The sequence below is a fragment of the Streptomyces daliensis genome (genome assembly GCF_054782395.1).
Map to the genome: position 1 here is coordinate 1 of NZ_BAAGSO010000008.1, position 57,671 is coordinate 57,671.

Annotated in this window: 46 protein-coding genes, 1 tRNA gene and 1 pseudogene (1 of these 48 running past the window's edge); 32 read left to right on the forward strand and 16 right to left on the reverse strand. The window is 71.7% G+C overall.

What is annotated here, in order from left to right; genetic code table 11:
- The first annotated feature begins 420 nt into the window (after nt 1–420).
- Entirely contained in the window at nt 421–1,464 is a 1,044-nt protein-coding gene (locus tag ACYVOO_RS02110; RefSeq protein WP_461013989.1) for a phosphotransferase, read from the forward strand.
- Nucleotides 1,465–1,532: 68 nt separating this feature from the next.
- On the opposite strand, the gene ACYVOO_RS02115 is transcribed toward ACYVOO_RS02110, so the two are convergent.
- Nucleotides 1,533–2,213 carry a response regulator gene (locus ACYVOO_RS02115; protein WP_461013939.1) on the reverse strand — a complete coding sequence of 227 codons (681 nt, stop codon included), beginning with the start codon at nt 2,211–2,213 and terminating at the stop codon, nt 1,533–1,535.
- Nucleotides 2,214–2,586: 373 nt separating this feature from the next.
- Here ACYVOO_RS02115 and pdhA point away from each other — a divergent pair, with 373 nt between their 5' ends.
- From pdhA to ACYVOO_RS02140, 5 genes are all read left to right on the forward strand, one after another.
- The gene (pdhA, locus tag ACYVOO_RS02120) at nt 2,587–3,921 is read left to right on the forward strand and encodes a pyruvate dehydrogenase (acetyl-transferring) E1 component subunit alpha (RefSeq protein ID WP_461013940.1); all 1,335 of its coding nucleotides are present in this window, start codon (nt 2,587–2,589) and stop codon (nt 3,919–3,921) included.
- A gap of 76 nt (nt 3,922–3,997) precedes the next feature.
- Entirely contained in the window at nt 3,998–4,963 is a 966-nt protein-coding gene (locus ACYVOO_RS02125) for an alpha-ketoacid dehydrogenase subunit beta (protein WP_461013990.1), read from the forward strand.
- 14 nt (nt 4,964–4,977) lie between these two features.
- Entirely contained in the window at nt 4,978–6,525 is a 1,548-nt protein-coding gene (locus ACYVOO_RS02130) for a dihydrolipoamide acetyltransferase family protein (RefSeq protein WP_461013941.1), read from the forward strand.
- Nucleotides 6,526–6,701: 176 nt separating this feature from the next.
- Entirely contained in the window at nt 6,702–7,379 is a 678-nt protein-coding gene (locus ACYVOO_RS02135; RefSeq protein WP_453349234.1) for a GntR family transcriptional regulator, read from the forward strand.
- Entirely contained in the window at nt 7,376–8,695 is a 1,320-nt protein-coding gene (locus ACYVOO_RS02140; RefSeq protein ID WP_461013942.1) for an MFS transporter, read from the forward strand. Before ACYVOO_RS02135 ends, ACYVOO_RS02140 begins: the two co-directional genes overlap by 4 nt.
- A gap of 214 nt (nt 8,696–8,909) precedes the next feature.
- On the opposite strand, the gene ACYVOO_RS02145 is transcribed toward ACYVOO_RS02140, so the two are convergent.
- Entirely contained in the window at nt 8,910–9,740 is an 831-nt protein-coding gene (locus ACYVOO_RS02145; protein WP_461013943.1) for a maleylpyruvate isomerase family mycothiol-dependent enzyme, read from the reverse strand.
- 343 nt (nt 9,741–10,083) lie between these two features.
- On the opposite strand from ACYVOO_RS02145, the gene ACYVOO_RS02150 reads away from it, so the two are divergent.
- Nucleotides 10,084–12,000, forward strand: coding sequence for an NHL domain-containing thioredoxin family protein (locus ACYVOO_RS02150; RefSeq protein ID WP_461013944.1), 1,917 nt, complete (start codon nt 10,084–10,086; stop codon nt 11,998–12,000).
- 212 nt (nt 12,001–12,212) lie between these two features.
- Here ACYVOO_RS02150 and ACYVOO_RS02155 read toward each other — a convergent pair whose 3' ends face one another.
- Both ACYVOO_RS02155 and ACYVOO_RS02160 read right to left on the reverse strand, forming a co-directional pair.
- Nucleotides 12,213–12,440, reverse strand: coding sequence for a hypothetical protein (locus ACYVOO_RS02155; protein WP_453349230.1), 228 nt, complete (start codon nt 12,438–12,440; stop codon nt 12,213–12,215).
- Nucleotides 12,441–12,600: 160 nt separating this feature from the next.
- Complete coding sequence (locus ACYVOO_RS02160) at nt 12,601–13,245, reverse strand: ArsR/SmtB family transcription factor (protein WP_461013945.1); 645 nt, start codon at nt 13,243–13,245, stop codon at nt 12,601–12,603.
- Between the two features lie 149 nt (nt 13,246–13,394).
- On the opposite strand from ACYVOO_RS02160, the gene ACYVOO_RS02165 reads away from it, so the two are divergent.
- Entirely contained in the window at nt 13,395–14,135 is a 741-nt protein-coding gene (locus ACYVOO_RS02165) for a hypothetical protein (RefSeq protein WP_461013946.1), read from the forward strand.
- A 32-nt stretch (nt 14,136–14,167) separates the two neighbouring features.
- Here ACYVOO_RS02165 and ACYVOO_RS02170 read toward each other — a convergent pair whose 3' ends face one another.
- Entirely contained in the window at nt 14,168–15,490 is a 1,323-nt protein-coding gene (locus ACYVOO_RS02170; protein ID WP_461013947.1) for a M18 family aminopeptidase, read from the reverse strand.
- Nucleotides 15,491–15,590: 100 nt separating this feature from the next.
- Nucleotides 15,591–17,417: an acyl-CoA dehydrogenase gene (locus ACYVOO_RS02175; RefSeq protein WP_461013948.1), complete on the reverse strand. Its 1,827-nt coding sequence runs from the start codon at nt 17,415–17,417 to the stop codon at nt 15,591–15,593.
- Nucleotides 17,418–17,532: 115 nt separating this feature from the next.
- Between ACYVOO_RS02175 and ACYVOO_RS02180 the strand changes: the two genes are divergently transcribed.
- The gene (locus tag ACYVOO_RS02180) at nt 17,533–18,039 is read left to right on the forward strand and encodes an SseB family protein (protein WP_453349225.1); all 507 of its coding nucleotides are present in this window, start codon (nt 17,533–17,535) and stop codon (nt 18,037–18,039) included.
- Nucleotides 18,040–18,187: 148 nt separating this feature from the next.
- On the forward strand, nt 18,188–19,147 hold the full coding sequence (locus ACYVOO_RS02185; RefSeq protein WP_453349224.1) for a pirin family protein: 960 nt from the start codon (nt 18,188–18,190) through the stop codon (nt 19,145–19,147).
- A 75-nt stretch (nt 19,148–19,222) separates the two neighbouring features.
- Here the strand turns inward: ACYVOO_RS02185 and ACYVOO_RS02190 are convergent, their stop codons facing one another.
- Nucleotides 19,223–21,505 carry an ATP-binding SpoIIE family protein phosphatase gene (locus ACYVOO_RS02190; protein ID WP_461013949.1) on the reverse strand — a complete coding sequence of 761 codons (2,283 nt, stop codon included), beginning with the start codon at nt 21,503–21,505 and terminating at the stop codon, nt 19,223–19,225.
- Between the two features lie 108 nt (nt 21,506–21,613).
- On the opposite strand from ACYVOO_RS02190, the gene aspS reads away from it, so the two are divergent.
- The 4 genes from aspS to ACYVOO_RS02210 all read left to right on the forward strand — a co-directional run bounded on the left by aspS (nt 21,614) and on the right by ACYVOO_RS02210 (nt 28,677).
- Nucleotides 21,614–23,377 (forward strand): aspartate--tRNA ligase, encoded by a 1,764-nt coding sequence (gene aspS, locus ACYVOO_RS02195; protein ID WP_461013991.1) that lies wholly within the window; start codon nt 21,614–21,616, stop codon nt 23,375–23,377.
- Between the two features lie 242 nt (nt 23,378–23,619).
- A complete protein-coding gene (locus ACYVOO_RS02200) occupies nt 23,620–25,719 on the forward strand; it encodes a PhoX family protein (protein WP_461013950.1) in 2,100 nt (699 codons plus the stop codon).
- A gap of 192 nt (nt 25,720–25,911) precedes the next feature.
- A complete protein-coding gene (locus tag ACYVOO_RS02205; protein WP_461013951.1) occupies nt 25,912–27,405 on the forward strand; it encodes an NAD(P)/FAD-dependent oxidoreductase in 1,494 nt (497 codons plus the stop codon).
- Nucleotides 27,406–27,495: 90 nt separating this feature from the next.
- Nucleotides 27,496–28,677 (forward strand): FUSC family protein, encoded by a 1,182-nt coding sequence (locus ACYVOO_RS02210; RefSeq protein ID WP_461013952.1) that lies wholly within the window; start codon nt 27,496–27,498, stop codon nt 28,675–28,677.
- 45 nt (nt 28,678–28,722) lie between these two features.
- Here ACYVOO_RS02210 and ACYVOO_RS02215 read toward each other — a convergent pair whose 3' ends face one another.
- Entirely contained in the window at nt 28,723–30,348 is a 1,626-nt protein-coding gene (locus ACYVOO_RS02215) for an AbgT family transporter (protein WP_461013953.1), read from the reverse strand.
- Entirely contained in the window at nt 30,345–31,661 is a 1,317-nt protein-coding gene (locus tag ACYVOO_RS02220; RefSeq protein ID WP_461013954.1) for a metal-dependent hydrolase family protein, read from the reverse strand. The genes ACYVOO_RS02215 and ACYVOO_RS02220 overlap by 4 nt, the downstream gene beginning before the upstream one ends.
- 92 nt (nt 31,662–31,753) lie before the next feature.
- Between ACYVOO_RS02220 and ACYVOO_RS02225 the strand changes: the two genes are divergently transcribed.
- The 5 genes from ACYVOO_RS02225 to ACYVOO_RS02245 all read left to right on the forward strand — a co-directional run bounded on the left by ACYVOO_RS02225 (nt 31,754) and on the right by ACYVOO_RS02245 (nt 37,228).
- Nucleotides 31,754–32,848, forward strand: coding sequence for an Lrp/AsnC family transcriptional regulator (locus ACYVOO_RS02225; protein ID WP_461013955.1), 1,095 nt, complete (start codon nt 31,754–31,756; stop codon nt 32,846–32,848).
- A 176-nt stretch (nt 32,849–33,024) separates the two neighbouring features.
- Entirely contained in the window at nt 33,025–33,672 is a 648-nt protein-coding gene (locus ACYVOO_RS02230; protein WP_461013956.1) for a DUF6344 domain-containing protein, read from the forward strand.
- A 222-nt stretch (nt 33,673–33,894) separates the two neighbouring features.
- Nucleotides 33,895–34,785 carry an alpha/beta fold hydrolase gene (locus ACYVOO_RS02235; RefSeq protein ID WP_461013992.1) on the forward strand — a complete coding sequence of 297 codons (891 nt, stop codon included), beginning with the start codon at nt 33,895–33,897 and terminating at the stop codon, nt 34,783–34,785.
- 240 nt (nt 34,786–35,025) lie between these two features.
- A complete protein-coding gene (locus ACYVOO_RS02240; protein ID WP_461013957.1) occupies nt 35,026–36,189 on the forward strand; it encodes a hypothetical protein in 1,164 nt (387 codons plus the stop codon).
- A 157-nt stretch (nt 36,190–36,346) separates the two neighbouring features.
- Entirely contained in the window at nt 36,347–37,228 is an 882-nt protein-coding gene (locus tag ACYVOO_RS02245) for a DUF5707 domain-containing protein (protein WP_461013958.1), read from the forward strand.
- 80 nt (nt 37,229–37,308) lie between these two features.
- On the opposite strand, the gene ACYVOO_RS02250 is transcribed toward ACYVOO_RS02245, so the two are convergent.
- Nucleotides 37,309–38,091 (reverse strand): DUF2637 domain-containing protein, encoded by a 783-nt coding sequence (locus ACYVOO_RS02250; protein ID WP_461013959.1) that lies wholly within the window; start codon nt 38,089–38,091, stop codon nt 37,309–37,311.
- A gap of 789 nt (nt 38,092–38,880) precedes the next feature.
- Between ACYVOO_RS02250 and ACYVOO_RS02255 the strand changes: the two genes are divergently transcribed.
- Together ACYVOO_RS02255 and ACYVOO_RS02260 are read left to right on the forward strand one after the other, a co-directional pair.
- Nucleotides 38,881–39,492 carry an RNA polymerase sigma factor gene (locus tag ACYVOO_RS02255; protein ID WP_461013993.1) on the forward strand — a complete coding sequence of 204 codons (612 nt, stop codon included), beginning with the start codon at nt 38,881–38,883 and terminating at the stop codon, nt 39,490–39,492.
- Nucleotides 39,489–40,565 (forward strand): CU044_5270 family protein, encoded by a 1,077-nt coding sequence (locus ACYVOO_RS02260; RefSeq protein ID WP_461013960.1) that lies wholly within the window; start codon nt 39,489–39,491, stop codon nt 40,563–40,565. The genes ACYVOO_RS02255 and ACYVOO_RS02260 overlap by 4 nt, the downstream gene beginning before the upstream one ends.
- A gap of 105 nt (nt 40,566–40,670) precedes the next feature.
- Here the strand turns inward: ACYVOO_RS02260 and ACYVOO_RS02265 are convergent, their stop codons facing one another.
- Entirely contained in the window at nt 40,671–41,276 is a 606-nt protein-coding gene (locus tag ACYVOO_RS02265) for an RNA polymerase sigma factor (RefSeq protein WP_461013994.1), read from the reverse strand.
- A 77-nt stretch (nt 41,277–41,353) separates the two neighbouring features.
- Between ACYVOO_RS02265 and ACYVOO_RS02270 the strand changes: the two genes are divergently transcribed.
- Both ACYVOO_RS02270 and ACYVOO_RS02275 read left to right on the forward strand, forming a co-directional pair.
- Nucleotides 41,354–43,234, forward strand: coding sequence for a serine/threonine-protein kinase (locus ACYVOO_RS02270; protein ID WP_461013961.1), 1,881 nt, complete (start codon nt 41,354–41,356; stop codon nt 43,232–43,234).
- Between the two features lie 149 nt (nt 43,235–43,383).
- Nucleotides 43,384–44,214, forward strand: coding sequence for a DUF4232 domain-containing protein (locus tag ACYVOO_RS02275; RefSeq protein WP_461013962.1), 831 nt, complete (start codon nt 43,384–43,386; stop codon nt 44,212–44,214).
- Between the two features lie 58 nt (nt 44,215–44,272).
- On the opposite strand, the gene ACYVOO_RS02280 is transcribed toward ACYVOO_RS02275, so the two are convergent.
- The gene (locus ACYVOO_RS02280) at nt 44,273–44,881 is read right to left on the reverse strand and encodes a helix-turn-helix domain-containing protein (protein WP_461013963.1); all 609 of its coding nucleotides are present in this window, start codon (nt 44,879–44,881) and stop codon (nt 44,273–44,275) included.
- A 74-nt stretch (nt 44,882–44,955) separates the two neighbouring features.
- Here ACYVOO_RS02280 and ACYVOO_RS02285 point away from each other — a divergent pair, with 74 nt between their 5' ends.
- From ACYVOO_RS02285 to ACYVOO_RS02305, 5 genes are all read left to right on the forward strand, one after another.
- Complete coding sequence (locus tag ACYVOO_RS02285) at nt 44,956–45,900, forward strand: alpha/beta hydrolase (RefSeq protein ID WP_461013964.1); 945 nt, start codon at nt 44,956–44,958, stop codon at nt 45,898–45,900.
- A 157-nt stretch (nt 45,901–46,057) separates the two neighbouring features.
- Entirely contained in the window at nt 46,058–46,957 is a 900-nt protein-coding gene (locus tag ACYVOO_RS02290; protein WP_461013965.1) for a lysostaphin resistance A-like protein, read from the forward strand.
- A gap of 137 nt (nt 46,958–47,094) precedes the next feature.
- Nucleotides 47,095–47,631: a hypothetical protein gene (locus ACYVOO_RS02295; protein WP_461013966.1), complete on the forward strand. Its 537-nt coding sequence runs from the start codon at nt 47,095–47,097 to the stop codon at nt 47,629–47,631.
- Nucleotides 47,632–47,723: 92 nt separating this feature from the next.
- Nucleotides 47,724–48,725: a GNAT family N-acetyltransferase gene (locus ACYVOO_RS02300; protein WP_461013967.1), complete on the forward strand. Its 1,002-nt coding sequence runs from the start codon at nt 47,724–47,726 to the stop codon at nt 48,723–48,725.
- Nucleotides 48,726–48,903: 178 nt separating this feature from the next.
- Nucleotides 48,904–49,716 carry a cutinase family protein gene (locus tag ACYVOO_RS02305; protein WP_461013968.1) on the forward strand — a complete coding sequence of 271 codons (813 nt, stop codon included), beginning with the start codon at nt 48,904–48,906 and terminating at the stop codon, nt 49,714–49,716.
- 117 nt (nt 49,717–49,833) lie between these two features.
- Here ACYVOO_RS02305 and ACYVOO_RS02310 read toward each other — a convergent pair whose 3' ends face one another.
- The 3 genes and pseudogenes from ACYVOO_RS02310 to ACYVOO_RS02320 all read right to left on the reverse strand — a co-directional run bounded on the left by ACYVOO_RS02310 (nt 49,834) and on the right by ACYVOO_RS02320 (nt 53,304).
- Nucleotides 49,834–51,873: a tetratricopeptide repeat protein gene (locus ACYVOO_RS02310; RefSeq protein ID WP_461013995.1), complete on the reverse strand. Its 2,040-nt coding sequence runs from the start codon at nt 51,871–51,873 to the stop codon at nt 49,834–49,836.
- 360 nt (nt 51,874–52,233) lie between these two features.
- Nucleotides 52,234–53,013: pseudogene (locus ACYVOO_RS02315) on the reverse strand (AfsR/SARP family transcriptional regulator); the annotation flags it as partial.
- 220 nt (nt 53,014–53,233) lie between these two features.
- A tRNA-Gly gene (locus tag ACYVOO_RS02320) sits at nt 53,234–53,304 on the reverse strand.
- Between the two features lie 222 nt (nt 53,305–53,526).
- Between ACYVOO_RS02320 and ACYVOO_RS02325 the strand changes: the two genes are divergently transcribed.
- The 4 genes from ACYVOO_RS02325 (at nt 53,527) to ACYVOO_RS02340 (ending at nt 56,758) form a co-directional block, all read left to right on the forward strand.
- Nucleotides 53,527–53,691: a hypothetical protein gene (locus ACYVOO_RS02325; protein ID WP_453348324.1), complete on the forward strand. Its 165-nt coding sequence runs from the start codon at nt 53,527–53,529 to the stop codon at nt 53,689–53,691.
- 186 nt (nt 53,692–53,877) lie between these two features.
- Nucleotides 53,878–54,453 carry a dCTP deaminase gene (gene dcd / locus ACYVOO_RS02330; protein WP_453348325.1) on the forward strand — a complete coding sequence of 192 codons (576 nt, stop codon included), beginning with the start codon at nt 53,878–53,880 and terminating at the stop codon, nt 54,451–54,453.
- A 46-nt stretch (nt 54,454–54,499) separates the two neighbouring features.
- Complete coding sequence (locus ACYVOO_RS02335) at nt 54,500–54,997, forward strand: phosphoribosyltransferase (RefSeq protein ID WP_453348326.1); 498 nt, start codon at nt 54,500–54,502, stop codon at nt 54,995–54,997.
- A gap of 240 nt (nt 54,998–55,237) precedes the next feature.
- On the forward strand, nt 55,238–56,758 hold the full coding sequence (locus tag ACYVOO_RS02340; RefSeq protein WP_461013996.1) for a ricin-type beta-trefoil lectin domain protein: 1,521 nt from the start codon (nt 55,238–55,240) through the stop codon (nt 56,756–56,758).
- Between the two features lie 137 nt (nt 56,759–56,895).
- Here ACYVOO_RS02340 and ACYVOO_RS02345 read toward each other — a convergent pair whose 3' ends face one another.
- Nucleotides 56,896–57,671, reverse strand: the final stretch of a protein-coding gene (locus ACYVOO_RS02345) for an IS1182 family transposase (protein ID WP_461013969.1). The gene runs 832 nt beyond the window's last position; the window shows 776 of its 1,608 coding nt (coding positions 833–1,608); its start codon lies off the right edge, out of view; its stop codon occupies nt 56,896–56,898.

The window sequence follows — 57,671 nt, forward strand, 5'->3', positions numbered from 1 at the left end:
CCAGCCCGATGAACCGCCGGATGCGTGACCCGCATGTCCGGTGGTGTGGGAGGAGGGCCGGGCGACCCGGCCCTCCTACCCGTTTCCCGGCCTGGCTCCGGGGCCGGGTTCGGGCCCGGAACCAGGCCCCGGAGCGGAGCGCGTGATTCCGGCCCGCTGGCCTGCTCCGGGGCGTGCCACCGGGTGACCGGGCCGTGCTGCCCGTAGACCGGAGGTGGTCGAGCGTGATCATGGGCGACCGTTCGCGGGACGGTCCGCGGGCCCCGGATTACGGGCCTGATCACCCGGACCGCTCCCCTCCCTTTCCGCCTCGTACGTCACTAAGGGTCGCCTAAGATGCGGCGCGTGCAGCACCAGACCGTGCAGTTCCCGCAGCCCGCGCGGCAGCAGCGCCGCCCGCCCACGCCCTCCCACCCCGACCTGTGCGCGCGTACCCTCCGCGTCCTGCTGCGGCGCTACGGCGCGGGGGAGCCCCTCTCCTGTGTGCCCCTCTCCCAGGGACTGCTCAACCACGGGTACCGGCTCGCGACCACCCGGGGCCGCTTCTTCCTCAAGCACCATCTCGACGGCGACCCCGAGGCCATCGGCCGCCAGCACCGCGCCACGGCGCTGCTCGGTGCGCTCGGCATCCCCGTCGTGCCGCCGGTGTCCGACGTGGAGGGGCGCACCGTCGCGGTCGTCGGCGACCGCTGCTACGCGCTGCACCCCTGGATCGAGGGCCGCCACCGGCACGGCAGCGAGCTGACCACGGCGCAGTCCCGCCGCCTCGGCGCCCTGCTGGGGCAGGTGCACACCCGGCTCGCGCAGGTCATACCGGCCGCCGCCGCGCCCGCGCACCCCAGCGCCGACCCCTCGGACACGCACGCCCTCATCGGCGAACTCCTCGTCCGGATCAGGGCACGGAAGGCGCCCGACAGCTTCGACGCGCTCGCCGAGTACCGCCTCCTGGAGCGCCGTGCGCTGCTGCACGACGTCGCGGGGCAGCGTCCGCCCGAGGGCGCCGAGCCGGTCGCGGGCTGGGTGCACGGCGACTTCCACCCCCTCAACCTCCTCTACCGTCACACCGACCCCGACAGCCCCGGCAGTCCCGGCGACCCTGACGACTCGGGCGGCCCCGGTGAGCCGCTCGCGATCGTCGACTGGGACCGGCTGGGGGTGCAGCCGCGCGCCGAGGAGGCGGTACGGGCCGCGGCGATCTTCTTCGTGCGGCCCGACGGCACCCTCGACCTGCCCCGCGTACGGGCCTACGCGCGCGCGTACCGCCACGCGGCCCACGCCTCCCCCGACGAGCTGAGCGCGGCGGTGCACCGCGTGTGGTGGGAGCGGCTCAACGACTTCTGGATGCTGTGCTGGCGCTACGAGCTGAGCGACGGCCGCGCCGATCCGCAGTTCCCCGCCGCGGCGTCGCTTGTGGTGTGGTGGACGCGCGAGTACGCGGCGGTGCGCGGCGCGTTCTGCGACTGACCGGGCACCGGGCGACGGGCGCGGGGCGCGGGGCGCTGGGCGCGGGGGCACCCGGCGCGGGGCGACGGTTAGGCGCCCCCGTCACCCCGCGCCGCCCGGCCCGCCTGCATACGGGCCACGTACGCGGCGGCCTGCGAGCGGCGCTCCATGCCGAGCTTGGCGAGCAGCCCTGAGACATAGTTCTTGATCGTCTTCTCGGCGAGGTGGAGGCGCTCGCCGATGGCGCGGTTGGTCAGGCCCTCGCCGATCAGATCGAGGATCCTGCGCTCCTGGCCGGTCAGCGACGCGAGCCTGCCGTCCTCCTCGGACCTGCCGCCGTCGCGCAGCCGCTCCAGCACCCGCTGCGTGGCGACGGGGTCCAGCAGCGACTTGCCCGCCGCGACGTCCCGTACGGCCCCCAGCAGCTCCTGGCCGCGGATCGCCTTCAGCACATAGCCCGAGGCCCCGGCCATGATCGCGTCGAAGAGTGCCTCGTCGTCCGAGAACGAGGTGAGCATCAGGCATCTGACGTGCTCGTCCCGCGAGCGGATCTCGCGGCAGACCTCGACGCCGCTGCCGTCGGGGAGGCGTACGTCGAGGACGGCGACGTCGGGACGGGTGGCGGGGATGCGGACGAGCGCGTCGGCCGCCGTGCCAGCCTCGCCGACGACCTCGACGTCGGATTCCACCGAAAGCATCTCGTGTACCCCCCGACGGACCACCTCATGGTCATCGACGAGGAATACGGTGATTTTTCGGTCTTCGCGCACGGCCTCAGTCTCACATACTGGTCCCCGCGCCGCTCTTCCCGCGCTTGTGGCCTCCGGGATACCGTGCGGGTGTCCGCGGGGTCCGCGAGGCCGTGACCAGTGACGTCCCTGATATCCCGACGATGTTTGGATTTCCGAGTTCTTAGTTGGATATCCGAACAAAGTTGCAGGTCAGGGCGGCTTCGTGCGTGTATGGAGGTCTGGGCATGGCTTCAGCGGGCCGTCGACCGGGACAGTAGTCACCGCTCGGCTTCCGTCCGCGCCGCACCCACCCCGTGCGCCGTACGGGAACGGGCGAGCCTCCCCCCGCCTCCCAGGCGGGGGATCCCCAGGCCACCGGCGACCCCGGGGGCCGGACAGAAGAGGAGCACACGTGACCGTGGAGAGCACTGCCGCGCGCGGCACAACGCGCAGCAGCGGCACCGGAGGCAAGCGCGCCACGAAGCAGACGGCCGCCGCCAAGAAGACGGCGACGGCGACGGCGAAGACGGCGGCGAAGAAGCCCTCGGCGGCGAAGAGCCCCGCGAAGGCCCCCGCGAAGAAGAAGACGGCCGCCGCCGCCCGTAAGACCGCTCCCGCCACCGCCCCTGCCCCCGCCGTCGACGGTGCCGGTTCCGGTTCCGCCGCCGGGCAGACCGAACTGATCCAGCTCCTGACCCCCGAGGGCGACCGCGTCGAGCACCCCGACTACGCGTTCGACCCGACCCCCGAAGAGCTGCGCGGCCTCTACCGCGACATGGCGCTGACCCGGCGCTTCGACGCCGAGGCCACCTCGCTCCAGCGGCAGGGCGAGCTGGGCCTGTGGGCGTCGCTGCTCGGCCAGGAGGCCGCGCAGATCGGCTCGGGGCGCGCGCTGCGCGACGACGACTACGTCTTCCCCACCTACCGCGAGCACGGCGTCGCCTGGTGCCGCGGGGTGGACCCCACGAACCTCCTCGGCATGTTCCGCGGCGTGAACCACGGCGGCTGGGACCCCAACGACAACAACTTCCACCTGTACACGATCGTGATCGGCTCGCAGGTGCTGCACGCCACCGGCTACGCGATGGGCGTGGCCAAGGACGGCGCCGACTCCGCCGTCATCGCCTACTTCGGCGACGGCGCCTCCAGCCAGGGCGACGTCGCGGAGGCGTTCACCTTCGCCGCCGTCTACAACGCGCCGGTCATCTTCTTCTGCCAGAACAACCAGTGGGCGATCTCCGAGCCCACCGAGCGCCAGTCGCGGGTGCCGATCTACCAGCGAGCGCAGGGCTTCGGCTTCCCCGGCGTCCGCGTCGACGGCAACGATGTGCTCGCCTGCCTCGCCGTGACCCGGGCCGCCGTCGAGCGCGCCCGCGCGGGGCAGGGCCCGATGCTGGTCGAGGCGTTCACGTACCGCATGGGCGCCCACACCACCTCGGACGACCCCTCCCGCTACCGCCGCGACGAGGAGCGCGTGGAGTGGGAGGCCAAGGACCCGATCCAGCGGCTGCGGCTCCACCTGGAGAAGACCGGTCTCGCCGACGCGGACTTCTTCGCCGCGCTGGACGAGGAGAGCGAGGCGATGGGCAAGCACGTACGCGAGTCCATCCGCACCATGAAGGCCCCGGACTCCATGGCCATCTTTGAGAACGTCTACGCGGACGGGCACGCGCTGGTGGACGAGGAGCGCGCCCAGTACGCGGAGTACGCCGCGTCCTTCGCCGACACCGCCGAGGAGGGCCGCTGACATGGCCACCGACACTTCCGTCTCCTCTCCCGCCGTCTCCTCCGCCACTGCCGCCACCCCTGGCAGCGTGCGGAAGATGCCCCTCTCGAAGGCGCTGAACGAGTCCCTGCGCAAGGCCATGGAGAACGACTCCAAGGTCCTGATCATGGGCGAGGACGTCGGCAAGCTCGGCGGCGTCTTCCGCATCACCGACGGGCTCCAGAAGGACTTCGGCGAGGACCGGGTCATCGACACCCCGCTCGCCGAGTCCGGCATCGTCGGCACCGCCATCGGGCTGGCCCTGCGCGGGTACCGGCCCGTCGTGGAGATCCAGTTCGACGGCTTCGTCTTCCCCGCGTACGACCAGATCGTCACGCAGCTCGCGAAGATGCACGCCCGCGCGCTGGGCACCATCAAGCTGCCGATCGTCATCCGCATCCCCTACGCGGGCGGCATCGGCGCCGTCGAGCACCACAGCGAGTCCCCCGAGGCGCTGTTCGCGCACGTCGCGGGGCTCAAGTGCGTCTCCCCCTCGAACGCCTCCGACGCCTACTGGATGATGCAGCAGGCCATCGAGAGCGACGACCCCGTCATCTTCTTCGAGCCCAAGCGGCGCTACTGGGACAAGGGCGAGGTCGACACCTCGGCCATCCCCGGGCCGCTGCACGCGGCGCGCGTCGCCCGTACGGGCAGCGATCTCACCCTCGCGGCCTACGGGCCCATGGTGAAGGTGGCCCTGGAGGCAGCCGCCGCTGCCGAGGAGGAGGGCAACTCGCTGGAGGTCGTCGATCTGCGCTCCATGTCGCCGATCGACTTCGACACGATCCAGCGTTCGGTCGAGAAGACCGGCAGGCTGGTGGTGGTGCACGAGGCACCGGTCTTCCTCGGCACGGGCGCCGAGGTCGCCGCGCGCATCTCGGAGCGGTGCTTCTACCACCTGGAGGCCCCGGTGCTGCGCGTCGGCGGTTTCCACGCGCCGTATCCTCCGGCCCGGCTGGAGGACGAGTACCTTCCGGGACTCGACCGGGTGCTCGATGCCGTCGACCGCGCGCTGGCGTACTGAGGAGAGCCGTGACGATGACTGAGAGCGGGACCCGCATCCGCGAGTTCAAGATGCCCGATGTGGGCGAGGGCCTGACCGAGGCCGAGATCCTCAAGTGGTACGTCCAGCCGGGGGACACGGTCACGGACGGCCAGGTCGTCTGCGAGGTCGAGACGGCCAAGGCGGCCGTCGAGCTGCCCATCCCCTTCGACGGTGCGGTGCACGAGCTGCGCTTTGACGAGGGCACGACGGTGGACGTCGGCACCGCGATCATCTCCGTCGACACCGACCCCTCGGCGGGGCCGTTGACGGGGAGCGGCGACGTGGCTGGTGAGGCGGCGGCGTCCGGGGGCGACGGTGAGGGGCAGGAGCCCGAGGCCGAGGCCGGTGAGTCCAGTGGTGGCCGTCAGCCGGTGCTGGTCGGCTACGGCGTCTCGGAGGCGTCGACGAAGCGCCGCCCGCGCAAGCCGCAGGCGAGCGACGGCGGTCAGGACGTGGAGCGGGCCGCAGGACAGCGCGCCGTACAGGGCGAGCTGAACGGCCACGGCGCGGGACCCGTCGCCACCCCGGCACAGGCCCCGGCCCCGGCCCCGGCTCCGGACGCGGGCCGCGCGAACGGGGAGCGGCCCCTGGCCAAGCCCCCCGTGCGCAAGCTCGCCAAGGACATGGGCGTCGATCTGGCGACGGTGACCCCGACGGGCCAGGGCGGCGTCGTCACCCGCGAGGACGTGCTCGCCGCGGCGGAAGCCGCGACGGCGGCCTCGGCACCGGCGCCGGCCCCGGCAGCGGCAGCGCAGACCGCACCGGCCGCGCAGCCGGCACCGGAGGCCCCGTCGACACCCGCCGCCGTGGGCCGCCCCGGCGGTACCGGTACCCAGCGCGACCGCGAGACGCGTACGCCGATCCGCGGCGTACGCAAGGCGACCGCGCAGGCGATGGTCAACAGTGCCTTCACAGCCCCCCACGTCACCGAGTTCGTGACGGTGGACGTGACGCGGACGATGAAGCTCGTCCAGGAGCTGAAGCAGGACCCGGACATGGAGGGCGTGCGGGTCAACCCGCTGCTGCTCGTCGCCAAGGCGCTCCTGGTGGCCATCCGCCGCAACCCGGAGGTCAACGCCTCCTGGGACGAGGCGAACCAGGAGATCGTCCAGAAGGACTACGTCAATCTGGGCATCGCCGCCGCCACCCCGCGCGGTCTGATCGTCCCCAACATCAAGGACGCGCAGGCCAGGACCCTGCCCGAACTGGCGTCGGCCCTCGGCGACCTCGTGTCCACGGCCCGCGAGGGCAAGACCAGCCCGGCGGCGATGCAGGGCGGCACGGTGACCATCACCAACGTCGGCGTCTTCGGCATCGACACCGGTACGCCCATCCTCAACCCCGGTGAGTCCGCGATCCTGGCCTTCGGCCAGATCCGCGAACAGCCCTGGGTCCACAAGGGCAAGGTCAAGCCGCGCCACGTCACCACCCTGGCCCTCTCCTTCGACCACCGCCTGGTCGACGGCGAGCTGGGCTCCAAGGTGCTGGCCGACGTGGCGGCGGTGCTGGAGCGGCCGAAGCGCCTGATGACCTGGGCGTGACGCTGACGCTGACGCCGTACGCGCGGGCGGTGCTCCCGCGTACGGCGTGACCGCGCACACACGACGTGCCCCGTGCCCCCGGAAAGAGCGACTCCGGGCGCACGGGGCACGTCCGTACCACGTCCGTATCGCGGACGCGTCTACTCACGCATCTCTGTTGTATCTATGGTGTGCACATGTCCGTCGCACCCGTAGTGCCAGCAAGTTCCCCCTCCCCCAAGCAGCCACCAGCCGCCGACCGCGTCTACGCCCACATCAAACAAGCCGTGCTCGAACGGCGCTACGAGGGCGGCATGCTGCTCACCGAGGGCGAGCTGGCCGAAGCCGTCGGCGTCTCCCGTACACCCGTACGCGAGGCGCTGCTCCGGCTGGAGGTGGAGGGGCTGATCAGGCTCTACCCCAAGAAGGGTGCCCTGGTCCTGCCGGTGTCCGCGCGGGAGATCCACGACGTCGTCGAGACGCGGCTGCTGGTCGAGGAGCACGCGGTGCGCACGGCGTCACCCGTACGGGCAGGGCTCATCGAGCGGCTGGAGGAGCTGCTGGAGGAGCAGCGCACGCACGCCGCCTCCGGCGACCTCGCCGCCGTGGCCGCCAGCGACCGCTGCTTCCACGCGGAGATCGTCCGCAGCACGGGCAACGAGATCCTCTCGCGGCTCTACGACCAGCTCCGCGACCGCCAGTTGCGGATGGGTGTCGCCGTGATGCACGCGCACCCCGACCGCATCGCGAAGAACATCGCCGAGCACACGGAGATCATGGAGGCCCTGCGCGCGGGCGACGCGGAAGCGGCGGCCACGGCGGTCAACCAGCACGTGAGCTGGGTGCGGCACCTGGTGCAGGGTGATGTGCGGTGAGCGCTGCCGCTTCCTCGCGCCCGCCGCACGGCATATCCGTCCCGGGCGAACCCCCGGGCGGCCGACGCGCCATCGCCGTATGGGGCCTCGGCGTGGCCGTCTACTTCGTCGCGATCACCTACCGCACCAGCCTCGGCGTCGCGGGCATGGACGCCGCCGAGCGCTTCGACATCAACGCCTCAGCGCTCTCCACCTTCTCCATCCTCCAGCTGCTCGTCTACGCGGGCATGCAGATACCCGTCGGCCTGCTCGTCGACAGATGGGGGACCAGGAAGGTCCTGACGCTGGGCGTGGTCCTGTTCACGGTCGGGCAGTTCGGCTTCGCGTTCTCCAGCTCGTACGCCGCCGCGCTCGCCTGCCGCGCCCTGCTGGGCTGCGGCGACGCGATGACGTTCATCAGTGTGCTGCGGCTCGGCTCGCGCTGGTTCCCGGCCAAGCGCGGCCCGCTCGTCGCGCAGATCGCCGCGCTGATCGGCATGGCGGGCAACCTGGTGACGACGCTGGTGCTGGCGCGGCTGCTCGGCGCGTTCGGCTGGACCCCGACCTTCGCGGGCAGCGCGCTGGGCGGCGTGCTGGTCCTCGTGCTGATGCTGCTCTTCCTCAAGGACCACCCGAAGGGGCACGAGCCGCCGCCCGCGACGCACACCGGGCGCGGCTACGTACGCCGTCAGATCGCCCGCACCTGGCGCGAACCCGGCACCAGGATGGGCATGTGGGTCCACTTCACCACCCAGTTCCCCGCGATGGTGTTCCTGCTGCTGTGGGGGATGCCGTTCCTGGTCGAGGCGCAGGGGCTCTCGCGGGCCTCGGCGGGTGAGCTGCTGACGCTGGTCGTGCTCTCGAACATGGCGGTCGGCCTGGTCTTCGGGCAGGTCATCGCCCGGCACCACACGGCGCGCACCCCCATCGCGCTCGGCACGGTCGCGGCGACGGCCACGTCGTGGGGCGTGGTCCTGGCGTGGCCGGGACAGGCGCCCACGTGGCTGCTCGTGGTGCTGTGCGTGGTGCTCGGCGCCTGCGGTCCCGCGTCGATGATCGGCTTCGACTTCGCCCGGCCCGCCAACCCGCCGGAGCGGCAGGGCACGGCCTCGGGCATCGTCAACATGGGCGGCTTCACGGCCTCGATGACGACGCTGCTGGCGGTCGGCGTGCTGCTGGACCTCACCGGCGACAACTTCCGCATCGCCTTCGCCAGCGTCTTCGTGCTGGAGGCGATCGGGGTCGTCCAGATCCTGCGGCTGCGGGGGCGCGCGCACCAGCGTGAACGGGAGCGGGTCGTCGCGAGCAGGGTCGAGGCCGTGCACGTACCGGCCTGACGGCCGCCCCCGCCGTCCCTTGCGCCCATGCCCGTGCCCGGGCTGACGCCTCTTGCCGGGCCCGTCTGCCCGCCCGGCCCGTCCGCCCGCCCGGCCCGTCCGCCCGTCGGCGCGGGCCGGGCGCGGGCACGTGCGGTCACCGGTTCACGGGTCACCGGTTCAGGGAGTCACCGGATCACGCGGTCACGGGGAGCCGGATCACGCGGTCACCGGATCACGCGGTGACGCTGAAGACGTTCATGATCGCGGCGCCGAGGGCCGCGTCGCCCTCGATCTTGACCTGGTCGCTGACCTGATCGAACCGCACCCGCCCGCACGCCAGCCGCAGATACGTCTCCCAGTCCAGCGAGATCGTCACCGCCGGGCCCAGCGAGGGGCTGCCGTCGACCGAGCCGTTGCCCTCGGCGTCGACGCGCACCGTCCGCATGAACTCGACCGGGCCGCTGATGTCGAAGACCACCGCGGAGTTCACGGGCGCGGAGGCGCGCTTGGCGACCACCTTCGGCAGCCCGAGAAGCAGCACGTCACGGGCGACGTGGGCGCCCGCGGAGTCGAGGTTGCCCGGCTTGCCCAGCGCGCGGCGGAGGTCCTGCTCGTGGACCCAGACATCGAAGGCCCGCAGCATCAACTGCCGCTCCAGGGGCATTTTCCCGCCACCCGGCATGACACTCTGCACCTCGGCGTCCGGCGCCCGCTTCTCGTTACGGAGCTGACGGGTGCGGCGGATGATGGTGTATTCCAGCTCGCTCGTCATCTCGGGCCCGGTGTGGTGCCGTCGCACGTCGACCTGGATCTCCATGTGACGGCTGGGCTCGTCCACGACGTGGTAGATGTCGCGCGGAAGCGTGTGGATCGGACGCGGATCGCCCAGCAGCTCGCACTCCAGGCCGATGATGTGCGAGACCACATCGCGGACCGACCAGCCGGGGCAGGCTGTCGACCGGTTCCACTCGCCCTCGGCGAGCGGCTTCACCAGCTCGGATATCGCTTCGATGGACTCTGTCCAGGCGTCGACGTAAGGCTGAAGGCTTGGGTGGTCGGTCACGAGACCCCTCGGGCGGTACGGATCGTTTCGGGCAATACGGATCGTTCGCGGTCTGGGTGCTCTCAAGTTACGCTGCGCGCGGGCACCCCGGCAGTGCTTTTGAGTGACGATGCTAGGCCCAATTGACCCCCTCGAATGCATGGCCGGTGGTACGGTGCGCGCTTTCTCCCGGCAGATGCGGGTGGACCCGGACGAGCCGGTCAATTCGCTCCGGGGCGCGACGGGCCTGCGGGAAGAGGCGCTGCGGGGGGGGGGTGCGCCGGAGCCGCGCGGGGGTGTGACGTACGTCCGGGCCGACGGGGGCCAGGAATGCCGCCGGGGGACGCTGCTGTTGGATGGTGACATGGCTTCACACGCGCGCGTCCGTGCCCCCGAGCTGATCGGCGAGGGCGGCTGGCTGAACACAGGAGGCACCCCCGTCACCCTCGCTGACCTGCGGGGAAAGATCGTGGTGCTGGACTTCTGGACCTTCTGCTGCATAAACTGCCTGCACGTCCTGGACGAGCTGCGCGAGCTGGAGGAACGCCACAGGGACACCGTCGTGATCGTCGGCGTCCACTCGCCGAAGTTCGTGCACGAGGCCGAGCACCAGGCGGTCGTGGACGCCGTCGAGCGCTACGGCGTGCACCACCCCGTCCTCGACGATCCCTCGCTGGCCACCTGGAAGCAGTACGCCGTACGCGCCTGGCCCACCCTCGTCGTGATCGACCCCGAGGGGTATGTCGTCGCGCAGCACGCGGGCGAGGGCCACGCGCACGCCATCGAGACGCTGGTGGAGCGGCTGGAGAGCGAGCACGAGGCCAAGGGCACGCTGCACCGAGGGGACGGCCCGTATGTACCGCCGGAGCCGGAGGCCAGTGACCTGCGCTTTCCCGGCAAGGCGCTGCGGCTGCCCGGCAGCGGGCACTATCTCGTCTCGGACACGACCCGGCACCAGCTCGTGGAGCTGGCGGACGACGGCGAGACCGTCGTCCGCAGGATCGGCAGCGGCGAGCGCGGGCTGACCGACGGCACGGCGGGCACGGGGACCGGGGCGACGGGCGCCGAGGCGGCTGGGACGGCCGGAGCAGCCGGAGAGGCGGGGGCGCGGGAGCCGCGCTTCAACGAGCCGCAGGGCCTCGCGCTGCTGCCCGACGGCGCCGTCGTCATCGCGGACACCGTCAACCACGCGCTGCGCCGCCTCGACGTGGAGACCGGCGAGGTGACCACCCTCGCGGGCACGGGACGCCAGTGGTGGCAGGGCTCCCCGGTCTCCGGCCCGGCGCGCGAGGTGGCGCTGTCCTCGCCCTGGGACGTGGCGTGGTTCGGCGACCGCGTGTGGATCGCCATGGCGGGCGTCCACCAGTTGTGGACCTACGACCCGGCCGACGGCACCGTACGGGCCGCCGCGGGCACGACGAACGAGGGCCTCGTCGACGGCCCGGCCGCGGAGGCGTGGTTCGCGCAGCCCTCCGGCCTCTCGGCCTCGCCCGACGGGGAACGGCTGTGGATCGCCGACTCCGAGACCAGCGCGCTGCGCTGGATCGACCGCGAACTGACCGTCCGCACGGCCGTCGGCACCGGCCTCTTCGACTTCGGGCACCGCGACGGCCCCGCCGGCCAGGCGCTGCTCCAGCACCCGCTGGGCGTCACGGCGCTGCCGGACGGCTCCGTCGCCGTCAGCGACACCTACAACCACGCGCTGCGCCGCTACGACCCCGCGACGGGCGAGGTCACGACGCTGGCCACGGACCTGCGCGAGCCCTCCGGCGCGGTGCTGGCCGCCGACGACGGTGTTGCCGGGGAGGCGGGCCGGGGAGAGATCCTCGTCGTCGAATCGGCGCGGCACCGGCTGACGCGGCTGAGGCTGCCCGAGGAGGCGGTGCGCGTCGAGTCCGTCGCCCACCGCACCCAGCGCGCCGCGACCGAGGTGGCGCCGGGGAAGCTGCGGCTGGACGTGGTCTTCCAGGCCCCGGCCGGACAGAAGCTGGACGAGCGCTACGGCCCGTCCACCCGTCTCCTCGTCAGCGCGACACCGCCCGAACTCCTGGAGGACGGCGCCGGCCAGGGCACCGATCTCGACCGCTATGTGGTGCTCGCCGACGGTGTGACGGAGGGCGTGCTGCACGTCTCGGCGATGGCCGCCTCGTGCGACGACGCGCCGGACATCGAGTTCCCCGCCTGCCATGTGCACCAGCAGGACTGGGGCGTCCCGATCCGGGTCACGGACGACGGCGTGGACCGGCTGGGGCTCGTGCTGGCGGGACTCGACAGCGAGTAGGCCCACGCCTGGCAGGGCCGGAGCGGCTGGAACGGCCCGCGTCCGTCGGGACGCGGATGCGCGGGAAGCCGGGCGACGGACCTTGATCCGCCGCCCGGCTTCCGTGCTGCCGCAGTCCGTCACCGTCCCCCCGCCTCTCTTCCGCGCCCCACCCGCGCCCTGCCCGCAGCCGTCGCGGGCATGGGCGTCCCGGGCTGTTCCCGGGGCCGGGCCTACTCCCAGTGGTGCTTGTTGACTTCCTCGACGACGGGAGCCGCCGGGGACGGCGGCTGCACGCGCCGCCGCTTGAAGATGCTGATGTAGGCCGCCAGGCCGATCATGCCGACAGCGATCAGGATCAGTCCGATCACGTCGAGGTTGACACCGCTGACATCCCAACTGACCCCGAGGGTGAGAATGCCCCCTATGGCCATCATGGCGATGCAGATGACGATGCCCATCGAAATCCGCCTCCGAGCTTTGTTGGCTTGCTTCCGGGCCCGTACGTGACGCCGGGTACCCCTCCCGCCGAAGGCCAATCGGTGGCCGCCACAACAACTGGGGAGAGACAGGGGCGGTGTTGAACTCGGCAGTCGCCAACTTCCCCTCCCTCCACGCGTCTTATGTGGCGCTGGTCCCCGCACCTCGTCCGCTCGCGCCTCCCCCGGACGCTCCCTCTTCCGCGGCTCCCTCCTCGGCGTCGTCCACGACGCCGAACCAGCGCAGGAGCACGGGCCGCGCGTCCTCCGGAGCCTCCTCCGGGCCTCTGGAATAGCGGGCCAGCAGCTCCAAGTACGCGTCGTGGAAGTCCTTCAGCTCCTGGTGCGTGAGATGACTGAGCCCGCGCGAGCCCTGAACCCACCGGACCGGCCCCGACTGCTCCAGCATGTGCCGGTGGGCGAGATGCAGGGCGCGCAGATCCTCCTCGCCGCGTATGCGGTCCAGCTCGTTCATGACCGTGCGCTCCGCGTCCGTCAGCTCCTCCGGTGACGGTCTGCGGATGTCCAGCCCGGACACCGCACGCCACCAGCGCTCCCGGCTCCCGGGGCGCTCGGTGACGTCCTCGACGAAGCCGCCGCGCTCCAACTGGCGCAGGTGATAGCTGAGGGTTCCGGTGTTCTCGCCGAGCGCTGCGGCGAGCGTGGTCGACGTCGCGGGCCCCGCCGTGCCGAGGCGGCGCAGGATCTTCTGGCGCAGCGGGTGCGCCAGCGCCTTCAGCACCGCGGGATCACTGACCTGCCGGGCTGACTCCTCCTTGGCTGTCATGGAGCCAGCGTAGCTCACAGAACTTTCTCTGCATAGTTTTCTCTGCGGACCTTTCTTTGCAGAGAAAATTCTGTAATGCTGGTCGGGGGAACGGTCCTTGAGCAGGAACTGGTTCGATTCGTAGGGGGAACCCTGTGTTCACCACCCGTATGTCTTCCGCGGCCCGCGCCGCCCGCACGGCGCGTACAGCCCGGCCGTCCCGCGTCTCGCGCGGGGTTCTCGCCGCGCTCGCGGCGCTGACGCTCGGGGCCGTCGGCTCCGTCGGCGCCGCTTCCACGGCCGCGGCCACGACTGTGGAAGCGGGGGACGGGGACGGCCGCTTCGCCTCGTGTCCCACCCGGTCCGAGCTGCCGGCCGGTGCCGATCCCGCACAGTGGCGCTGCGAGGTCGTCGTCGCGACGGGGCATCTGCGGCTCGGCAGTGTTGAGGTCCCCATATCCGAGCCGATGACCGTCACGCACGCGGAGGGCCGTATCGACGGGGAGTTCCACCAGGTCTTCGGCGGCCTGGAGGCCGCCGCCCTGCGCGTCCCGGGCACCCCTCTCTCGGTCACCCCGGGCTATGGGGGCTCCTTCGATTTCCTCAGCGACGAAGAGCGCATGGGCGAGCTGGGCATGGTCTTCGGGCTCTCCGGACCCGGGCTGCCGCGCACCTGCTCCATAGGCAGCGGCGCGGAGCCGGTCGGCCTGGTCCTCCAGGCCGTGGGCGAGCCCGCGCCCGGTGAGATGCCGGGCATCGAGGATCAGCGCTTCGCGCTTCCCGGGACCTCCGGCTGCGGCCCCTCCGGCCGGGTGCTCGACCGCCTGCTGGAGCTGCCCTCCCCGTCAGGGCAGAACAGCATCCACCTCGACGGCACACGCTTCATACGCGCGTACACCGAACTGTCCTGACCGGCACCGGGCTGTCCTGGCCGGTCCGGGGGTCAGTCCTCCAGGAAGGCGGTGAGGCAGTTGGCCAGCAGATAGGGGTCGTCCGCGCCGCACAGTTCGCGGGCCGAGTGCATGGAGAGGATCGCCACCCCGATGTCCACTGTCGAAATGCCGTGCCGGGCCGCGGTGATGGGGCCGATCGTCGTCCCACAGGGCATCGCGTTGTTGGAGACGAAGTTCTGCCAGGGCACGCCGGCGCGCTCGCAGGCGGCGGCGAAGACGGCACGGCCCGCACCGTCCGTGGCGTAGCGCTGGTTGACGTTGACCTTGAGGATCGGCCCGCCGTTCGGCATCGGGTGGTGGCCCGGCTCGTGACGCTCCGCGTAGTTGGGGTGGACGGCGTGCCCGGTGTCGGAGGAGAGGCAGATGGTGCCCGCGTAGGCGCGGGCCCGGTCCTCGTAGCCGCCGCCACGGGCGAAGACCGAACGCTCCAGCACATTGCCGAGCAGCGGTCCGTCGGCGCCGGTGTCCGACTGGCTGCCGTTCTCCTCGTGGTCGAAGGCGGCCAGCACCGGCACATGGGAGAGATCCCCGCGCTCGGCGACGGCGGCCAGGGCCGCCGCGCCCGCGTACACCGAGAGGAGGTTGTCCATGCGCGGACCCGCCACCAGTTCCCGGTCCCTGCCCAGATAGGCGGGCGGCTCCACGCTGTGGGCCATCAGGTCCCAGCCGGTGATCTCCTCGGCGGGGAGGTCCGACTCTTCGGCGAGGAAGCGGATCAGGTCGCCCTCGTGCGGCGTCCCGAGCCCCCACACGGGGGTCATGTGACGCTGGCGGTCCAGTTTCAGCCCGTCGTTGACCTGCCGGTCCAGGTGGATGGCGAGCTGGGGGACGCGCAGGAGCGGCCGGTCCACGTTCACCAGCCGGGTCGAGCCGTCCCGCAGCGAGAGGCGTCCGGCGATGCCGAGGTCGCGGTCCAGCCAGGTGTTGAGGAGGGTCCCGCCGTAGACCTCGACGGCGATCTGCCGCCAGCCGTTGGCACCCGTGTCGGGCAGCGGCTTGACCCGGAGGTTGGGGGAGTCGGTGTGGGCGCCCACGATGCGGTAGGGAGTCGCGGGAGCGGCCCCCTCGGGGACGTACCAGGCCACCAGCGCGCCCCCGCGCAGCACGTACTTGCCGCCGCTGGAGCCGTCCCAGGAGTCCGTCTCACTGACCTGCCGGAAGCCCGCCTTCTCCAGCAACTGCGCCGCTCCGGCCACCGCGTGGTAGGGCGTGGGCGAGCCCGCGAGGAACTCGATCAGGCCGTCCGTGTGGCGGCGGTCGAAGCGGGACGGGGAAGGCGCGTCGCGCTCGGAGGACTCAGTGCTCGGACTCATATGCCTCAGCATACGAATGCGAAACGCCCCGCTCTTCCCGGATGGGGCGGAGAGGGGCGTTCCGAATGAGGGGTGAGCCGGGAGGGGCGGCTTCAGAGGCTCAGAAGGCCGCCTCGTCCAGCTCCATCACGGACAGGTCGATGGACTCGGCCAGACCGCGCTGCACGGCGATACCCGGGAGGACGTTCGCCGCGAAGAACTTCGCTGCCGCGATCTTGCCCTCGTAGAAGAGCTTGTCCTTGGCCGAGGCGTTCGGCAGCTTCTCGGCGGCGACGGCGGCACCACGGAGGAGGAGGTAACCGATGACGACATCGCCGGAGGCGAGCAGGAAGCGGGTGGTGTTCAGACCGACCTTGTAGATGGACTTCACGTCCTTCTCGGTGGCGGCCAGGTCCGTCAGCATCGCGCCGACGATCGCCTCCAGGTCCACGGCGGCCTTGGAGAGCTGCTCACGGGCCTGCGCGAGGTCCTCGCCGCCCTTCGCCTCGGAGAGGAACTTCTTGATCTCCTCGGAGAGCGCGGTGAGCGCCTGGCCCTGGTCCCGGACGACCTTGCGGAAGAAGAAGTCCTGGCCCTGGATCGCGGTGGTGCCCTCGTAGAGGGTGTCGATCTTGGAGTCCCGGATGTACTGCTCGATCGGGTACTCCTGGAGGTAGCCGGAGCCGCCCAGGGTCTGGAGGGACTGCGCGAGCTGCTCGTAGGACTTCTCGGAGCCGTAGCCCTTCACGATCGGCAGGAGCAGGTCGTTGAGGCGGTGCGCGGCGGAGGCGTCCTCGCCGTCGTACTCCTTGACCAGGATCTCGTCCTGGACGGAGGCCGTGTAGAGGACGAGGGCGCGCATGCCCTCCGCGTACGCCTTCTGCGTCATCAGCGAGCGGCGCACGTCGGGGTGGTGGGTGATGGTGACGCGCGGCGCGGTCTTGTCGGTGAACTGCGCCAGGTCGGCGCCCTGGACGCGCTCCTTGGCGTATTCAAGGGCGTTGAGGTAGCCGGTGGAGAGGGTGGCGATGGCCTTCGTGCCGACCATCATCCGGGCGAACTCGATGATCTTGAACATCTGGCGGATGCCGTCGTGCTTCTCGCCCAGCAGCCAGCCCTTGGCCGGTGCGTTGGCGCCGAAGGTCATCTCGCAGGTGTTGGAGACCTTGAGGCCCATCTTGTGCTCGACGTTGGTCGCGTAGACGCCGTTGCGCTCGCCCAGCTCGCCGGTCTCCCAGTCGAAGTCGTACTTCGGCACGATGAAGAGCGACAGGCCCTTGGTGCCCGGGCCGTGGCCCTCGGGGCGGGCGAGGACGAAGTGCACGATGTTCTCGGACATGTCGTGCTCACCGGAGGTGATGAACCGCTTCACGCCCTCGATGTGCCAGGTGCCGTCGTCCTGCTGGACGGCCTTGGTGCGGCCGGCGCCGACGTCCGAGCCCGCGTCCGGCTCGGTGAGCACCATGGTGGAGCCCCACTGCTTGTCCGCCATCAGCTTGGCGATCTTGTGCTGTTCCTCGGTGCCCTCCTCGTGGAGGACACCGGCGAAGGCCGGCCCTGAGGCGTACATCCAGACGGCGGGGTTGGCGCCCAGGATCGTCTCGGCGAAGCCCCACAGGAGCGAGCGCGGCGCGGTGGTGCCGCCGATCTCCTCCGGGATGCCCAGCCGCCACCACTCGGCGTCCATGTACGCCTGGTAGCTCTTCTTGAAGGACGCCGGGACCGGCGCGGTGCTGGTCTCGGGGTCGAAGACCGGAGGGGTGCGGTCACCCTCCTCGTACGACGCGGCCAGCTCGTTCTCCGACAGGCGCGCGATCTCGGACAGCACGCTCTTGGCGGTCTCGATGTCCATCTCCGCGAACGGTCCGGTTCCGTACACCGTGTCGCGGCCGAGTACCTCGAAGAGGTTGAACTCGATGTCGCGGAGATTCGACTTGTAGTGCCCCATGGCGACGGCTCCGTATGACTCGTTCTCGGTTGATAAGCAGTCTCCGATGATGCTACCCGTCGGTAATAAGAAGCAACCCCTAACCGTCCATCTGTGACTCGTTACTCTTTCCCGCATGTACGGCTACGAGCAGACCGCGTCCGCCGGGCACGGCTACCCTCACGGTGGGCAGCAGCAGGGGCACCAGCAGTACACGGCTCAGCAGGCGCCCCCGCCGCCCTACGGGCAGCACGGCGCCGGGCAGCCGCTGTATCCCGAGCCGTCCCCGCCCTCCCTCCGTGAGGCCGTCCGCGCCTTCACCACCGGCTCCATGTCCGCCGAGGACTTCCAGGGCATCTTCTCCACCTCGAAGGTCTACTGCCCGCGCGGTGAGACCCCGGGCTTCCTCGCCCTGCACAACACCCAGCAGCCGGTGATCCCCATGTTCAGCACCCTCAAGGAGCTGCGCAGCTACGCGGGCAAGGAGTCCAAGTACTTCGTGATCACGGGTGCCGAGGTGCTGGACCTGCTTCCGTCCGGGTACGGCTTCGTGCTCGACATGGAGGGTGACCACCGGGTCGTCTTCGACGCGAAGGCGGTCGAGGAGATGGTCGACTTCGCGATGCGCCGCATGTACGGGTGATCCTCCGCGACTACGAGTGACGGTCGCGGTGCGGCGCTTGCGCGTGTGCGCAGGGGGCGGACGGCCGGTGCGCGGGGCCGGGAATGCGGGTACGTTGGCAGATGTTCACCGTTCAACTACATTGAACGGTGAGTCTAGGAGGACCGCCATGCCCGCGATCACCGTCGAGAACCCGCTCACGCTCCCCCGCGTCGCCGTGCCGGGCCCCGAGGCCGCCACCGAGCGCCCCGTGCTGACCGTCACCACGGCCCCCACGGGCTTCGAGGGTGAGGGTTTCCCCGTCCGCAGGGCCTTCGCGGGGATCAACTACCGGCATCTCGACCCGTTCATCATGATGGACCAGATGGGCGAGGTGGAGTACGCGCCGGGCGAGCCCAAGGGCACGCCCTGGCACCCGCACCGGGGCTTCGAGACGGTCACGTACCTGATCGACGGCTCCTTCGTGCACCAGGACTCCGAGGGGGGCGGCGGTGTCATCAACGGCGGCGACACCCAGTGGATGACGGCGGGCTCCGGGCTGCTGCACATCGAGGCGCCGCCCGAGGAGCTGGTCGTCTCCGGCGGCCTCTTCCACGGCCTCCAGCTCTGGGTGAACCTCCCCGCCAGCGACAAGATGACCGCGCCCCGCTATCAGGACATCGGCGGCGGCCAGGTCAGGCTGCTGAGCACCCCCGACGGCGGCGCGCTCCTGCGCGTCATCGCGGGCGACCTCGAAGGCCACGAGGGCCCCGGCATCACCCACACCCCCATCACGATGATCCACGCGACGGTCTCCCCCGGCGCCGAGATCACGCTGCCCTGGCGCGCGGACTTCAACGCGCTGGCGTACGTGCTGGCGGGCCGCGGCTCCGCCGGTACGGGCAGGCGGCCCGTCCACACCGGGCAGACCGCGGTCTTCGGCGAGGGCGACGCGCTCACCCTGCGCGCCGACGAGTCCCAGGACGCGCACACCCCGGAGCTGGAGGTCGTGCTGCTCGGCGGGCGGCCGATCCGCGAGCCGATGGCGCACTACGGGCCGTTCGTCATGAACAGCCACGTCGAGCTGGCCCAGGCGTTCGACGACTTCAAGGCGGGCCGCCTCGGCCGCGTCCCGGCCACCCGCGCCTGACTCCGGGACCGGACCCGGACCCGGGCCCCGCGGCACCCGCGCCACGGCCGGCCGTCCCGCGGCCCGAGCAGGGGTTCACCCCCACTCGGGCTGCGGTTCGTCCTCCCGTACCTCGAACCAGATGCACTTGCCCTCGCCCCTCGGGTCCACGCCCCAGCTCCCGGCGAGCATCTCCATCAGCACCAGCCCGCGCCCCGACGAGGCCAGCTCGCCCGGCTGGCGGCGGTGGGGGAGTTCGTCGCTGTTGTCGGCGACCTCGACGCGCAGCAGCCGGTGCCCCCGTGAGCCGCTGATCTCGGCGACCATGAGGGCGTCGCCGTCCGTGTGGACGAGGACGTTCGTGAGCATCTCGGAGAGCATCAGGACGGCGCCGTCGATCTGGTCCTCGCTCGTCCAGTCGTAGAGCAGGCCCTGGAGCTGGTGCCGCGCTTCGGCGATGCGGTCGGGCTCGGCCTGCGCGATGGTGAGGACCGTACGGCGCGAGGAGACGGCGCCGCCAGGGCCGCCGCCCTCGCCGGAGCCGTCGCCCAGTGCGAGCAGCAGCAGCGCGATGTCGTCCTCGCGACGGTCGGCCAGCGGGCCCGTCGTGTGGTGCGAGGGCGGGCCGTGGACGGCCTGGACGAGGGAGTCGGCCAGCTCCTCCAGGCCCTCGTCGCCGTACGCCTCGGCCGCGCGCCCCGTGAAGTGGTGCGTGAAGACCTCCTGGATGCGGGTCCAGCCCGTCTCCATGTCGTGCCCGCCGGTCTCGATGAGTCCGTCCGTGCACAGCAGCAGGGTCTCGCCCGGCTCCAGTACGAGGCGCGTCGTCGGATAGTCGGTGTCCGGGTCGATGCCCAGCGGCAGCCCGCCCGCCGTGGGCCGGACCAGCACCGTGCCGTCCGCCATGCGGATCGCGGGGTCGGGGTGCCCCGCGCGGGCGATGTCGAGGGTGCCGGTGTGCGGGTCGGCCTCGACGTAGAGGCACGTGGCGAAGCGCGGGTCGCCGTTCCACGCGCCCCTGCCCCTGCCTCCGCCCCGACCCCCACTCGCGACCGCGCCCGCCGACCCCGGCCCCGCCCCCGTCCCCGCCGGCGCCCCGGTCTCCCCGCCCTCCCCGCCCTCCCCCGGACCAGGACCCGGACCCGGCTCGCCCTCCGCCTCCGTCGCGTCCATGCCCGCGAGGAAGCGGGAGGCGCGCGAGAGCACCGCGTCGGGATGGTGGCCCTCGGACGCGTAGGCGCGCAGCGCGATGCGGAGCTGGCCCATGATCCCGGCCGCGCGCACGTCGTGCCCCTGCACATCGCCGATGACCAGCGCCGTACTGCCGGAGGGCAGCGGGATGACGTCGTACCAGTCGCCCCCGACCTGGAGCCCGCCGCCGGTCGGGATGTAGCGCGCCGCCACCGCCATCCCGTCGATGCCCGGCTTGTGCGTGGGCCGCATCGAGCGCTGGAGCCCCGCCGTCAGCTCCCGCTCGGACTCGTGCAGCGAGGCCCGCGAGAGCGCCTGGGCCAGCATCCTGGCGACCGTCGTCAGCACGGCCCGCTCGTCGGGCGTGAAGGCGACGGGATAGGCGAAGGCCGCCATCCAGGCGCCGATGGTGCGGCCCGCGACGATCAGCGGGAGGTACGCCCACGACTGGCGCTCGAAGGGCGCGGCCAGCGCCCAGGTGGTGGGGAAGCGCCGGCGGTACTCCTCCGGCGAGTCGAGGTAGATGGCGCGCCCCGTCCGTACGACCTCGGCCGCCGGGTACTCCGTAGCCAGTGGCATGTCCATGAACGGAATCTCGGCGCCCTGCGCCTGCCCGTGGTGCCCGATGATCGAGATGCGGTCGCCCTCGACGCCAAAGACGGCCAGCCCGTCGGGCGAGAACCCCGGCATGGCCAGCGAGGCGGCCACGCGCAGCACCTCGGCCGTCGAGTGGGCCTCGGCGAGCGCGCGGCCCGCGTCGAGCAGGAACGCCTCCCTGTTGCGCCGCCAGTCGCCCGTGACGGGTGTCTGGGCCGGTGAGGGGTCGGGGACCTCGGAGATCAGGCCGACCAGCTCGAACGCCTCGCCCTCGCCCTCGCCGTGCGGGTGCAGCCGGGTGCGGACGCTGCGCACGACCTCCCCGTCCGCGTCGACGACCCGCAGCAGCGCCTCCGCGACGGTCCCCTCGGCGACGGCGAGGTTGGCGATGCCCTGGAGCTCCACGAAGTCGACGACGTGGACGTGTGAGCGGACGGTGGACTCGGTGATGGTGAGGAGACCGGTGGGGCTGGGGCGCGCGGGGAGGCCGAGGAGGGCGGAGGCGCGGGCGTCGAGGGTCACCGTCCCCGTGGTGTTGTCCCATCGCCAGAGGCCGGTGCCTACGGCCGCCAGGACGTCCTCGGTGCGCATTGCCCCACTTTATGTAGGTTGCCGAAAGCGGGGCGAGTGGGGGTGGGCCAGGGCGGTAGTCTGAGAAGCATTCCCAAGTGACACCTGAGCCGAATGACTGGATGAATGATGCATCGGTACCGTTCCCACACCTGCGGCGAACTCCGGGCCTCGGACGTCGGCGCTGACGTCCGCCTGAGCGGGTGGCTGCACAATCGGCGGAACCTGGGCGGCATCCTCTTCATCGATCTGCGCGATCACTACGGCATCGTGCAGCTCGTCGTACGGCCCGAGCAGACCGAGGTCGCCGAGCGCCTCAGCTCCCTCTCCAAGGAGAGCACCGTCCGCATCGACGGCAGGGTCACGGCCCGCGGCGCGGACAACGTCAATCCCGAGCTGCCCACCGGCGAGATCGAGGTCGAGGTCGGTGAGGTGGAGGTGCTGGGCGCCGCCGAGCAGATCCCCTTCACGATCAACGCCGAGGACGGGGTCAACGAGGAGAAGCGCCTGGAGTACCGCTTCCTCGACCTGCGCCGCGAGCGCATGCACCGCAACATCATGCTGCGCTCCAAGGTCATCGCGAAGATCCGCGAGAAGATGGTCGCGCAGGGCTTCAACGAGATGGCCACCCCCATCCTCTCCGCCACCTCCCCCGAGGGCGCGCGCGACTTCCTCGTCCCCTCCCGGCTGCACGCGGGCAAGTTCTACGCGCTGCCGCAGGCCCCGCAGCAGTTCAAGCAGCTCCTGATGATCGCGGGCTTCGACCGCTACTTCCAGATCGCGCCCTGCTTCCGCGACGAGGACGCCCGCGCCGACCGCTCCCCCGGCGAGTTCTACCAGCTCGACATGGAGATGAGCTTCGTCGAGCAGGAGGACGTCTTCGCGGTCATCGAGAAGCTGATGACCGAGCTGTTCCAGGAGCTGGGCGAGGGCCGCGAGTGCACCTCCCCGTTCCCGCGCATCCCCTTCCGTGAGGCGATGCTCAAGTACGGCTCCGACAAGCCGGACCTGCGCGCCCAGCTGGAGCTGGTGGACGTCTCGGAGATCTTCGTCGGCTCTGGCTTCAAGGCGTTCGCCGACAAGCACGTGCGCGCGCTGGCCGTCCCTGACACGGCGGACCAGCCGCGGAAGTTCTTCGACCAGATGGGCGACTTCGCCGTCGAGCAGGGCGCCAAGGGCCTCGCCTGGGTCCGCGTCGACGACGACAGCACGCTGACGGGCCCCATCGCGAAGTTCCTCACCGAGGCCGACGTCTCCGCGCTGCTGACGGCGCTGAACGCCAAGCCGGGCACGGCGGTCTTCTTCGGGGCCGGTGAGTTCGACGAGGTCTCGAAGATCATGGGCGCCGTCCGCGTCGAGGCGGCCAAGCGCACCGGGAACTTCGAAGAGGGCGTCTTCCGCTTCTGCTGGATCGTGGACTTCCCGATGTTCGAGAAGGACGAGGACACCGGCAAGATCGAGTTCTCGCACAACCCCTTCTCCATGCCTCAGGGCGGCCTGGAAGCGCTCCGGACCCAGGACCCGCTGGACGTCCTGGCCTGGCAGTACGACATCGTCTGCAACGGCACCGAGCTGTCCTCCGGCGCGATCCGGAACCACGAGCCCGAGATCATGTTCCGCGCCTTCGAGATCGCGGGCTACTCGAAGGAGGACGTGGAGCGCGAGTTCGGCGGCATGCTGCGCGCCTTCCAGTTCGGCGCCCCGCCGCACGGCGGCATCGCCCCGGGCATCGACCGCATCGTGATGCTGCTCGCCGACGAGCCGAACATCCGCGAGACGATCGCGTTCCCGCTGAACGGCAACGCGCAGGACCTGATGATGGGCGCCCCGAGCGAGGTCGAGGAGGCCCGCCTCAAGGAGCTGCACCTCTCGGTGCGCAAGCCCAAGCTGTAGGCGCCGTGCGGCGCCCGTAGGCAACCGTACGTGAAGGCCCCGACCCCCGGAATCAGCCGGGGGCCGGGGCCTTCGCGCGCTCCGGGACAGGCACTCGTACGGAGTGCTCCCCCTCCTGGGGCGGCGTGTCCCCTGGAGGCGGGCGGGGGGATTCACCTGTAGTTCACCCTCACGACGCTCCCTCGCGGATCTACGCCCATAGCGTCGCGCACTGCGAGGAACCGCACCATCCGGAGGGGATCATGCGAAAGCTGCTGCCGATACTGGGGTCGCACCAAGGCGGAAGATCGGCCATGACCTGCCGTTACCGCTGTGGTGACGCCTGCTTCCACGAGGCGCCGAACACCAGCGGCAACGAGTACGCCGGCGACATCATCGCGGGCGCGCTCTCGCGCCGTACGATGCTGCGCGCCGGTGCCGTGGTCGGCGTCGCCGCCGCCGCGGGGTCCGGGCTCGGCGCCCCCCAGGAGGCGTCGGCCGCCTCCGGGGCGCAAGGCGCGCGAGGCGCGCAAGGCGCAGTGGGCGCCGCGGCCAAGGGAGGCAAAGGGGGCAAGGCCGCCAAGGGCCTGCGCTTCACGCCCGTCGAGGCGAACACCGCCGACCGGGTCACCGTCCCCCAGGGGTACGGGCAGAACGTCGTGATCCGCTGGGGCGACCCGATCCTGCGCGGCGCCCCGGACTTCGACCCGGAGAAGCAGTCGGCGAAGGCCCAGGCGGGCCAGTTCGGCTACAACAACGACTTCCTCTCCCTCCTCCCCCTTGAGCACGAGCACGGCAGCCAGCTCCTGGTCGCGAACCACGAGTACACGGACGAGCAGCTCATGTTCGCGGGGTACGACGCGAAGAAGCCGACCCGCGAGCAGGTCGAGATCGGCATGGCGGCGCACGGGCTCTCGGTGGTCGTGGTCCGCGAGGAGCGCCGCAGCGGCGCGCTCAAGGCCGTGCCCCGGCACCGCCTCAACCGCCGCATCACGGCCACCACGCCCTTCGAGGTGACGGGCCCGGCGGCGGGCAGCGAGTGGCTGCGCACCTCCGCCGACCCCGAGGGCCGCACGGTCCTGGGCACCCTCAACAACTGCGCGGGCGGCACCACTCCGTGGGGCACGACGCTGCACGGCGAGGAGAACGTCGACCAGTACTTCGCCAACACCGACAAGGTGACGGACGAGGAGCACAAGAAGCGCCTCAAGCGCTACGCGCTCAAGGGCACCGACTCGCAGCGCAGGTGGGAGCTGTACGAGAAGCGCTTCGACGTCACCAAGGAGCCGTACGAGCCGCACCGCTTCGGCTGGGTCGTCGAGCTGGACCCGTACGACCCGGAGGCGACGCCCCGCAAGCGCACCGCGCTCGGCCGCTTCAAGCACGAGGCGGCGCAGCCGCGGCTGACCCGCGACGGGCGTCCCGTCGTCTACATGGGCGACGACGAGCGCTTTGAGTACTTGTACAAGTTCGTCTCCGCCAAGCGGATGATGCGCGGCAGCAGCGCGGCGGCGCGCGAGCACAACCTGACGCTGCTGGACGAGGGCACCCTGTACGTCGCCAAGCTCAAGGGCGACAGCCCGGCGGGCGAGATCGACGGCAAGGGCACGCTCCCCGAGGACGGTGAGTTCGACGGCAAGGGCGAGTGGATCCCGCTGGCGACGGGCGACACCTCGCACGTGCCGGGCATGACAGCCGAGGAGGTGTACGTCTTCACGCGGCTGGCCGGTGACAAGGTCGGCGCCACCAAGATGGACCGCCCCGAGGACGTGGAGCCCAGCCCGCGCACCGGGCGGGTCTATGTGGCGCTCACCAACAACACCGACCGTGGCGCCGCCGGCAAGGCGGGCCCGGACGAGGCGAACCCGCGCAACGGCAACAAGCACGGCCAGGTGCTGGAGTTCGCCGAGCGCGGCGACGACCCGACGGCGAAGCAGTTCTCGTGGCGGCTCTTCCTGGTCTGCGGCGACCCGGAGGATCCGTCCACCTACTTCGCCGGTTTCCCGAAGGACCAGGTCAGCCCGATCTCCTGCCCGGACAACGTCACGTTCGACGCGTACGGGAACCTGTGGATCTCGACGGACGGCAACGCGCTGGGCACCCACGACGGGCTGTTCGGGGTCGCGACGGCGGGACGTCAGCGGGGCCAGGTGCGGCAGTTCCTGACGGTGCCGACAGGGGCCGAGACCTGCGGCCCGATCGTGCAGGACCGGCGCGTGCTCGTCGCGGTCCAGCACCCGGGCGAGGTGGACGGCGCGAGCGTGGAGAAGCCCGCCTCGTCCTGGCCCGACGGGCCGGGCAAGTACGTGCGCCCGTCCGTCGTCAGCGTGTGGCGCGAGGACGGCGGGAACATCGGCGCGTAGGCGCACGGACCAGCAGTCGAGCGCGCTGCTGAGGGGGAGGGCCGCACTGGCCCTCCCCCTCAGCCGTTTCCGGCCGGGGCGGCCCGGCCACGGGGCCGACCAGTGGCGGGACCCGAGACCCCATGCGAGCCTTTTCGTACGGTACCGCCAGGTTTGCCCGCGCGGTGCTGAGTCGACCTAGCGAGTGCAGCCATGGAACGACCCAGAATTCTCATCGTGGGCGGAGGCTTCGCCGGGGTGGAGTGCGCCCGGCGGCTGGAGCGTGACCTCGGCCCGTACGAGGCGGAGATCGCCCTCGTCACCCCGAACAGCTACCAGCTCTACCTGCCCCTCCTGCCCCAGGTGGCCTCCGGCGTGCTGACCCCGCAGTCCGTCGCGCCGCCGCTGCGCCGCCTCCTGCGCCGTACGGCGATCGTCCCCGGCGGCGTCATCGGCGTGGACACGAAGGCCAAGGTCTGCGTGGTGCGGCTGATCACGGGCAAGCTGGTGAACCGGCGCTACGACTATCTCGTCCTCACCCCCGGCAGCGTCACCCGCAGCTTCGACATCCCGGGCCTCGACCAGCACGCGCGCGGCATGAAGACGCTGGCCGAGGCCGCGTACGTGCGCGATCAGGTCATCTCGCAGCTCGACCTGGCCTGCGCGACGACGGACGAGGCGGAGCGCGCGGCGCGGCTCCAGTTCGTGGTGGTCGGCGGCGGCTACGCGGGCACGGAGACCGTCGCCTGCCTCCAGCGGCTGACCAACTCGGCCACGAAGCGCTATCCGCGCATCGACCCCCGCATGATCAAGTGGCATCTGATCGACATCGCGCCCAAGCTGATGCCCGAGCTGGGCGACCGGCTCGGACAGCGCGCGCTGGAGATCATCACCAGGCGCGGTACCGAGGTCTCCCTCGGCGTCTCCGTCGCGGAGGTCACCGAGGACACCGTCACCTTCACCGACGGCCGCGTCCTGCCCTGCCGCACCCTCATCTGGACGGCCGGGGTGGCCGCCAGCCCGCTCATCGGCACGCTGGACCGCGAGACGGTGAAGGGGCGGCTGGTGGTCGAGCCGGATCTGAGCGTGCCGGGCCTTGAGTGCGTCTTCGCCCTGGGTGACGCGGCGGCCGTGCCCGACCTCGCGAAGGGGGAGGCGGGCGCGATGTGCCCGCCCACGGCGCAGCACGCGATGCGCCAGGGCTGGCGGGCCGCGCGCAACATCGTGGCGACGCTGCGCGGGGAGCCGACCACGCCGTACCGCCACCATGACCTCGGCCTCGTCGTCGACCTGGGCGGCAAGGACGCGGTGGCCCGGCCCGCCGGGTTCGAACTCGCGGGGCTTCCGGCCCAGTTCGTGACGCGCGGCTACCACATCGCGGCCCTGCGCACGGCCCCCGCGCGCTTCCGTACGGCGGCGAACTGGGTGCTCAACGCGGCCACGGGCGACGACTTCGTCCGCACCGGCTTCCTCGCCCGCCGCCCTGGCACGCTGGAGGACTTCGAGCGCACCGACTCGTATCTGCCGGGGGAGCGCGTGGCCGAGCTGGCGTCGGGGAACGGCGCTCCGCCGAACGGCGCGGTGTCCAAGAACGGCGCGTCGCCGAACGACGGCTCGCCCAAGAAGGGCGCCCACACCCACGCGAAGAGCGGATCGGCCGCCAAGAACGGCGGTGCTCCCAAGAACGGCAAGGACCGCAGGAGCTGAGGTGGTGGTGTGCCTCACGGGGCTGACGATGCGTAAGGGGCGACGGGCGGGGGAACCCCTCCACCTCGCCGTACCCGACAGCGGAGCACCATGAGCGCATCCGGCACCAGCCCCCACGACGACGACAGCGACCAGCACGACGGAGCCTCATCCCGTGGCGCCGCCGGGCGCGCCGTCGAGCGGGCGCGCCAGTGGCTGAGCCGGGCCAGGGGCCACGCGGGCCACGAACGCCACATCGCGCTGCTGCTCGCCAAGAGCGCGCTGGCCGGGGTGGTCTCCTGGACGCTGGCCGAGTACGTCGTCGCCTCGCCGCAGCCCACGTACGCGCCCTTCACCGCGCTGCTCGTCGTCCAGTCGACGGTCTACCGCACGCTGGTCCAGTCCGGGCAGTACGTGGGCGCCGTCCTCCTCGGGGTGCTCGCGGCGGGCGCGGTGGGGCCGCTGCTCGGGGACAACGTCGCCGCCTTCGCGGTGATGCTGGTCATCGGGCTGCTGATCGGGCGCTGGCACAAGCTGGGGGTGCAGGGCATCCAGGTGCCGGTCGCCGGGGTCTTCGCGTACAACGCGTTCTCCGGCACCGAGCTGACCATGCTCTGGCCGATCGTCTCCATGGTGCTGCTCGGCGCGGCCACCGGGCTCGTCGTGAACCTGGTGCTGCTGCCGCCGATGCACTACGGGACGGCGGCCGAGGGCGTACGCGAACTGTCCACGTCGGTCTGCTCGGTGCTCACCGACATGGCCTCCGGGCTGCGCGAGGGGCCTCCGGAGAAGGACACGGCCGCCGAGTGGGCGCGCCGGGCCCGGGAGCTGGACGGCACCGTCAGGAAGGCCCGTTACGCGGTCGAGCACGGCGCCGAGAGCATCAGCTACAACCCTCGGCGGCTGCTCAGCCGCAGCGCGCCCACCACGTTCAGCGGCTACCGCACCATGGTCGACTCGCTGGCCCGCGCCGCCGAGCAGGTGCGCAGCATCTCGTTCGGCCTCCAGCGCTCGCTGGAGGAGGAGCGTCCGCCCGACGACGGCTTCCTGCGCGCCTACGGGGAGTTCCTTGACCTCGTCGCGGAGACGGCCCAGCGCCTCGGGGACCCGGAGGCGGGCGACGAGGACCTGCGGCGACGCGTCGAGAACGGGCGCGAGCACTACGACGAGCTGGTCAGGCGCACCGGCGAGAACGACGCGTGGCCCACCCTCGGCGCGCTGCTCATCGACGCGCACCGGCTGCTCCAGGAGTTCGCGCACGCGCACGGCGAGGGCGCCGTGCGCCCGGAGTGACCCCTCACCCCGGGCGCACGGGCGCACAGTCCGCTCAGGACCCGCTCACGGCATGCGGATCTCCGCGCCGGGCCCGAGCGGCAGCTCGAACCCGTAGAAGACGCCGAGCACCGCGAGCCACGCCAGCAGGAACGGCGGCACGAACACGAAGAGCCGCGACAGCACGGTGCCGAGCTGCGCCCCCGGTTCGTAGCGGCGCAGCACCACTAGCATCAGGAAGACGTACGGGTTCATCGGCGTGATCATCTGGGTCGCCGAGTCGCCGATGCGGAACGCGGCCTGGGTCACCGCGGGCTCCAGGCCCAGCAGCATGAACGTCGGCACGAAGACCGGCGCCATCAGCGACCACAGGGCCGAGCCCGAGGTGATGACCAGGTTCAGCAGGCACACCAGCAGCACGAACATGACCAGCCCGACGTAGCCGGTCAGCCCTGCCGACTCCAGCAGCGCCGCGCTCTTCACGGCGAGCCAGATGCCGAGGTTGGACCAGTTGAAGACGCCGATGACCTGCGCGATGACCAGGATCAGCACGATGTACGAGGACATCCCGGTGATCGACTCGGCCATCATCCGCGGCACGTCCTCGGTCTTCTTGAGGGAGCGCACCGCGATCCCGTAGACGGTCCCGGCGAGGACGAACGCGACGAACAGCAGCGGCACCACCCCGTCCAGCACGGGCGAGGGCACGAGGCTGCCGCCCGCGCCGCGCAGGGGGCTGCCGGGCAGCAGCCAGAGGGCGACGACGAGCGCCGCGTACGCGAGGACGGCCGCTCCCGCGAGCAGCAGGCCGCGCTTCTGGGCCGGGGTGATCTCCGTCGACGGGCGGTACTCCGCACCCTCGACAGCACCCTCGTCCTCGTCACCGGTCTGCTCCTGGGACTCCTGTGGCTCCTGGGGCTGGGGCATCCGGGGTTCGAGGACGCGGGCGATGAGGAAGCCGCCGATGAGGGCGAGGACGGCGCTCGCGGCGGCCGTGTAGAAGTAGTTGATCAGGATGTGCGTGGCGGCGTCCTCGCCGCTCGGCAGGACCGAGGCGGCCTTCTCCGTGATGCCGGTGTAGAGCGCGTCCAGCGCGCCGATGGAGAAGCCCGCCGCGTACCCGGCGCACACGCAGGCGAAGCCCCCGATGAGCCCGGCGATCGGATTGCGGCCCGCGTTCTTGAACACGAGCGCGGCCAGCGGCGGGACGACCAGGATGGCCACGTCGCTCATCAGATGTGCCTGGCAGGCGACGAAGGCGACGAGGTACGGCAGCAGCGCGCGCGGAGCGCGGGCGATCGAGGCCCGTACGGCGGTCTCCAGCAGCCCCGTCTTCTCGGCGACGCCGACGGCCGCCATCATCAGCAGCACGGTGCCCAGGGAGGGGAAGCCGGTGAAGTTGGGGATGAAGTTGTTCAGGAGCCAGACCATCCCCTCCCCGGTGAACACCCCCTTCACCGCGAGGGTCTTGTCGTCCCCCGGCACCCGCACGGTGACCCCGGCGAAGGAGAGCGCCGTCGAGACCGCGGCGACGACCAGGAACAGCCCGGCGAAGAGCAGCACCGGGTGGGGCAGCCGGTTGCCGACGCGCTCGATGCCCGCCATGGCACCGTCGAGCAGCCTGCTCCCCGCGCCGCCCCCGCCGCCCGTGCCGCCGCCCGTCGTCTCGCGCGTCTTCGTCGCCCCTCTCACGATCCGGCTCCGCCCGTGTCGCCCGCGCCGCCCGCCGTGAGCGTGTTCTTGCGGATGACGCCGCCCTGCGCGACGAGCCGGACGCGGTCAGGGTCTGACAGCACCGCGATGTCCGCGAGCGGGTCGCCGTCGCACAGGACGAGGTCGGCCCGCTTGCCGGGCTCCAGGGTGCCGACGGACGCCTGGAGTCCGAGCAGTTCGGAGGCCGTGCGCGTACCGGCGACGATCGCGTCCATCGGGCTCATCCCGAGCGAGACGAGGTGGGCCAGCTCGCGCAGGTTGTGCCCGTGCGGCACCATCGCCGCGTCCGTGCCCATGGCGATCTTCACGCCGCTCGCGATGGCGCGGGAGATGTTCTCCTTCGTGATGCCGGACCAGCGGACCTTCTTCTCGTAGTGGTACGGCTCCATGGTGGCCTTGTCGATGCCGTCGAAGACCGTGGAGAGCGTCGGCACGACGAAGACCCCGCGCTCGCCCGCCAGCTCGCACGCCTCCTCGGTGAGGCCGTAGCCGTGCTCGACGCTGGTGACGCCGCCGCGGATGGCGTTGAGGATGCCCGCCGTGCCCTGCGCGTGTGCCGCGACGGGTTTGCCGCCGTGCCGGGCCAGTTCGTCGACGACGGTGCTGATCTCCTCCACCGTCAGGCCCTCGTCGTCGGGCTGGTCGTGCGGGCTGCCCATGCCGCCCGTCGCGCAGACCTTGATCAGGTCGGCCCCGGCCCGCAGCAGCCTGCGGACGGCGAGCCTGACCTCGTCGGGGGTGTCGGCGATCTCGCCGATGCCGCAGCTCGGGTCGAAGCCGCTGGGCGTGGAGAAGTCGGCGTGCCCGCCCGTGTGGCTCATGATGCGCACGGCCGTGTGCAGCCTGGGCCCCTCGGTCATGCCCTGCTCGACGGCCGTACGGAACCCGGCGGGCAGCCCGCCCAGGTCGCGGGCCGTGGTGACGCCCGCGTGCAGCGTGGCGCGCATCCGCTCGGCGGTGCGGAACACCTCGACGGTGGGGTCGGCGGCGAACTTGCGGTTCATCTCCGAGGCCGTCGCCACCCCGAGGTGGACGTGGCAGTCGATGAAGCCGGGCAGCACGGTACGGCCGCCCGCGTCGATGACGCGCTCGCCAGGTGCGGCGGACGGCGCGGCGGGGGCGTCGGCGGCGGGACCCGCGTAGCCGACGGTGCCGTCGGCGCCGACGACGAGCACGGCGTCCTCTACGGGCCGCGCGCCCGTGCCGTCGATGAGCCGGGCGTGGTGGATGCGGAGCGGGGCTGCGGGGGCGGGAGCGGCTGCGGGGGTCGCGGTCTGCGAGGTAGTGCTCATGAGGGAGCAGCGTCAGAATGAGCGGTTAACAACGAGTAAAATCGCAGGAATCGTGGCCCGCGAACCCCTCTGAGTGCAGGATTGCTATCACCATGGACGCGCAGCAATCGCAGCGTACGGATTCCGGACACGCGCCGGACGAGGACGTCGCCCCGTCGACGCCAGACCTCGGAACCGGAACCGGACCCGGAGCCGTCCGGCTCGACGAGCTGGACCTGTCGATCGTGCACGCGCTCCAGATCAACCCCCGCGTCCCCTGGGCCCAGGTCGGCGAAGCGCTCGGCATCGACCCCGTCACGGCGGCCCGCCGCTGGGAGCGGCTGGCCGGGACCGGCGCCGCCTGGGTCGACGGCTACCTCTCGCCGGGCCGCGACGAGGCCGTCTACGCGCAGGTCGAGGTGGACACCGGCGGCGCACAGCGCGAGGAGGTCTCGGCCGCGCTCGCCGACGACGCCAGGGTGCTGAGCCTCAAGCAGACCTCGGGCGGCCGCGATCTGCTGGCCATCGTCGGCGCGGGGGACCTCGCCGACCTCGCGTCCTACGTCGGCGAGCGCGTGAGCAGGCTGCCCGGCGTGCGCGGCACCCGCATCCACGTCATCACAGCGGCGCCCTTCGAAGGCGCGTACTGGCGGCTGCGCAGCCTCACCCCGGCGCAGCAGGAGCTGCTGCGCGCCCGGCGCGAGGACCTGCCCGACGAGCCGCTGCGCCCCGTCGACCGCCGCATCGCGCTCGCGCTGGGCGGCGACGGGCGGATGCCGCTGACCCGGCTCGCGCAGGAGGCGGACACCAGCGTGGCCACGGCGCGCCGCCGCCTGCGGGTGCTGACGGCGACGGGGCGGCTGTCGCTGCGCTGCGCGCTGGCCCGCCCGCTGACGGGCCTGCCCGTCTCCGTCGTCTACTTCGCCTCCGTACCCGCCGAGCACCTGGACGAGGCGGCTGCCGCGCTGCGGACGCTTCCCGGGCTGCGGATGTGCAGTGTGACCGCCGGGCCGCACAATCTCATCCTCGACGTGTGGCTGCGCGCCCTCCACGAGGTCCACGCCATGGAGGCCCACCTGAACCGGCGCCTCGCGAAGCTGCGGCTCCAGGTCACGGAGCGCGCGGTGGTGCTGCGTACGGTCAAGCACGTAGGGCGTGTTCTCGACCGCCGTGGACACAGCCTGCGGGCCGTCCCGCTGGACTTCTGACCGGACGTCTGACCGGACGTCTGAGGGGCCGGTTCTGGTTTTTCCCGGTCCCGCTGGGCCGTACGGGTGGTGTTCATCGGAAGATCCGCGAATAGGAGCGTCGGTCCACCACACCTCGCATCTCGGACACATCATGAGGAACATACGCGGATCGTTCCATCCGAAAGTGAGGGGTCATGGGTACCGCCAAGACCACGCAGCTCTGGACAGCCTTCATCACCGTTCTCTGCAAACTGCTCGCCCACCTCGGGTTCGCCACCCGCCGGACGGCCACCGTCCCGGCGTACGTTCCGGCCTCGGCGCAGAACGCCGCCGCCGGTGCCACCGTCCCGGCAGCGCGTGGCACGGCCCGCACCGTCGTCACCGGCGCAGGGGAGACCGGGGATCCCGGGGAGACCGGGGGGCCCGGGGAGGCTGCCTCGCGCGGGGGCTCAGGCGATACGGGGCTGGGCTTCGGGGACGAACCGGAACCGGAGCGGGCGCGCAAGCGCAGGTTCGTGCGGTCGAAGCCCAAGGCCTCGCGGTGTGTGCCGCCCCCGTCGTACACGGCCCGTCGCAACCGGAGGCAGCCGCTGCCCCCGACGATCAAGCAGCGCATCCGGGCCGAGGCGCACGGCTCCTCCCCCAGCTCCAGGACCCGTTCCTCGCTGGTCAGCGACGCGCTCGTGAGCGACCACCGGGGCGGCGGCGCGGCCTCGGCGGCGACCGCGGCGCCCAAGGCCAAGGCCCCTGCTCCGACGGCGTCGGCGGCGGGCCGCATCCCCTCGGCACGCGCACGCGACAGCCACGCCACGCGCGAACGCGTCCTCAGCCCTGCGGCCTGACCGCCGAGCGCACGACGTCGGTGACTCGGCGGGTCCCACGGACGGGACCCGCACCTGACAGGCCCCTGATAGGCCCCGCCTATAAGCGTTGTCGCGAACGGCACTTGGACGGCGTCCCGGCGCACTGCTGTGATCGGGACCATGAGCGACTCCCCCCAGCCTCAGCCCCACCCCGAGACTCCCCCCGAGCCACACCCCGAGACTCACCCTGAGCCCCAGCCACTGCTGCCCGGCTTCTCCCGCCGCACCGTGGACGCCGCCGGTGTACGTGTCCACGTACGCGTCGCGGGCGAGGGCCCGCCCGTACTGCTGCTGCACGGCTATCCGCAGACGCACCTGATCTGGCACGGGGTCGCCCCCGCGCTGGTGGCGGCGGGGCACACCGTCGTCCTCACCGATCTGCGCGGCTACGGCGACAGCGACAAGCCGCCCTCCGACGCCGACGCCGAGCACGCGCCCTACGCGAAGCGCGCGATGGCACGGGACCAGCTCCTGGTGATGCGCGAGCTGGGCCACGAGCGGTTCGCCGTCGCCGGGCACGACCGCGGCGGACGGGTCGCGCACCGGCTCGCCCTGGACCACCCGGAGGCGGTCTCGGCGCTGGCCGTCCTCGACATCGTGCCGACCCGGCACGCCTTCCGGCACGCCGACGCGGCGTTCGGGCTCGGCTACTACCACTGGTTCTTCCTCGCGACGGGGAACGGCATCCCCGAGCACTTCATCGGCCAGGACCCGGACTTCTGGATCCGGACGCGGATGGGCGCCCGGCACCACGGCGGCACGCCCTTCGACCCGAGGGCCGTGGACGAGTACGTGCGCTGCTTCTCCGACCCCGCCGCGATCCACGCCTCCTGCGAGGACTACCGCGCGGCGGCCGGTATCGACCTCGTCCACGACGACGAGGACGCGGCCGCTGGCCGCCTCGTCGACTGCCCGGTGCTCGCGCTGTGGGGTGGGCACAGCTTCGTCGGCCGCCACTACGACGTGCCGCGGATCTGGCGCGACTACGCCTCCGACGTGCGCGGCCACGCGCTCCCCTGCGACCACTACCTCCCCGAAGAGGCCCCGGAGGAGACCGCGCGGCTCCTGACGGAGTTCTTCCGGGAGCGCTGACCGGCGCGCGGGCCGGGGGCTTCGACGTCACGGGCGCCGGGCCGCGCCTGCCCGCGCGGGGGCCGCTCATGCGTGCGGGGCCGCGCCGTATTTCTCTCGGCAGAGCTTTGGCCTGATCCGCCGGTCGGGTTGTTTCGCCTGGTGGCGCGCTGGAGAAGCGCAGATGGCGAAGCACTGTCGAACGGGGAACACCCGGTCGGAAGACGACGGCAGACGACGATGACGACGGACGGAGGTCACGTGGCGCGCGCGACACACGGCGAACCCGGAGCACGGGAGAGCGGGCACCCGGCGCGGAGGGAGGACGCGGGCGCGGGTGCGGAAGCGGGCCCCGCCCGTACGCCCGCCCGTACCGCCGACCTCGCCCGTCCACCCGCCCGTACCGCCAGGAGGCCGACGAGCCGCCGCTCCGTGCTCGCGGGCTCGGCCGCCGCCGGGCTCGGGCTCCTCGCCGCGTGCGCCGAGCCCTCGCGCGGCGCGGGCGGAGCGGGCGGCTCGGCGGACGGCGCCGCCAAGGAGTCCGCCTCGCCCGGCGCGGGCGCGTCCTCGGACAAGGGGTCCGGCTCGGGCTCCGGCTCCCCGTCGCCGCGGCGGACCCGTAAGCGGCCCCAACTCCCGCGCGGCGGCCGGGACTTGTTCCCGCACTACCGCATGGTCGGGTACTGCGGCCTGCCGGGCGCCGCCGCGCTCGGGCGACTGGGCACCGGCGATCCCGGCGAGCGCGTCGCCGAGATCGAGAAGAAGGCGCGCGCCTACGCGGGCGACCGCGAGCCGCTGCCCGCGCTCGAACTGCTGGCCACCGTCGTGAATCCGGGTCCGGGCCCGGACGGCGCGTACCGCACCCGTACAGCGGGCGACACCATCCAGCGCTTCCACGAACTGGCCCGCGAGCACGAGGCGTTGCTCCTGCTCAACATCCAGCCCGGCCGCTCCTCCGCGCTCGACGAGGTCAAGGCGCTGCGCGAGTGGCTCGTCCACCCCGACGTGGGCATCGCTCTCGACCCGGAGTGGGACATGGGCGAGGGCGAGAAGCCGGGCGACACCTACGGGAAGACCGCGGGGCCCGAGCTGAACGGCGTCTCGCGCTATCTCTCGGAGCTGGTCGAGAAGCACGACCTGCCGCAGAAGCCGTTCGTCTTCCACCAGGTCGCCGTCTCCGTCGTCCCCGAGCAGGAGAAGCTGCGCGCGGAACCCGGCGTCGCCCTCATCAAGAGCGCCGACGGCATCGGCTCACCCGGCATGAAGCGCGACACCTGGCACAAGCTGGTCAAGGACATGCCGGACGGGCTGCACACGGGCTTCAAGCTCTTCTACGAGGAGGACGCCGAGGGCGGCAGCCGTCTGATGGAGCCCGAGGAGGTGCTGAAGCTGCGGCCGAAGCCGGAGTACGTGATGTACGAGTGACGGAACGGGCGCGTCCGCCCCCGGCCTGGAACGCGAACCGGCCGGTCGGTCAAAGTCGGTCACAGAAAACCCATCTTCGCGTACAACTATTCACTCCCGCATCAGGTCTTGTCCGCAGAGTCATGGAGACTCGCTGATACCTGAATGTGGGGAAAACATGCGCACTCGTGCTGCGGTGGCCGTCGCCACCGGTGCTCTGGGTCTGGCCGCGATAGCGGCGTCTGCGACACCTGCTGTCGCGACCGCGAACGAATCAGGCTCGGGGCTGCGGGCCGAGAAGCCCACCGCCGCCGACCACTGGGGGAAGGCGGCGAAGCGTGACGGCGCCTCGGCGCGTGCCGCGGCGGCGGAGGAGCCGCGGATCGTCTCGTACTCGGTGAACTCCGGCAAGGCGCTGGCGCTGGGCACCACCAACGCCAAGACCTACACGGTCTCGGTGACGGCCGAGCACGCCGCCGGGATCTACGACGTGGCCGTCGACCTGTGGCACGGCACCGACCTGGACAACATCGACGGGCTGATCTTCACCAACGAGGAGCAGGCCACCTGCACGGCGTCCTCCGCGACGAGGTCCACCTGCAAGCTCACGGTCACGGTCGACCCGAAGGTCGACCTGTACTCCAACGACCTGGCCGGTTCCTGGAAGGTGACCGTCGGCGCCATCTCCAACGACGGCGACCTGTACTGGAACGACTACCACGGCTCCACCAAGGTGCAGCGGTACTCGAAGCTGACGGTCAACGCCGCGCCGGAGCCGGTGACGAAGGGCAAGAAGGTCACCGTCACGGGCAAGCTGACCCGCGCCAACTGGGAGACCGGCGACTACCGCGGCTACACGGTCCAGAAGACCGACCTCCAGTTCCGCAAGAAGTCCCAGGAGACCTACCCGGGCACCCTGAAGACGGTCACCACCAACTCCAAGGGCGAGCTGTCCACCACCTCCACGGCCACCGTGGACGGCTACTGGCGCTACTACTTCAAGGGCACCTCGACCACTCCGGCCGTCAAGGCCACGGGTGACTACGTCGACGTGAGGTAACCGGCACCGTTTCCGCCTCGGTTTGCGCCTCGGCTCCGGTTCCGGCAACGGCAACGCTGCCGGAACCGGAGCCGGTCCCGTCAGGAAGCACGGTGCGGCTTGCCCGGCGGCGGCAGCGCGTGCCGGGGCCGGGGCGGGGCGATGTGCAGGATGAGGAGCTGGAGGCAGGCCAGCGCCGCGATGGGCGGCAGCGCGGCGATGGCGATCCCGGTGAAGTCCTTCGTCGCGCGGGCGATGCACAGCGCGGCGGTGACCATGGAGAACAGCAGCAGCACCGACCAGGCCACCTTCGCGTGCCTGCCGCGCATGGTCGGGTTGCGGAGGATGGCCAGCGAGGCGGCCACCCACGGGCCGTGCACGATCATCGGCCACCACGAGGCGACGTCGCCCACGGCGGGCGCCGCCAGCTCGCGCAGCGGGGCGTAGGTGACGATGCCGCCGAGCGTGCTGACCCCGGCGAAGACGGCGAACGAGAGCGTCGCGACGGTGAAGGACAGCAGCGGCAGCAGCAGTTCCATCGGAGGCCGCCGTACGCGCTTGCGGCGGTGCGCCGCGAGGACGCGCCGGGGGCGGACGACCTCGGACTCGGGCGGCTCCTCGCCCCTGGCGCCATGTGCTCCACCAGCGCCATGGGCGCCGCCGGCCCCGTGTGCTCCACCGGTCCCGTTGGCCTCGTCGAGCAGCTGGTTCAGCTCCCCCTCGAAGTCCCAGCCCCCCTCGGGCGCCGCGAACTCGGCCGTGCTGTAGTCGTCCTCGGGCGGTACGGGCAGCGGATACGCCTCGTAGAGGGGAGGCGTCGGCGTGTATCCAGGGTCCACGGTCTGGGTCCAGTAGGGATCGCCGTAGTACGAGGGCTCACTCATGCGCGCCCGGCCTTCATCCGCGCGGACCACTGCTGGTGGAACTCCTCCTCGATGCCTCCCAGCGCGGCGAGAAACACCTCCAACAACGACCCCGAGTCCTGTGGTTGGGCAACGGGTGCCATTTCAGGGCGCGTTGAGGGGAAGGACCGGGAGAATCCCTCACCGTGCTCCGGGGGGAAGGAGAGACCGGAAGTCGCAGGGTCGCTGGAGTTTGCCTCGCCTGGTGTAGTCACACTCACGCAAACGAAGCAATGGCAATAGGCGTAGTGCGGCACATGAGTGAAGGTGCGTGGCATCCAGGTGAATCACACCGGTGTGAAGAGATTCCGAATATCCTCGTCGGTCTGAGGAATTCACTCGGTTGCGACGGCAGGGCTTCCGCTTCCTCGCTGCGCACGGCGACAGGGGGACGGGCCGACCGCGTCGCGCCGGGAGACACGCCCGGTCAGCGCGGTGTCCGACACCCGAAGGCGGCACGGACCCGCTTCCCGCATCGCTCTCACCGTCGCCTCCGCTTGCGTTGCCGCCAGCGCGCGGCCACGGCGCGGCGAACTGCGGGGGAATTTCCCGGACTTCGCAGCTGCCCGCCCCCTTGGGCAAGTGAACTCTTCGCGCACTTTATCCCTCGGACTCGGGAACCCGCGTTCACGAGAACATGACGGACAACGGAGCGGCGAAGGGGCGTAGCGGCGTACCGGTGGAATGTGTCGTGGATCACAGGAACTCCGCCCGTATCGCGGAGAGACAACGGGTGTGAGCTATCCAGAAGACGCGGGCGACGCGGGTGATCTGCGCCGACGCATACGGGCGGGGGACCGGCAGGCGTTCGCCGACCTGTACGAGGACCACGCGAGGACGGTCTACCACCACGCCCTCCGGCTGACCGGCGACTGGTCGACGGCCGAGGAGGTCATGTCCGAGACCTTCCTGACCGCCTGGCGCACCCGGGAGCGGCTGGAACCGGACGGCGGGTCGCCGCGCCCGTGGCTGCTGGGCATCGCGACGCACAAGGCGGACAACGCCAAGCGCGCGCTGCGCCGACGGCTCGCCTTCCTGGCCCGTCGCGCCGAGCCGCCCACGGTGGCGGACTTCGCGCAGGAGACGGCGGGCCGCGTCGACGACGCCCGTCGGCTGGCCGCCGTGCACGCCGCGCTGAGCCGTCTGCGGCGGTCCGAGCGGGAGGTGCTGACGCTGTGCGTGTGGTCGGGCCTGGACTACGCGCAGACCGCCGAGGCGCTGGGTATCCCCGTCGGCACGGTGCGCTCCCGGCTGTCCCGCGCCCGCGCCAGGCTGCGGCGGCTCAGCGAGGAGGAAGAGCACGGGGAACGGCGGCGGGGCCGCGGAGAGGTAAGCAGCGAGGCCGCGTTCGCGGCCCTGTCCGAGCGGGAGGAAACCGCATGAACGACGACGCCAGCTCGTCCCGTCCCGTCACCGACGACGTGGCAGGGGAAGTGGCCAGGCTGCTGCCCCCGCCCCCCGTCGGGGACCTTACGCGCGGGCGCCACCTCCACCACAGGGAACGCCTGATGCACGAGATCGACCACGACCGCGACCAGGCCGCCGCCAAGCCGGGCGCCACCCCCTCCGGCCGCCGCGCCCGGCTGCTGCGTCCAGCGCTCCTGATGCCGGTGACCGCGCTGGCGCTGGCCGGGGCGCTGACCGCGGGGCTCGCCCTGAGCGGCGACGGGAGCGGGAGCGGGAACGGCGGCGGCGCGCGCGACACGGCCTCCGCGACGGAGGGCTCGGGGCAGGCGGGCGCGCTGCTCGGCCGCATCTCCAAGGCGGCGATGTCCACCGAAGCGGAGACGGTCCGCGAAGACCAGTTCGTCTACACCAGGAGTTCGTTCCGCGAGGCGGACGTGACCAGCGGAAAGGCCGTGACGGATCCGCTGAAGGAGCGGGAGATCTGGCTCCCGCAGCGCTCGGGGCCCCTCAAGAAGCTCGGGCTCGTCCGCCAGGACGGCGAGAGCCTCCCGATCAACCCCGAACTGGGCGAGGAGAACGGCACACCGGCGGGCCTGCACCGGCCCACGTACCGCTGGTTCGCCTCCTTGCCGACGGACCCCGACGCGCTGCTGAAGTACCTCTACGCGAAGACCTCGGAGTCGGACACGCAGGAGCACGACCAGGTGGTCTTCGACGAGATCCGCTCTCTCGTCTCGGGGCAGATCATGCCGCCGGAGAACGCCGCGGCCTTCTTCAAGGCGGCGGCCCGCATCCCCGGCGTCACCAAGGCTCCCGACGCGCGCGACGTCACAGGCCGCAAGGGCACGGGTATCGCCCGCGAGGACACCGAGCACGGGGAGCGTTCGGAGTGGGTCTTCGACGCCGACGACCTCTCCTACCTGGGCGCGCGCACCTATCTGACGAGGGACACCGTCCAGGGCGAGAAGGGCACACTGCTCTACGGCGAGGCGATCCATGACCAGGCCGTGGTCGACACCGAGGGTGCCCGGCCCACGAAGGGGAGCTGAGGCGGGACGGGCGCGGGGCCGGGCCGGGTGCGGCCCGGCCCCGCGCCCGTCGGACAACCGTCAGGCCGGCCGGTACGTGACCGTCGGCGCCGCGTCCCCCGTCCGTCAGCCGTCGGAGCTGCCCGAGAGCCAGGGGCGGATCTGACGGCGGGCGTGGTGCAGGCGGGACTTCACGGTGCCGAGCGGGATGCCGAGCCGGTCGACGATCTCCGCGTAGTCCATCTGGCACAGGTCCCGGTAAACGAGCGGGGCCACCAGGTGGGGGCTGTCGCGGTCCAGCTTCTCCAGCGCCTCCAGGAAGTCCACGCGCGAACCGGCGATGACGCTGGTCGTGCGCGGGTCGGGGGCGCCGCTCTCGTACTCGGGGTGCGAGGCGAGGGGCTGCTCGGCCGAGCGCCGCTTCAGTTCGCGGTACTTCTGGCGCGCGCAGTTGGCGACGACGGTGTGCAGCCAGGTGCTGAAGCGGCTGCGCCCCTCGAAGCGGTGGATGTTGCGCGCGACCTGGAGCAGCACGTCCTGTGCGGCCTCCTCCGCGTCCTCGCGGAACAGGAGGAAACGGCCGCAGCGCCGTACGATCTCGGGGCGGATCGCCCGTAGGAGCTGATCGAGTGCTGCGGAGTCACCGGCGGCGGCACGCGTGGCGAGGGCCTCGGTGTCCTCACCACCGGCACCCTTTCGCGCACCGGTACCCGGACCGGGGGTGCCGGGTATGTCGGTCTTGTCGGGCCTGTCTGGCTCGTTCACGGCGTCTGCTGAGGCGGTGGACACATCAAGGCATCATAAGGGGCATGCCCGCACTTGATCAGATCGGCCGTTACCGAGTGGAGCGACGTCTCGGGGCGGGGGCCTTCGCCGTCGTATGGCTGGCACACGACGACAGACTCCAGGCGCCCGTCGCGATCAAGGTGATGGCCGAGAACTGGGCCTTCCGCATGGATATCCGAGAACGCTTCCTGGACGAGGCACGGCTGTTGCGCAAGGCGACGGCCGGTGGCGTGGTCCAGGTCTTCGACATCGGTGAACTGAGCGACGAGCGCCCCTACTTCGTCATGGAGTACGCCGACCGCGGCACCGTCGAGGACCGCATGATGGCGGGCCCCCTCCCGGTCTCCGAGGCACTGGAGCTGATGGCGCAGGTGGCGCGCGGCGTCCAGGGGCTGCACGAGACGGGGATCGTGCACCGCGATCTGAAGCCGTCGAACGTGCTGCTGGCCGGCGGGGGCACCGCGGGCCGGGAACGCGTCCTGGTCTCCGACCTCGGCCTCGCCAAGAACCTCGCGCAGGCTTCGGGGCTGACGGTGGTGGCGGGTTCCGTCGGCTACATGGCTCCCGAGCAGGCGGAGCCGTACGAGGGCATCGACGGCCGCGCCGACGTCTACAGCCTGGGCGCTGTCCTGTACCACCTGATGACCGGGACGGTACCGGCCTCGCCCGACAAGGTCATGCCGCTGGACCAGTTGCGCGAGGGGCTGCCGCCCGGGGTGGTGCACGCCGTCTCCCGCGCCATGGAGCCCGACCGGAAGAACCGCTGGCCCACCGCGGCGGCGTTCGCGGAGGAGCTGGACGCGCTCGCGGAGCAGGTCGCCGCGGGTGCGGGGGAAGCGCAGTCTCCCGCGCCTCCCGCGTCCCCCGTGCCGACGGGGGAGCCGTCCTCGCTGTGGGGGTGGGGGTCCTCCATAGCGGAGCCGGAGTCGGCCCCGAAGCCGGCACCGCCCGCACCGCCCTCGCCGTCCCCCGTGCCGGAACCCTCCCCCGTACCGGAACCCGCGCCCTCACCGGTTCCCGAGCCCGAGCCCGAGTCCGCGCCCTCACCGGCGCCCGAGTCCGCGCCCTCACCGGCGCCTGAGCGCGCGCCCGCGCCCGCGCCGGAACCGGAGAAGGCGGTCGCCGAGCACCCGCCCGCGAGCCCGTCTCCGGCGCCGTCTCCGCCCCCGCCCCCGCCCGCTGCCCCCTCCCCGTCCGCTTCCCCGTCGCCCCAGTTGTCCCCGTCGTCGTTCTCGTCCTCCGCCGAGGTCCTCTCCTCGCCGGGCTCCGGTTCCGGCTCCGGTTCCGGCGTCAGCACCCGGCGCGGCCGGGCGCGCGGGAAGGCCGTCGTGGTCGGTGTCGTGGCGGCGGCGCTGGTGGCGGCCCTGGGCGTGGCCATCACGCAGAACGACGACGGCCCGGCCCCCGCCAGCACGGTCCAGGTGAGCGACTCCACGAAGCGGGTCAGCGTCGACGTACCGGCCGAGTGGGCGGACGAGGCGGTGGATTCCGGCTGGAGCCCCTCCTCGCTCGGCCTGAGCACGAAGCACGCGCCAGGGCTGCTCGTCGCGGAGGACGTGAGCAGTTGGCCCGACCTCACGGCGGACATCAGCGGCGTCTTCATCGGCACCGGCGGGGTGCGGCAGGCCGAAGGCGCCAAGGCGAGCGCGCTGACGGACAAGGTCGCGGGGATCAAGCACGGCGGCTGCTCGTACGGCGGCAGCCGCGCCTACAGCAGCTCGGCGTGGCGCGGCAGCGTCCGCTCCTGGTCCTCCTGCGACTCCCCGGGGCACTCGCTGCGGGAGATCGGGCTCACCTCGAAGAAGAAGGGCGTACCGCAGGTCTATGTGCAGATCCGCTGCGACGCGGACTGCGCCGAGCGCACGGACGCGGTGCTGCGGAGCCTGAAGGTGAGCGGTTCATGAACCTGAGCGGATCATGAACCCTTTCGCCGGGGCCCACGTGGCGTGTTTGTGTACGCCTGTGGGGGCAGGCGGGGGATACGGGGCGCGTGGCACGCCGCGAGCGGCGGGGCCACCGTGTGAAGGAACGACCAGGAAGTGACGGCAGCACCATGACACAGCACCAGGACATACCGGCCGCGGGGCCGGTTACCGGCACCGCCGGGGGTCCGGTCACCGCGCGCCCGGGTGCGCGTGTCCGGCTCACCGCGGCTGCCGCGGTGGTCCTGGCGGCGGCGGCCCTGCTGTCCGGCTGCGGCGACAAGGTCGCCGGTGCTTCCGGGCCCCACAAGGTGTCGGGTACGGCCGCGCCCGCAGGGGGCGACGCGTCGGACGGCGCGAGCAAGAGCCCCGACGGCAAGGCGTCCAAGAGCGGCAAGCCCAGCTCTGGCCCGTCCTCCGCGAAGGGGGAGAAGGGCTCGGGCGGCGGCTCGGCCGGGGGAGGCGGCGAAACGTCCCCTTCCGCGTCCGAGGGGCAGGGCGGCGCGGTGGGCGGGGCCGTGAGCGGCGGCGGGGGCGGGGCGGGCGGCGCCTGCCTCGCGTCGGACCTGGACGCTTCGGTCGGCCCCAACCACCCGGGCGGGGGCCAGCAGAACTACGCGCTGATCCTCACCAACAAATCAGGCCGCACCTGCACCGTCCACGGCTACCCGGGTGTGGCGTTCGTCGACGGCGCGGGCAAGCAGGTCTCCGTCGACCCGACGCGCGCGCCGGGCCAGCCCTCGACCGTCGAGCTGAGCGCCGGGAACAGCGCCTGGGCGCCGCTCAGCTTCGCCAACGTCCAGATGACCGGCGTCGAGACGGTCACTCCCGCCACGGTCGTCATCACGCCCCCGGACCAGCGGGCGTCCCTGCCCACCCCCTGGAACGGCGACCCCGTGACCAACTCGAACGAGGGCTCGGTCCCCAAGGTGGGCCCCCTCACCGCGGGCACGGGCTCCTGATCCGGGCTGTCGAGGGCCGTTGCCGTTGAGGGCTCCGGGGGATTCGGGGGCTCCGGGGCTACGTCTCGCTGCGGTCGCTGCGGTCGCTGCGGTCGCTGCGGTCGTCGCGGTCGGCGCCGTCGTCGCCGTCGGCGCCCTGGCCCAGCTCGTCCGGCACGACGACGATGCTGACGAGATGGCGGGTGCGGCCGTCGCCGGGGGTGCTCGTGGTGCGTGAGGTGACCGCCTTCTGGATCTCCTCGACCAGCGCCTCGTACTCCTCGCGGGTCAGCCACACCGCGCCCTGCCGGTACATCAGGCCGTCGGATGCGGGCTCGATGCCGTCGCGGGAGAGGTAGCGCTCGAAGTCCGACATCATCGCGCCCGAGAACGCGGTGAACGCCTGCCGGTGGTCGTCCGGCGTCATCGCCGTCCGCGCGTCCTCGTCGACGAGCGCCCCGTCCTGGCGCACCTGATAGCTGCGCTCCACCGTCCCGCGCACCTTCTTCTCGCCCACCACCTCCAGCACGCCCGCCTTGGTGAGCGTGGCGATGTGCCGGTACATCGTCGCCGGAGGGACGTCGGGGAGACGGTCCCGCAACTGCGCGGTCGTCAGCGGCTCGGAGCCGACGAGCGTCTGGAGGATGCGCAGCCGGACGGGGTGGAGAAGAAGATTCGCGTTCGTCATGACGCTTATGGTCTCACGTCTGATAACGTTCTCACTGTTGAGATTGATGAGGGCGGGAAACGAGAGGCGTAAGCGTGCGCAACATCGATATGACGGTCATCGCGGACGACGCGGTGCCCCTGGCGGGAACGCTGACCCTGCCCGCGGGCCCTGGCCCGCACCCGGCGGTCCTGCTGCTGCACGGATCGGGACCGATCGACCGCGAAGGCAACAGCGCCAAGCTCCGCCTTGACCTGGGCGCCCCGATGGCCGCCGCGCTGGCGGCGGAGGGGATCGCCGTACTGCGGTACGACCGGCGCGGCACCGGCGAAACCCCCGGCGACTGGCGTGCGGCCGGATTCACCGGCAACCGCGAGGACGCCGCCGCCGCGGTCCGCGCACTGGCCGCGCACGCCGACATCCGCGCCGACGCGATCGGCGTGGCCGGCCACAGCGAGGGCGCCCTCCACGCCATGGCCCTCGGCGCGCGGCCGGACGTCAGCGCCGTGGTGCTGCTGGCCGGGTTCGCCCGTACCGGCGAGGACGCCTTCCGCTGGCAGATCCGCTCCGTCACACGCGGCCTCCCCGCGCCCGTGCGGCGGCTCGTGCGCGCGCTGGTCGCCCGGCAGCTCGACCGGCTCGAGCACACGACCACGGACGTGACGCGCGTGGCGGGGCTGCTGCCCATGAACGCGCGCTGGATGCGGGAGATGCTGCGCCACGACACCCGCGCCGACCTCGCGGACGTGCGGGCGCCCGTGCTGGCCGTCACGGGGGAGAAGGACCTCCAGGTCGACCCCGCCGACCTGGACGAGATCCGACGGCTGGTGCCCGGCGGGGCCGAGGTCCACCGGATACCCGGCCTCACCCATCTGCTGCGCCGCGACGAGGGGGCGCCCTCGGTGCGCTCCTACCGGCGGCTGCTGCGCGAGCCCGTCGACGCCGACGTGCTGGGGCTGGTCGCCGACTGGCTCGGGCGCCGGCTCGGCGAGACGCCCGGAGGGACGGCGCGGGAAACGGAGCGCACGGCCTCCTCCTGACCGGCCCCGGGCGCCGCCCCGGCCCGCCTCCTCCCCTCCAGCCCTGTGAACCCGGCCCGCCGCCCCAGGGGCGGTGTCGGCCCTGTCTTTGGCATGCCCATGCCCACGCCCATGCCCGCATCCACGCGTCCCCCGAACCCCGTAAAGGACTGACGTCATGAGCGCGACCACCACTCCCGCCCCGGCCCCCGCCCTCGCCCCCACCCGTCGGCGCGGCGGCGGCCTCCCCCTCTTCCTGGCCGTCACCTTCCTCACGAGCTGGACCGCCTGGGCCCTCGCGATGGCGCTGGGCGGGACGGCGATGTCCGCGCCCGCCGTCGCGCCCTACCTGCTCGGCGCCTTCGGGCCGCTGTTCGGCGCGCTCGCGCTCCGTGTCCGACGGGCCCGACGCAAGGAACCCGCGCCGGAACACGCCGTGCGCACCCGTCCGAGGGTGCTGTTCTGGGCGCCGCTGATGCTGGTGCTCACTGTCGCGAGCGTCGCGGGAGGCGCGCTGCTGGCCCGTGCGCTGGGCGGCCCCGACGTGAACCTGTCGGCGGCCGACGGCCTGTTCAGGACGGCGGGCGGCGCCGCGCCGTTCTTCGTCAGCATCCTGGTCTCAGGACCGCTGTCCGAGGAGGCGGGCTGGCGCGGCACGATGCACCCCCGGCTGCGCGCCTCGATGGGCCGCTTCCTGACCAGCCTGCTGGTCGGTGTCGTCTGGGCCGGATGGCACCTGCCGCTGTTCTTCATCGACGGCACCGTCCAGCAGAAGCTGGGTCTCGACACCCTGGGCGGCCTGCTCTTCGCGGTCAGCACCGTCCCGATGGCGCTGCTGACCGGTTACGCCTACGAGCGCGCCGGTGTCTTCGCCGCCGTAGCGGTGCACTTCGCGACCAACGGGAGCATGACGATGCTGGGCGTCGAGGCGCCCCTCGTGCAGGGCGCCATCATCGCGACCCAGACGCTGCTCGCGCTGCTCCTGCTGGCGACCCACCGGCGCCTGGCGCCCCGCGAGTCCGCCGAGCGTCACGACGCCGCCGTCCCGGCGCCCCAGGCCACCCGCACGGGAGCCTGAGCCCCGGCCCCTGGCCGCCCCGCCCTCCCGGGGGCGGGACGGCCGATCGGCGTATAGGGCGCACGGACGTACCGGGTGCACCGCAGCCGGGAAAAAGAGGTTAGGTAAACCTAACTTTCTGTCTATGGTGTGGCGTCATGGATCTCTGGGAGCTGGCAGGCGTCAGCGTCGTGTACGCGCTCGTGTTCGTGGCACTGTTCACCGCGGTCATCGTGGGAACCCTCGTCGTGGCCCGGGACGCCCTGCTGTCTGACTATCCCGCCGCGATACGCGAGCGCTACGGGCGGCAGAGCGAGCGCGGCAAGCGGGCCGCGTCCGTGGCGGGGCTGCTGAACCTGACGCTGTTCGTCGCGGTACCGGTGGCCGGGGTCCTCGATCTGCACGGCCGGACCGGTGAACCCCTGGGCTTCTGGCCGCCGTTCGTCCTCGGCACGGTCTCCTACCTCGTCCTCGTGCTCTTCGACCTGGTGGTCCTGGACTGGTGGCTGTTCTGCACCGTACAGCCCCGGTTCATGGTGCTCCCCGGTACGGAAGGCATGCCCGAGTACCGCGACTTCGCCTTTCACGCCCGCGTCCTCTGCCCCCGGCCCGTGCCATGGCCGCTGCTGGCCGTCCCGGCGTACGGAGTGGCCGTCGGCGCCGTCGCCCTGCTCGCGGAGGCGCTCGCGGGGTGACGGGCGGCACCCGGCGAAAAAATCACCTTCAGGCGCCTGCGGCGGCGCTACGTTGGGCACTTCTGAACGGCGAGGTACGCACATGGAGGGGCGTGACGCGTGTGCCGGAGGGCGAGCGGGTTCAGGTGGTGCAGGCGAGTGAGGCCCATATTCCGCAGATCGTCCAGCTCGCGGAGTCGCGGAGCTTAGGCAGCTCGGCGCAGACCCACGAAGGCAGGGCGGTGGAGGGCGGGTTCCTGGTGTCCGCGTACACCGAGGCCGACTACCGCTCCCGGCTGGCGACCGCCGAATGCTTCTACGTGGCGGTCAAGGGCACGAAGGTGCTCGCGTTCCTGCTCGCCTACAGCTCCGAGCGGATCGGGCAGGACGAGTGGCTGAACCGGCGGATCAGGACGGCACTCGGCCGCTTTCTCGTCATCAAGCAGATCTGTGTGGCGAAGGACGCCGCACGCGGCGGCATCGCCTCGATGCTCTACTACCACGTACTGGAGCGGTGGGAGGAGAGCCCTGTGATCGCGGCGGTGGTCAACAGGCCGCCCAATCTGGCCTCCGCGAGGTTTCACCAGAAAATGGGGTTCCAGGAACTCACACGGCTGACCCCTCCCGACGGAATGCCACGGGTGGTCTGGGTGTGGCGCAAGCCGAGAGAGGCCATGCTGCACGCCCAGTACGCGATCTCCGTCGACCTGTACAAGCACGAGGACAACACCAACTGGCAGAAGCTGAACAACTTCTTCTACATCACCGCGGGCCTCGCGGCCGCCACGGCCTTCTCGCTCGACAACGCGAGCTCGGGCGGGGAGTTGGGGAGGGCCCTTGCCGTCATCATCGCGATCATCGGAATCGGGTCCTCCCTCGCCTTCGCCATCATGCTGGCCTTCGGGCGGAAATACCTGCTGGCGCGCAAGTCGGCGCTGACGGAGCTCGAGGAATTCATGGCCTGGCACGGTGGCCAGAGAATAGTGACCTGGCATTCGGGCGAGCCGGGGAACACCTATCTGAAGGTGTCGCCGACCGGGGCCGTCATGGTGTGCCTCCCCGTTCTGGTGGGGCTGTGCTGGCTGGGCGTCCTCGTCATCCTGATCCGCGGCTGAGGCGCGCCGCGGCCGTCGCACTGCGGCCGTCGCGCTGCGGCTTCGCGCCGCGACAGCCGGTCGCAACAGTCGTCCCACCTGCGCGGTCATCGACATGTCAACGGGATGTGATCACCGCTGCCTAGCGTCAGACGCGTTGGTAGCCAGGCAGGTTCACAACCCAAGGGGGACATCACTCATGTCGAAGACGAGCAAGGTGGGACGGTCTGTTCGCGCCGCGGCAGTGGCGGCGGTGCTGACCGCGGGGACCGCTGTCGCGTTCCCCTCCGCCGCGCAGGCGGCCGACGCGGGGCACTACTACGTCCAGATCGGCGGCACAGGACCCACGGAGGACCGGGACGGCTGCCCCACCACCTCGACCTCCTACGACACCGCGAACAGGGTTTTCGGTCTCGGCTCCTCCGTGGTCAGCGTGTGCTACCCGGCCAGCGCGGGCCCGGTCATCGGTTCCAAGGGCGGGCTCGTCGAGCCCTCCGGACAGGTGCACCCCGAAGCGCTCACCGCGCCGACCTACGACGCCAGCGTGCGCGTCGGCGTCGAGCGGGGGCTCCAGGCGGCGAAGGACACCCACGAGGCCCACCCGGACGCGCAGATCACGATCACCGGCTACTCCCAGGGCGCGCAGGCGGCGGACGAGGTGCTCCAGCAGATCGCGGGCGGCGACACCGGGATTCCGCTCTCGCAGGTCGACGGTGTCCTCTACGCCGACCCGATGCAGCCCGAGACCGGAATCGGGGCGCACCTCCCCAGGGGACTGGGCATCCCCGGGGTGGCCACCTCGCCCGGCGCGGGGCCCGCGGAGTTCAACGGCATCCCGGTCAAGCGGTACTGCATCGTCGGCGACCCGGTGTGCGACCTGAGGTCCCCCGCGAACGCGCCCAACTACTTCACCCTGCACCCGAAGTACCCGGAGTCCGTCATCCCCAAGAACCTCACCCGGACCGGTGAGAGCGGCGTCCAGTGGCTGAACGAGAACGGGGACCCGGTGTAGGACGCCTGACGTAACGGGGGCAGGGGGCGCCCCCCAGGGGGTCACGGGGGAACAGGGGCACGGGGAAACGGGGGAACAGGGGAAACGGGGGAACAGGGGGGACAACGGCCCGGCCGGTCATGCTCCGGCCGGGCCCGGTCCGTCCCGCTCCGGCCGCGACTGCGACCGCTGGTCCCCCAAGTCGTCCAGCACCCGGGAGATCCTCGCCCGGTTGTCGTCGGCGTCGGGGAGTGCGGTGCCGCGTTCGAAGAAGTCGCGGGACCCGGACAGGTCCTCGGCCTCCGCCTCGTTCCAGACCAGCCGGTGCCGTATCGCGATCTCCGGCGCCGAGCCGGCCTCCTCGTCCAGCACCGTGCGCGCCCGGCGGCGGAGTTCGGCGGCGGCGCCCTGGTTGCCCAGGTCCGCCTCGGCCGTGGACAGCCGGTCGAGGACGGCGGAGTACAGGGGGAGGTCCCCGAGGCGTCTGGCCAGGTCCTCGGCCTTCCCGAGGGTGCCGACGGCCTCGGCGGGCCGGCCGAGGTCGAGTTGGAGCCCGCCGAGGCGCAGCAGCGTCTTGCCGTGGAGCCTGGGGCTGCCCGCCTTCTCGGCCAGGGCGATCGCCTTCAGATAGCGGTCGTACGCCTTGTCGTGCTCCCCGAGCTGATGGTGCATGTCACCGGCGCGCGTCATGATCGAACCGGTGAGCCAGTCGTCATGCGTCAACCCGCCCGCGAGACGGAGGACTTCGGCGAAATGCTCCATGGACTCGGCGATCCGCCCCTCCAGATTGGCGAAGGTGCCGAGACCGGCCGAGGCCCTGGCCTGTTCATGCTCGTCACCGGCCCGACGGCTGATGTCCAGCGCCTCCGTGAACCAGTCCCGCGCCTGCTCGTAACGGCCCTGCACCCCGTACAGGATGCCCAGGCCCGAGCGCAGCGCCGAGTCCATCCGGCGGTCGGTGGCCCGACCGAGCAGCGGCAGCAGCGTCTCCAGCGTGGTGCGGCACTCGTGGAAGCGGCCCTGCCGGGTGAGGTAGTCGACGAGGCCCTCGGCGATCCAGCACGCCTCGTCCAGCCTGCCCGCTTCCACCGCCTGGCCGATCACGTCGACGAGTTCACCGCCCGCCTCGTCCAGCCAGGCCGTCGCCTCCTCCCAGTCGGCGAAGGGGCCGTTGCCCTGCGGCCCTGTCGGGCAGGACGAGGTGCCCCAGTCGCTCGCGCACCGCGCGGCGGCCACGTACAGCCGGAACACCCCTTCGCGGGCCGCCGCGGCCTCGCCGGGCTGCGACGCGGCGGCGACGCGACGGGCGTAGACCGCGACCAGATCGTGCAGGCGGTAGCGCTCGGCGGTCACCCGCTGCACCAGGCTCGCGTCGGCCAGGCTCTCCAGCGCGCGCTCGGCCTCGGGAGGCGCCCAGCCGAGCAGCGCCGCCAGCGTCAGCCGGTCCAGCCGTACGGTCGGCGACAGGCCCAGGGCGCGGAACGCGCGCTGCTCGGCGGCCGGAAGCTGCGCGTAGGAGAGCCGGAACGCGGCTTCGACGCTGCGGTCCTCCACCGCCAGTTCGTCGAGGCGGCGCTCGTCGTCCGTCAGCCGCGCCACCAGGGACTCCACCGCCCACGACGGGCGGTCCTGTATCCGCGCCCCGACGATGCGCAGCGCGAGCGGGAGCCGTCCGCACAGCGTGGCGAGTTCGCGCACGGCCACCCGCGCACGGTCGGCCCGCTCGCCGCGGTCGGCCTGATCGTCGCGGTCGCCGTCGCCGTCACCCCCGTTCTCCTCGCGGCCGACGATGCGGGTCAGCAGCCCCGTCGCCTCGTCGATGCCGAGCGGGGACAGCGAGACCCTGCGGTCCGCGTCGAGGCCCGTCAGCCGCCGACGGCTCGTCACCAGCACCAGGGAGCCGCGTCCGGCGGGGAGCAGGGGGCGCACCTGCTCGGCGCGCGCAGCGTCGTCGAGCACGAGGAGCAGCCGGAGGGAGGCGGTCGCGGCGCGCCACGACGCGGCCAGCTCGTCCAGGTCCTCGGAGTCCTCCCCCTCCCCCGCGCCAACGGAGCGCAGCAACCGGCGCAGTACGCGCTGCCGCCCCGCCGTCTCGCGGTCGGCACGGTGCCCGTGCAGCTCCACGAACAGGCAACCGTCGGGGTACCGGTCCCGCAGGGCGCTCGCCGCGCGCACCACCAGCGCTGTCTTCCCGACCCCGGCCATGCCGTCCACAGCGCGGACGGTGACCTCGCGTGCGTCGGTGGGCGCGACGAGAAGCTGGTGCTGCCGGTCCCGGCCCGTGAAGTTGCCCGTCTCGACGGGCAGTTCGAGCCGGGCCTGCGGCGTGCGGCGGGCGTGGTCGGGCCGCCGGGGTCCGGCAGACGGGTCCGGCGGGGACGTCGCGTGCTGCGGAGCCCGCGCTTGCGGTACGGGGTTGCCGCTGCTGCGGTTGCCGTTGGGTCTGCTGGGTCCGTTGGGCCTGCTGGGCCTGCTGGGTCCGTTGGGTCTGTCGGGCCCGCCGAGTAAGGAGGCGTCGTCGCCACGGAGAACCGCCGCGTGCACCCGCCGCAGTTCGGCGCCGGGCTCCACGCCTTGCTCGTCCACCAGCCGACGGCGCACGGCGGCGTACACGTCCAGCGCGTCGGCCTGCCGGTTGGCGGCGTGCAGGGCACGCATGAGCAGGGTGGCCAGCGCCTCGTTGTAGGGGTGGGCCGTCGTCAGGGAGAACAGCTCCGCGACGGCCTCTGCGTGCCGTCCGGAACGGAGCTGGCAGTCCACCTTGTCCTGCACCGACAAGAGTCGCTGCTCCGCCAGCCGCAGCCGCTCCCCTTCCGCGAAGGGGCCGGGGATCCCGGCCAGTGGCTCGCCGTAGAACAGCCCCAGCGCGCGGGACCACGCGTCGACGGCGGCGTCCAGGTCCCCGGAGTCCCGCGCCGCACGCCCCTCGGCGGCGGTCTCCTCCCACCGCGCCACGTCCACCCGCGCGCTGCTCGGCGCGAAGCGGTAGCCGCCCCGAACGGTGCCGATCACGGACCGGGCCGCGCCCTCCCCTGCCGGGACATCCCCGTGGGCGTCCAGGCGACGCCGTATCCGGTGCACATAGACGGGGATCACCCTGTTGCCCGTGCCGGGGGGCTCCATGCCCCAGACCCCGTCGAGCAGTTGCTGCCGACTGACGGTCCTGCCCGGCCGGAGCAGCAGGGCGACCAGGAGCGCCTGCTCACGCACCGGCCCCAGCTCCAGGTCCACGTCCCCGCGCCGGGCTTGGGGAGGCCCGAGCAGAGTGAAGCGAAGTTGCTGATTTGCTTCCGTGGACAAATCGCGCGGAATCGGCACTCAGCGAGCCTACCCACCCCTCAACCACCCTGCGGCGACCCCCACAAGACCTGCGCTCATCGCGTACGCCGACACCACACTGCCACTGCAAAACAATCAAACCCGGACCCCCGCCTGCTGGCGACGAAGCCGCCTTCCGGGCCACACAACGGCCACGCGACCGGTAACGCCCCCACACAACAAACAACCCCCAGGTCCCTGACCTGGGGGTTCGTCTCTGAGCGGGCGACGGGAATCGAACCCGCGCTCTGAGCTTGGGAAGCTCATGTTCTACCATTAAACTACGCCCGCGAGGAGCCGCAGAGTGACCGGCTCATCAGCGGATACTGTACCCCATCCCGGACCCCGGCCGCACAGCGCGAGGGGTCTTTTTGCTGTTCCCCGGGAGGGGAACGGGGCACGGGGTGGGGGAGTTGAGGCGTACGGTTGGGGAGCGGAGTGCCGCTGGTGGTCGCGCCCGCTTCATCCCCTAACGTGGCTTTTGTCGTCCACGTACATGGGGAGAGGGAAGCGATGGAGTCCACCGTCGTTCGGTGTGCCGAAGGGCACGTGTTCAGCACCTCGACGTTCCCGATGCAGAATCTCGGCTCCGGCCGGATCGGACCGGGCAGGCTGCTGCGCTGCCCGCGATGCGCGCGGCTGCGGCACGCGGTGCCCGTAGGCGAGCAGAAGCGCTAGGCCCGGTTACGGGCTGGGCCCGGCTATGGGCGAAGAGCAAGGCAAGCACAAGCGCGAGAGAGCAAGGGCAAGGCCCGGACCCGGTCAGGGGCCGGGCGAAGGGCAGCGAGCAGCGAGACAGTAGGCAGTGAGACGCGGGGCCGGTCCGATTGGGCCGGCCCCGCGTCGTGCGCGTAGTCTCGGTCCGTGCTTCTCTCAGACAAGGACATCCGGACCGAGATCGACGCAGGCCGGGTGCGGATCGACCCGTACGATCCGTCGATGGTGCAGCCGTCCAGCATCGATGTCCGGCTCGACCGTTTCTTCCGGGTGTTCGAGAATCACCGCTACCCCCACATCGACCCCGCCGTCGAGCAGGCCGACCTGACGCGGCTGATCGAGGCCGAGGGGGACGACCCGTTCATCCTTCACCCCGGCGAGTTCGTGCTGGCCTCCACCTACGAGGTGGTCTCGCTGCCGGACGACATCGCCTCGCGCCTGGAGGGCAAGAGCTCGCTCGGACGGCTGGGGCTGCTGACGCACTCGACGGCCGGCTTCATCGACCCCGGGTTCTCGGGCCATGTGACGCTGGAGCTGTCGAACGTCGCGACGCTCCCCATAAAGCTGTGGCCGGGCATGAAGATCGGTCAGCTGTGCATGTTCCGGCTGACGTCCCCGTCCGAGTTCCCGTACGGGTCCGCCCGCTACGGCTCCCGTTATCAGGGCCAGCGCGGGCCCACGCCGTCGCGCTCGTTCCTGAACTTCCATCGCACCCAGGTCTGAGGGAGACCCGGGAAGGTCTGAGATCTGAGAGAGGCAAGCAAGACACGTGAGTGACGAGCGCGAGAACCTGACGTATTCGCTGTTCGGGCAGGCCATCCGCGAGCTGGCGCAGACCGTCGCCGACGACGGGTACGAGCCGGACATCATCCTGTCCATCGCGCGCGGCGGGCTCTTCGTCGCCGGTGGCCTCGGCTACGCCCTGGACGTGAAGAACCTCCACGTCATGAACGTCGAGTTCTACACCGGGGTCGGCGAGACGCTCGACCTGCCCGTGATGCTGCCGCCGGTGCCGAACGTCGTGGACCTGAGCGCCAAGAAGGTGCTCATCGCGGACGACGTCGCCGACACCGGCAAGACGCTGAAGCTGGTGCAGGACTTCTGCGCCGAGCACGTCGCGGACACGCGCAGCGCGGTGATCTATGAGAAGTCGCACTCCCTGGTGAAGTGCGAGTACGTGTGGAAGCGGACCGATCAGTGGATCAACTTCCCCTGGTCCGTCGAGCCGCCCGTCGTACGGCGCGAGGGTCAAGTCCTCGACGCCTGACGTTCCCGGGCCCCCTCCCCTCCCTGGCCGGGTACGGGCGGCGCGCGGCGGATGGCCTGCGCGCGCCCTTCCCTTCTGCGATACCTGCGGGTAAGAACCGCGGGTAACGGATGAGGCCAGCCGGAGGGAGACCACCTCATGGCACGTGCGAGACCTGCGAGACCCGCGAAAACCGCGCGACCCACGAAATCCGCGAAATCCACGAGATCCGCGAGGCCCGCGAGATCCGTCGCAGCCACGATCGCGGCGGTGACGGCGCTGGCATTGGCGTACGGCGGCGGGACCCTGGTGAACCCGCCAGACGCCACCGCGGCAGGGGGAACGGCGGCGGCGGACGCCGCCACACCCCTGTCACCTGAGCTGGAGAAGATCAGGGCGGCCGAGGCCGCGAAGCTGTACGGAGATCCCGCGCAGCGCCCCATGGAAGAGCGCCAGTCCTCCCTCATCTCGCTGGGCGACAGCGAGATCTCGGGCGAGGGCGTCGGCACCTACGAACCGGGCACGAACGGGCCCGACAACTGGTGCCACCGTTCGCCCGACGCGGCCGTGCACCGCACCGGGATCGCCGCGGACGTGACGTACAACGTCGCCTGCTCGGGCGCGAGCACGGCGAACATCCGCATCGGCGGGACCAAGCAGTACGCGGACGAGCTGGTGCAGAGCGACAGCCTGGCCATCGCCGCGCGCAACACCAGGCTGAAGCAGATCACCCTGGTCGCGGGCGCCAACGACGACCTCCAGTTCGGGCCCGTGATGACGGACTGCGTCACGCGCTGGTTCCTGCTCCAGGGACCGTGCCAGCCGAAGTACGCGCCGGGCTGGCAGGCGCGGGTCGACGGACTCGTGCCGAAGGTCGAGCAGACCGTGAACGACCTCAAGACCGTGATGCGGGACGCGGGTTACGCCGACGGCGACTACCAGCTCGTCGTCATGGGCTACCCCAGCCCCATCGGGCCCGACATCGAGGACAACCCGCGGTACCCCGGCAAGCTGCCGGGCGGCTGCACCGGCTACACCAGCGACTCCGCCTGGGGCCGCAACGAGGCCGTGCCCGCCTTCGAGAAGGGCATGCGCACGGTCGCGCAGCGCACGGGCGCGACGTACCTGGACGCCTCGCGGCTCTTCCACGGCCACGAGGTCTGCATGGACGACACCAGGGCGCGGGGTCTGTACGTCGATCTGACGAACCCGTTCCCGCCGGACTCCAACTCCGTACGCCAGTCCTTCCACCCCAACGCGCGCGGGCACGGCGCCTTCGCCGAGTGCCTGACCCGCATCTACGAGGCGGGGACGGCGAACGGCGTGCGCGAGGCGTCCTGCGCCGACCCGGCGGGCTCGGGGCAGCCGAAGCTGTACGAGGTCGCCTGGGACGACGTCTTCACGTCGCTGCGCAACGCGGGCACCGGAAGCTGTCTGGACGTGCGCGGCAGTTCCACGCGCAACGGCACGGCCGTCGGCGGCTGGGACTGCACCGCTTCGCAGCGCAACCAGGGCTGGTGGCGGGACTCCGCTACGGGGACCGTGCACACCGAGCTGACCCAGGACCGGTGCCTGGACGTGCCCGGATCGCGCTACGAGCCGGGCGTCGAGCTGGTGCTGTGGAACTGCTCGGCTGACGGCAACCAGCGGTTCACGCGGCAGGGCGACACCCTCCGGCCCACCGCGGCGCAGAACCTGTGCCTGACCCTTACAGGTGCGCGTGAGGAGGTGCGGCTGGAGAGCTGCGACGGCTCCGCCGGGCAGCGGTTCACCCAGGGGTGAACCGGTCAGGGGCGAACCCGCGCCCGACCCTGACAACACGGCGCCCGTGACGCGGCGCCCGTAACTCAGCGCCCGTGACACACGTGGGCCCCGCCGGAGCGTCGACACTGACTCTGTCGGGGATCTTGGCGGTCCGCTCAGTCTCTGGCGGACCGCCAGGACCTCGGCCGGGTGATTCCGTGCTGGTCCAGGTAGTTCTGGAAGGCGGTCGGCGGCCGGGGCGGGGGTGCTTCTCCGGTCGGCGGCCGTCGGCTGAGGCGTTCGATGTTTGCGGCGATGGCTGTGAATACGTGCTGTAAGTGGGCTTTGTGCTGTCCCCGGTAGCGGCAGTGGCGCATGCCGTGTCCGTGGGCGAGTTCGTTGACGGTGCCTTCCACTCCGGAGCGGACCGCGTAGCGGGTCTGCCATTGGGGTGTCTGCTGCTCGGCGCGGACGCGGAGTTGCAGGTCACGGAGTTCTCGCGGGGGGAAACCCACGCTCCGGGCTCTGTCGGCGGTGGTCGTGCAGCGGCTGCGGGCCGGGCAGGGACGGCACTGGCTCTTGGTGAACCGCGCGATGATCAGCGGTGCTGCGGTGGGTGAGGAGGTCGGGTAGGGGCCGTGCCATCCCGCGCTGGTCTCGCCCTGCGGGCAGGTGACCTGGCGGCGGTCGAAGTCGATGTGGAAGTCGTCGCGGCCGAAGCCGTTGTTCCTGCGGTTTTGGCGGGTGGTGTTGACCGGCAGTGGTCCGGTGACCGTGACCTGGTGTTCGCGGGCTGCCTGTTCCAGGTGGACCAGGGAGGTGTAGCCGCCGTCGACCAGGTGCTCGGCGGGCAGCAGCCCGCGATGCTTGAGCCGGGTGTGAATGCCGGGCAGGGCCTTCGCGTCGTAGCCGGTGGCGTCGGTGGTGGCCACATCGGTGATCACGTTGACGC

Bases quoted from the DNA above. Each gene is read 5' to 3' on its own strand.
- ACYVOO_RS02125 (WP_461013990.1), top strand. From the start codon at position 3,998: ATGCCCCTCTCGAAGGCGCTGAACGAGTCCCTGCGCAAGGCCATGGAG.
- ACYVOO_RS02130 (WP_461013941.1), top strand. From the start codon at position 4,978: ATGACTGAGAGCGGGACCCGCATCCGCGAGTTCAAGATGCCCGATGTG.
- ACYVOO_RS02135 (WP_453349234.1), top strand. From the start codon at position 6,702: ATGTCCGTCGCACCCGTAGTGCCAGCAAGTTCCCCCTCCCCCAAGCAG.
- ACYVOO_RS02150 (WP_461013944.1), top strand. From the start codon at position 10,084: ATGGCTTCACACGCGCGCGTCCGTGCCCCCGAGCTGATCGGCGAGGGC.
- ACYVOO_RS02155 (WP_453349230.1), bottom strand. From the start codon at position 12,440: ATGGGCATCGTCATCTGCATCGCCATGATGGCCATAGGGGGCATTCTC.
- ACYVOO_RS02160 (WP_461013945.1), bottom strand. From the start codon at position 13,245: ATGACAGCCAAGGAGGAGTCAGCCCGGCAGGTCAGTGATCCCGCGGTG.
- ACYVOO_RS02165 (WP_461013946.1), top strand. From the start codon at position 13,395: ATGTCTTCCGCGGCCCGCGCCGCCCGCACGGCGCGTACAGCCCGGCCG.
- ACYVOO_RS02170 (WP_461013947.1), bottom strand. From the start codon at position 15,490: ATGAGTCCGAGCACTGAGTCCTCCGAGCGCGACGCGCCTTCCCCGTCC.
- ACYVOO_RS02175 (WP_461013948.1), bottom strand. From the start codon at position 17,417: ATGGGGCACTACAAGTCGAATCTCCGCGACATCGAGTTCAACCTCTTC.
- ACYVOO_RS02180 (WP_453349225.1), top strand. From the start codon at position 17,533: ATGTACGGCTACGAGCAGACCGCGTCCGCCGGGCACGGCTACCCTCAC.
- ACYVOO_RS02185 (WP_453349224.1), top strand. From the start codon at position 18,188: ATGCCCGCGATCACCGTCGAGAACCCGCTCACGCTCCCCCGCGTCGCC.
- ACYVOO_RS02190 (WP_461013949.1), bottom strand. From the start codon at position 21,505: ATGCGCACCGAGGACGTCCTGGCGGCCGTAGGCACCGGCCTCTGGCGA.
- aspS (WP_461013991.1), top strand. From the start codon at position 21,614: ATGCATCGGTACCGTTCCCACACCTGCGGCGAACTCCGGGCCTCGGAC.
- ACYVOO_RS02200 (WP_461013950.1), top strand. From the start codon at position 23,620: ATGCGAAAGCTGCTGCCGATACTGGGGTCGCACCAAGGCGGAAGATCG.
- ACYVOO_RS02205 (WP_461013951.1), top strand. From the start codon at position 25,912: ATGGAACGACCCAGAATTCTCATCGTGGGCGGAGGCTTCGCCGGGGTG.
- ACYVOO_RS02210 (WP_461013952.1), top strand. From the start codon at position 27,496: ATGAGCGCATCCGGCACCAGCCCCCACGACGACGACAGCGACCAGCAC.
- ACYVOO_RS02220 (WP_461013954.1), bottom strand. From the start codon at position 31,661: ATGAGCACTACCTCGCAGACCGCGACCCCCGCAGCCGCTCCCGCCCCC.
- ACYVOO_RS02225 (WP_461013955.1), top strand. From the start codon at position 31,754: ATGGACGCGCAGCAATCGCAGCGTACGGATTCCGGACACGCGCCGGAC.
- ACYVOO_RS02230 (WP_461013956.1), top strand. From the start codon at position 33,025: ATGGGTACCGCCAAGACCACGCAGCTCTGGACAGCCTTCATCACCGTT.
- ACYVOO_RS02245 (WP_461013958.1), top strand. From the start codon at position 36,347: ATGCGCACTCGTGCTGCGGTGGCCGTCGCCACCGGTGCTCTGGGTCTG.
- ACYVOO_RS02250 (WP_461013959.1), bottom strand. From the start codon at position 38,091: ATGAGTGAGCCCTCGTACTACGGCGATCCCTACTGGACCCAGACCGTG.
- ACYVOO_RS02260 (WP_461013960.1), top strand. From the start codon at position 39,489: ATGAACGACGACGCCAGCTCGTCCCGTCCCGTCACCGACGACGTGGCA.
- ACYVOO_RS02270 (WP_461013961.1), top strand. From the start codon at position 41,354: ATGCCCGCACTTGATCAGATCGGCCGTTACCGAGTGGAGCGACGTCTC.
- ACYVOO_RS02275 (WP_461013962.1), top strand. From the start codon at position 43,384: ATGACACAGCACCAGGACATACCGGCCGCGGGGCCGGTTACCGGCACC.
- ACYVOO_RS02280 (WP_461013963.1), bottom strand. From the start codon at position 44,881: ATGACGAACGCGAATCTTCTTCTCCACCCCGTCCGGCTGCGCATCCTC.
- ACYVOO_RS02290 (WP_461013965.1), top strand. From the start codon at position 46,058: ATGAGCGCGACCACCACTCCCGCCCCGGCCCCCGCCCTCGCCCCCACC.
- ACYVOO_RS02295 (WP_461013966.1), top strand. From the start codon at position 47,095: ATGGATCTCTGGGAGCTGGCAGGCGTCAGCGTCGTGTACGCGCTCGTG.
- ACYVOO_RS02305 (WP_461013968.1), top strand. From the start codon at position 48,904: ATGTCGAAGACGAGCAAGGTGGGACGGTCTGTTCGCGCCGCGGCAGTG.
- ACYVOO_RS02325 (WP_453348324.1), top strand. From the start codon at position 53,527: ATGGAGTCCACCGTCGTTCGGTGTGCCGAAGGGCACGTGTTCAGCACC.